The sequence below is a fragment of the Tenacibaculum holothuriorum genome (assembly GCF_002120225.1).
GTDB lineage: Bacteria > Bacteroidota > Bacteroidia > Flavobacteriales > Flavobacteriaceae > Polaribacter > Polaribacter holothuriorum.
In genome coordinates, this window is sequence record NZ_LAPZ01000012.1 from 1 (window position 1) to 57,671 (window position 57,671).

Annotated in this window: 60 protein-coding genes (1 of these 60 running past the window's edge); 43 read left to right on the forward strand and 17 right to left on the reverse strand. The window is 30.6% G+C overall.

Going from position 1 to position 57,671, the window contains the following annotated elements:
• Positions 1–70: 70 nt before the first annotated feature.
• The 3 genes from WH52_RS11695 to trxA all read right to left on the reverse strand — a co-directional run bounded on the left by WH52_RS11695 (position 71) and on the right by trxA (position 1,762).
• A complete protein-coding gene (locus WH52_RS11695) occupies positions 71–991 on the reverse strand; it encodes a DUF58 domain-containing protein (protein WP_086031139.1) in 921 nt (306 codons plus the stop codon).
• Between the two features lies 1 nt (position 992).
• Positions 993–1,379: a hypothetical protein gene (locus WH52_RS11700; RefSeq protein WP_086031140.1), complete on the reverse strand. Its 387-nt coding sequence runs from the start codon at positions 1,377–1,379 to the stop codon at positions 993–995.
• A 65-nt stretch (positions 1,380–1,444) separates the two neighbouring features.
• Positions 1,445–1,762, reverse strand: a complete 318-nt coding sequence (gene trxA / locus WH52_RS11705) for a thioredoxin (protein WP_086031141.1) — start codon at positions 1,760–1,762, stop codon at positions 1,445–1,447.
• Positions 1,763–2,061: 299 nt separating this feature from the next.
• On the opposite strand from trxA, the gene metK reads away from it, so the two are divergent.
• Positions 2,062–3,315 carry a methionine adenosyltransferase gene (gene metK / locus WH52_RS11710; protein WP_086031142.1) on the forward strand — a complete coding sequence of 418 codons (1,254 nt, stop codon included), beginning with the start codon at positions 2,062–2,064 and terminating at the stop codon, positions 3,313–3,315.
• Positions 3,316–3,375: 60 nt separating this feature from the next.
• Here the strand turns inward: metK and WH52_RS11715 are convergent, their stop codons facing one another.
• Positions 3,376–5,772 carry a TonB-dependent receptor domain-containing protein gene (locus WH52_RS11715; RefSeq protein ID WP_086031143.1) on the reverse strand — a complete coding sequence of 799 codons (2,397 nt, stop codon included), beginning with the start codon at positions 5,770–5,772 and terminating at the stop codon, positions 3,376–3,378.
• 311 nt (positions 5,773–6,083) lie between these two features.
• Here WH52_RS11715 and WH52_RS11720 point away from each other — a divergent pair, with 311 nt between their 5' ends.
• From WH52_RS11720 to WH52_RS11735, 4 genes are all read left to right on the forward strand, one after another.
• Positions 6,084–7,463 carry a sensor histidine kinase gene (locus tag WH52_RS11720; RefSeq protein WP_086031144.1) on the forward strand — a complete coding sequence of 460 codons (1,380 nt, stop codon included), beginning with the start codon at positions 6,084–6,086 and terminating at the stop codon, positions 7,461–7,463.
• 2 nt (positions 7,464–7,465) lie between these two features.
• Positions 7,466–8,152 carry a response regulator transcription factor gene (locus WH52_RS11725; RefSeq protein WP_086031145.1) on the forward strand — a complete coding sequence of 229 codons (687 nt, stop codon included), beginning with the start codon at positions 7,466–7,468 and terminating at the stop codon, positions 8,150–8,152.
• A gap of 99 nt (positions 8,153–8,251) precedes the next feature.
• Entirely contained in the window at positions 8,252–8,833 is a 582-nt protein-coding gene (locus WH52_RS11730; protein ID WP_086031146.1) for a hypothetical protein, read from the forward strand.
• Between the two features lie 10 nt (positions 8,834–8,843).
• On the forward strand, positions 8,844–10,292 hold the full coding sequence (locus WH52_RS11735) for a hypothetical protein (protein WP_143592157.1): 1,449 nt from the start codon (positions 8,844–8,846) through the stop codon (positions 10,290–10,292).
• Positions 10,293–10,347: 55 nt separating this feature from the next.
• On the opposite strand, the gene sppA is transcribed toward WH52_RS11735, so the two are convergent.
• Both sppA and WH52_RS11745 read right to left on the reverse strand, forming a co-directional pair.
• Positions 10,348–12,096, reverse strand: a complete 1,749-nt coding sequence (sppA, locus tag WH52_RS11740; RefSeq protein ID WP_086031148.1) for a signal peptide peptidase SppA — start codon at positions 12,094–12,096, stop codon at positions 10,348–10,350.
• A 51-nt stretch (positions 12,097–12,147) separates the two neighbouring features.
• A complete protein-coding gene (locus tag WH52_RS11745; protein ID WP_086031149.1) occupies positions 12,148–12,573 on the reverse strand; it encodes a DUF6146 family protein in 426 nt (141 codons plus the stop codon).
• Positions 12,574–12,677: 104 nt separating this feature from the next.
• Between WH52_RS11745 and WH52_RS11750 the strand changes: the two genes are divergently transcribed.
• From WH52_RS11750 to WH52_RS11760, 3 genes are all read left to right on the forward strand, one after another.
• Positions 12,678–13,241, forward strand: coding sequence for a DNA-3-methyladenine glycosylase I (locus tag WH52_RS11750; RefSeq protein WP_086031150.1), 564 nt, complete (start codon positions 12,678–12,680; stop codon positions 13,239–13,241).
• A gap of 49 nt (positions 13,242–13,290) precedes the next feature.
• Positions 13,291–15,324: a dipeptidyl-peptidase 3 family protein gene (locus WH52_RS11755; protein ID WP_086031151.1), complete on the forward strand. Its 2,034-nt coding sequence runs from the start codon at positions 13,291–13,293 to the stop codon at positions 15,322–15,324.
• 128 nt (positions 15,325–15,452) lie between these two features.
• Positions 15,453–16,376 carry an ion channel gene (locus WH52_RS11760; RefSeq protein WP_086031152.1) on the forward strand — a complete coding sequence of 308 codons (924 nt, stop codon included), beginning with the start codon at positions 15,453–15,455 and terminating at the stop codon, positions 16,374–16,376.
• Here WH52_RS11760 and WH52_RS11765 read toward each other — a convergent pair.
• The gene (locus WH52_RS11765; RefSeq protein ID WP_233131560.1) at positions 16,373–16,588 is read right to left on the reverse strand and encodes a hypothetical protein; all 216 of its coding nucleotides are present in this window, start codon (positions 16,586–16,588) and stop codon (positions 16,373–16,375) included. The genes WH52_RS11760 and WH52_RS11765 overlap by 4 nt on opposite strands.
• Before the next feature lie 39 nt (positions 16,589–16,627).
• Between WH52_RS11765 and WH52_RS11770 the strand changes: the two genes are divergently transcribed.
• Genes WH52_RS11770 through WH52_RS11780 form a run of 3 tightly spaced genes read left to right on the forward strand, consistent with a single transcriptional unit; the run spans position 16,628 to position 18,430 of the window.
• Positions 16,628–17,359 carry an SDR family NAD(P)-dependent oxidoreductase gene (locus WH52_RS11770; RefSeq protein ID WP_086031153.1) on the forward strand — a complete coding sequence of 244 codons (732 nt, stop codon included), beginning with the start codon at positions 16,628–16,630 and terminating at the stop codon, positions 17,357–17,359.
• Position 17,360: 1 nt separating this feature from the next.
• Positions 17,361–18,041, forward strand: a complete 681-nt coding sequence (locus tag WH52_RS11775; protein WP_086031154.1) for an HAD family hydrolase — start codon at positions 17,361–17,363, stop codon at positions 18,039–18,041.
• Between the two features lie 2 nt (positions 18,042–18,043).
• Entirely contained in the window at positions 18,044–18,430 is a 387-nt protein-coding gene (locus tag WH52_RS11780) for a pyrophosphohydrolase domain-containing protein (protein ID WP_086031155.1), read from the forward strand.
• 40 nt (positions 18,431–18,470) lie between these two features.
• Here WH52_RS11780 and WH52_RS11785 read toward each other — a convergent pair whose 3' ends face one another.
• Together WH52_RS11785 and WH52_RS11790 are read right to left on the reverse strand one after the other, a co-directional pair.
• Entirely contained in the window at positions 18,471–19,385 is a 915-nt protein-coding gene (locus WH52_RS11785; RefSeq protein WP_086031156.1) for a TlpA family protein disulfide reductase, read from the reverse strand.
• A 64-nt stretch (positions 19,386–19,449) separates the two neighbouring features.
• The gene (locus tag WH52_RS11790; RefSeq protein ID WP_086031157.1) at positions 19,450–20,499 is read right to left on the reverse strand and encodes a branched-chain amino acid aminotransferase; all 1,050 of its coding nucleotides are present in this window, start codon (positions 20,497–20,499) and stop codon (positions 19,450–19,452) included.
• Between the two features lie 122 nt (positions 20,500–20,621).
• Between WH52_RS11790 and WH52_RS11795 the strand changes: the two genes are divergently transcribed.
• From WH52_RS11795 to mnmD, 3 genes are read left to right on the forward strand one after another with little or no spacing between them, the layout of a single operon-like run.
• The gene (locus WH52_RS11795; RefSeq protein ID WP_086031158.1) at positions 20,622–21,140 is read left to right on the forward strand and encodes a DUF4920 domain-containing protein; all 519 of its coding nucleotides are present in this window, start codon (positions 20,622–20,624) and stop codon (positions 21,138–21,140) included.
• Positions 21,130–21,585, forward strand: coding sequence for a hypothetical protein (locus tag WH52_RS11800; protein ID WP_086031159.1), 456 nt, complete (start codon positions 21,130–21,132; stop codon positions 21,583–21,585). The genes WH52_RS11795 and WH52_RS11800 overlap by 11 nt, the downstream gene beginning before the upstream one ends.
• A 1-nt stretch (position 21,586) precedes the next feature.
• Complete coding sequence (mnmD, locus tag WH52_RS11805; RefSeq protein WP_086031160.1) at positions 21,587–22,258, forward strand: tRNA (5-methylaminomethyl-2-thiouridine)(34)-methyltransferase MnmD; 672 nt, start codon at positions 21,587–21,589, stop codon at positions 22,256–22,258.
• A 25-nt stretch (positions 22,259–22,283) separates the two neighbouring features.
• Here the strand turns inward: mnmD and WH52_RS11810 are convergent, their stop codons facing one another.
• Positions 22,284–23,021, reverse strand: a complete 738-nt coding sequence (locus tag WH52_RS11810) for a DUF1223 domain-containing protein (RefSeq protein WP_086031161.1) — start codon at positions 23,019–23,021, stop codon at positions 22,284–22,286.
• A 105-nt stretch (positions 23,022–23,126) separates the two neighbouring features.
• Between WH52_RS11810 and WH52_RS15070 the strand changes: the two genes are divergently transcribed.
• Together WH52_RS15070 and WH52_RS11815 are read left to right on the forward strand one after the other, a co-directional pair.
• Positions 23,127–23,258, forward strand: a complete 132-nt coding sequence (locus WH52_RS15070) for a hypothetical protein (protein ID WP_262509543.1) — start codon at positions 23,127–23,129, stop codon at positions 23,256–23,258.
• The gene (locus WH52_RS11815; RefSeq protein ID WP_086031162.1) at positions 23,258–23,977 is read left to right on the forward strand and encodes a tRNA1(Val) (adenine(37)-N6)-methyltransferase; all 720 of its coding nucleotides are present in this window, start codon (positions 23,258–23,260) and stop codon (positions 23,975–23,977) included. Before WH52_RS15070 ends, WH52_RS11815 begins: the two co-directional genes overlap by 1 nt.
• A 2-nt stretch (positions 23,978–23,979) precedes the next feature.
• Here the strand turns inward: WH52_RS11815 and WH52_RS11820 are convergent, their stop codons facing one another.
• Both WH52_RS11820 and WH52_RS11825 read right to left on the reverse strand, forming a co-directional pair.
• On the reverse strand, positions 23,980–24,831 hold the full coding sequence (locus WH52_RS11820; protein ID WP_086031163.1) for an alpha/beta fold hydrolase: 852 nt from the start codon (positions 24,829–24,831) through the stop codon (positions 23,980–23,982).
• A 179-nt stretch (positions 24,832–25,010) separates the two neighbouring features.
• Positions 25,011–26,381: a saccharopine dehydrogenase family protein gene (locus WH52_RS11825; RefSeq protein ID WP_086031164.1), complete on the reverse strand. Its 1,371-nt coding sequence runs from the start codon at positions 26,379–26,381 to the stop codon at positions 25,011–25,013.
• Between the two features lie 78 nt (positions 26,382–26,459).
• Here WH52_RS11825 and WH52_RS11830 point away from each other — a divergent pair, with 78 nt between their 5' ends.
• Positions 26,460–26,843 carry a DUF423 domain-containing protein gene (locus WH52_RS11830; RefSeq protein ID WP_086031165.1) on the forward strand — a complete coding sequence of 128 codons (384 nt, stop codon included), beginning with the start codon at positions 26,460–26,462 and terminating at the stop codon, positions 26,841–26,843.
• Between the two features lie 84 nt (positions 26,844–26,927).
• Entirely contained in the window at positions 26,928–28,535 is a 1,608-nt protein-coding gene (pckA, locus tag WH52_RS11835; protein WP_086031166.1) for a phosphoenolpyruvate carboxykinase (ATP), read from the forward strand.
• Between the two features lie 47 nt (positions 28,536–28,582).
• Here pckA and WH52_RS11840 read toward each other — a convergent pair whose 3' ends face one another.
• A complete protein-coding gene (locus tag WH52_RS11840) occupies positions 28,583–29,428 on the reverse strand; it encodes an AraC family transcriptional regulator (RefSeq protein ID WP_086031167.1) in 846 nt (281 codons plus the stop codon).
• A 165-nt stretch (positions 29,429–29,593) separates the two neighbouring features.
• Here WH52_RS11840 and WH52_RS11845 point away from each other — a divergent pair, with 165 nt between their 5' ends.
• The 5 genes from WH52_RS11845 to WH52_RS11865 all read left to right on the forward strand — a co-directional run bounded on the left by WH52_RS11845 (position 29,594) and on the right by WH52_RS11865 (position 36,341).
• Positions 29,594–30,520, forward strand: coding sequence for a dihydrodipicolinate synthase family protein (locus WH52_RS11845; RefSeq protein WP_086031168.1), 927 nt, complete (start codon positions 29,594–29,596; stop codon positions 30,518–30,520).
• Positions 30,521–30,530: 10 nt separating this feature from the next.
• Positions 30,531–32,117: an aldehyde dehydrogenase (NADP(+)) gene (locus WH52_RS11850; RefSeq protein ID WP_086031169.1), complete on the forward strand. Its 1,587-nt coding sequence runs from the start codon at positions 30,531–30,533 to the stop codon at positions 32,115–32,117.
• A gap of 160 nt (positions 32,118–32,277) precedes the next feature.
• A complete protein-coding gene (locus WH52_RS11855) occupies positions 32,278–33,285 on the forward strand; it encodes a 4-hydroxyproline epimerase (RefSeq protein WP_086031170.1) in 1,008 nt (335 codons plus the stop codon).
• 5 nt (positions 33,286–33,290) lie between these two features.
• Positions 33,291–34,541 (forward strand): NAD(P)/FAD-dependent oxidoreductase, encoded by a 1,251-nt coding sequence (locus tag WH52_RS11860; protein WP_086031171.1) that lies wholly within the window; start codon positions 33,291–33,293, stop codon positions 34,539–34,541.
• Positions 34,542–34,556: 15 nt separating this feature from the next.
• Positions 34,557–36,341 (forward strand): aminopeptidase P family protein, encoded by a 1,785-nt coding sequence (locus tag WH52_RS11865; protein WP_086031172.1) that lies wholly within the window; start codon positions 34,557–34,559, stop codon positions 36,339–36,341.
• Between the two features lies 1 nt (position 36,342).
• Here WH52_RS11865 and WH52_RS11870 read toward each other — a convergent pair whose 3' ends face one another.
• From WH52_RS11870 to WH52_RS11880, 3 genes are read right to left on the reverse strand one after another with little or no spacing between them, the layout of a single operon-like run.
• Complete coding sequence (locus tag WH52_RS11870; protein ID WP_086031173.1) at positions 36,343–36,777, reverse strand: YybH family protein; 435 nt, start codon at positions 36,775–36,777, stop codon at positions 36,343–36,345.
• A gap of 38 nt (positions 36,778–36,815) precedes the next feature.
• Positions 36,816–37,886, reverse strand: a complete 1,071-nt coding sequence (locus WH52_RS11875; RefSeq protein ID WP_086031174.1) for a proline racemase family protein — start codon at positions 37,884–37,886, stop codon at positions 36,816–36,818.
• On the reverse strand, positions 37,879–38,838 hold the full coding sequence (locus WH52_RS11880; RefSeq protein ID WP_086031175.1) for an ornithine cyclodeaminase family protein: 960 nt from the start codon (positions 38,836–38,838) through the stop codon (positions 37,879–37,881). The genes WH52_RS11875 and WH52_RS11880 overlap by 8 nt, the downstream gene beginning before the upstream one ends.
• 136 nt (positions 38,839–38,974) lie before the next feature.
• On the opposite strand from WH52_RS11880, the gene WH52_RS11885 reads away from it, so the two are divergent.
• Genes WH52_RS11885 through WH52_RS11895 form a run of 3 tightly spaced genes read left to right on the forward strand, consistent with a single transcriptional unit; the run spans position 38,975 to position 42,305 of the window.
• Positions 38,975–40,285, forward strand: a complete 1,311-nt coding sequence (locus tag WH52_RS11885; RefSeq protein WP_086031176.1) for a S28 family serine protease — start codon at positions 38,975–38,977, stop codon at positions 40,283–40,285.
• A 43-nt stretch (positions 40,286–40,328) separates the two neighbouring features.
• On the forward strand, positions 40,329–41,951 hold the full coding sequence (gene ade, locus WH52_RS11890) for an adenine deaminase (RefSeq protein ID WP_086031177.1): 1,623 nt from the start codon (positions 40,329–40,331) through the stop codon (positions 41,949–41,951).
• A 6-nt stretch (positions 41,952–41,957) separates the two neighbouring features.
• On the forward strand, positions 41,958–42,305 hold the full coding sequence (locus WH52_RS11895; protein WP_086031178.1) for a hypothetical protein: 348 nt from the start codon (positions 41,958–41,960) through the stop codon (positions 42,303–42,305).
• Here WH52_RS11895 and WH52_RS11900 read toward each other — a convergent pair.
• The gene (locus WH52_RS11900) at positions 42,302–43,045 is read right to left on the reverse strand and encodes a Bax inhibitor-1/YccA family protein (protein WP_086031179.1); all 744 of its coding nucleotides are present in this window, start codon (positions 43,043–43,045) and stop codon (positions 42,302–42,304) included. The genes WH52_RS11895 and WH52_RS11900 overlap by 4 nt on opposite strands.
• Positions 43,046–43,093: 48 nt before the next feature.
• Between WH52_RS11900 and ruvC the strand changes: the two genes are divergently transcribed.
• The 17 genes from ruvC to WH52_RS11985 form a co-directional block, all read left to right on the forward strand.
• A complete protein-coding gene (ruvC, locus tag WH52_RS11905; protein WP_086031180.1) occupies positions 43,094–43,645 on the forward strand; it encodes a crossover junction endodeoxyribonuclease RuvC in 552 nt (183 codons plus the stop codon).
• A 97-nt stretch (positions 43,646–43,742) separates the two neighbouring features.
• The gene (locus WH52_RS11910; RefSeq protein WP_233131561.1) at positions 43,743–44,750 is read left to right on the forward strand and encodes a leucine-rich repeat domain-containing protein; all 1,008 of its coding nucleotides are present in this window, start codon (positions 43,743–43,745) and stop codon (positions 44,748–44,750) included.
• Positions 44,751–45,875, forward strand: a complete 1,125-nt coding sequence (gene hemW / locus WH52_RS11915) for a radical SAM family heme chaperone HemW (RefSeq protein ID WP_086031182.1) — start codon at positions 44,751–44,753, stop codon at positions 45,873–45,875.
• Between the two features lie 12 nt (positions 45,876–45,887).
• The gene (locus tag WH52_RS11920; protein ID WP_086031183.1) at positions 45,888–46,640 is read left to right on the forward strand and encodes a cyclase family protein; all 753 of its coding nucleotides are present in this window, start codon (positions 45,888–45,890) and stop codon (positions 46,638–46,640) included.
• Positions 46,641–46,905: 265 nt separating this feature from the next.
• Positions 46,906–48,117 (forward strand): MDR family MFS transporter, encoded by a 1,212-nt coding sequence (locus WH52_RS11925; RefSeq protein ID WP_086031184.1) that lies wholly within the window; start codon positions 46,906–46,908, stop codon positions 48,115–48,117.
• Positions 48,114–48,491 (forward strand): VOC family protein, encoded by a 378-nt coding sequence (locus WH52_RS11930; RefSeq protein ID WP_086031185.1) that lies wholly within the window; start codon positions 48,114–48,116, stop codon positions 48,489–48,491. Before WH52_RS11925 ends, WH52_RS11930 begins: the two co-directional genes overlap by 4 nt.
• A gap of 49 nt (positions 48,492–48,540) precedes the next feature.
• Positions 48,541–48,867: a nucleotide pyrophosphohydrolase gene (locus WH52_RS11935; protein WP_086031186.1), complete on the forward strand. Its 327-nt coding sequence runs from the start codon at positions 48,541–48,543 to the stop codon at positions 48,865–48,867.
• Complete coding sequence (locus WH52_RS11940) at positions 48,867–49,115, forward strand: hypothetical protein (RefSeq protein ID WP_086031187.1); 249 nt, start codon at positions 48,867–48,869, stop codon at positions 49,113–49,115. Before WH52_RS11935 ends, WH52_RS11940 begins: the two co-directional genes overlap by 1 nt.
• Before the next feature lie 14 nt (positions 49,116–49,129).
• Positions 49,130–49,384: a hypothetical protein gene (locus WH52_RS11945; protein WP_086031188.1), complete on the forward strand. Its 255-nt coding sequence runs from the start codon at positions 49,130–49,132 to the stop codon at positions 49,382–49,384.
• 15 nt (positions 49,385–49,399) lie between these two features.
• Complete coding sequence (locus tag WH52_RS11950) at positions 49,400–50,629, forward strand: 3-phosphoshikimate 1-carboxyvinyltransferase (RefSeq protein WP_086031189.1); 1,230 nt, start codon at positions 49,400–49,402, stop codon at positions 50,627–50,629.
• Positions 50,630–50,696: 67 nt separating this feature from the next.
• The gene (gene queA / locus WH52_RS11955; RefSeq protein WP_086031190.1) at positions 50,697–51,746 is read left to right on the forward strand and encodes a tRNA preQ1(34) S-adenosylmethionine ribosyltransferase-isomerase QueA; all 1,050 of its coding nucleotides are present in this window, start codon (positions 50,697–50,699) and stop codon (positions 51,744–51,746) included.
• Positions 51,747–51,826: 80 nt separating this feature from the next.
• On the forward strand, positions 51,827–52,867 hold the full coding sequence (rlmN, locus tag WH52_RS11960; protein ID WP_086031191.1) for a 23S rRNA (adenine(2503)-C(2))-methyltransferase RlmN: 1,041 nt from the start codon (positions 51,827–51,829) through the stop codon (positions 52,865–52,867).
• On the forward strand, positions 52,868–53,614 hold the full coding sequence (locus WH52_RS11965; RefSeq protein WP_086031192.1) for a hypothetical protein: 747 nt from the start codon (positions 52,868–52,870) through the stop codon (positions 53,612–53,614). It begins immediately after the preceding gene.
• 43 nt (positions 53,615–53,657) lie between these two features.
• Positions 53,658–54,635: a polyprenyl synthetase family protein gene (locus tag WH52_RS11970; protein WP_086031193.1), complete on the forward strand. Its 978-nt coding sequence runs from the start codon at positions 53,658–53,660 to the stop codon at positions 54,633–54,635.
• Positions 54,636–54,707: 72 nt separating this feature from the next.
• On the forward strand, positions 54,708–55,751 hold the full coding sequence (locus WH52_RS11975; protein ID WP_086031194.1) for a helix-turn-helix domain-containing protein: 1,044 nt from the start codon (positions 54,708–54,710) through the stop codon (positions 55,749–55,751).
• A gap of 74 nt (positions 55,752–55,825) precedes the next feature.
• Positions 55,826–56,629, forward strand: coding sequence for a type 1 glutamine amidotransferase domain-containing protein (locus WH52_RS11980; protein WP_086031195.1), 804 nt, complete (start codon positions 55,826–55,828; stop codon positions 56,627–56,629).
• On the forward strand, positions 56,626–57,671 hold the 5' portion of the coding sequence (locus tag WH52_RS11985; RefSeq protein ID WP_086031196.1) for a serine hydrolase. 451 nt of this gene lie beyond the right edge of the window; only the first 1,046 of its 1,497 coding nucleotides appear in the window; the start codon lies at positions 56,626–56,628; its stop codon lies beyond the right edge, outside the window. The genes WH52_RS11980 and WH52_RS11985 overlap by 4 nt, the downstream gene beginning before the upstream one ends.

The window sequence follows — 57,671 nt, forward strand, 5'->3', positions numbered from 1 at the left end:
CAGCTGAACTACCAGACCGTTGCGTTAAGCGGATGCAAATATATATGTTTTTTTAGAATGAGAAAAATAATTAAACAAGTTTTTGACGAGAAATTAAATAGCTTGTAAGTATTTGGTTCATTCCTAGGTTAATATCTACAGGAACATAATCTATTTTATATTGCATGCATTTGTTTTTTAATTCGTCAAAATAGTTCTCAATAGCTTTTTTGTAGTCTTTTTGTATGTTTTCGGTGTATAGATTTATTTCTTCCCCAGTTTCAACATCAACTAATTTTTTAGGATTGTCACTAAAATTCAGATTGAATTCAGTGTTGGCATCATAGGTGTGAAATAAAACTAACTCGTGTTTGTTGTATTTTAAATGATGCAATGCTTCAAAGAGTTTTTCTTGTTCTACGGATGTTTGAAACATATCGGTAAATAGAAAAATTAAAGATCTACGATGAATTTTCTCTGCTATTTCATGTAAAAATTGATAGGTTTCTGTAGTAGATGAATTTTTATGAGTTAATAGCTTTTCTAATTCATGAATAATCATTTTACGATGTCTTTCACTTCCTTTTTCAGGAGCGTAATATTCATAAGAATTAGCATAAATACTTAAGCCAACTGCATCTCGTTGTCTTTTTAAAATTTCAATAAGAGAAGCTGCTGCTACTGCAGAAAATCCGATTTTGTTTAATTGTTCTATGGAATTATTTTTACGCTCAGGATAATGCATTGACGCAGAGTTGTCGATAATTATATGACACCTTAGGTTCGTTTCTTCTTCGTACTTTTTGGTGTATAACTTTTCGGTTTTCGCAAAAAGCTTCCAGTCTATATGTCTTGTGCTTTCTCCTTTATTATAAAGTTTATGTTCAGAAAATTCTACAGAAAATCCATGAAACGGACTTTTATGCATACCAGTAATAAAACCTTCTACTACTTGTTTTGCTAACAAATCGAGGTTTTTAATTTCTGATGATTGTATTTGGGATAAGTTCAAATTAAATGTAATAAAAGAATAAAAATAAAGGAATTAAAAAAGGTATACCGCATGAAATCCAAAAAAATGTTTTATAAATTTTTATTCTTATCTCCAATACATTTTCTTTTTTACTTAAAAGTTCAGTACCAGAAATTCCATAGTAAATAATGTTTGCAAAACCCATCATAACAAGGTAGCTCATTCCTTGGAAGAAAATGTGAAACAAAGTTATCTCTATTTCTGAGGAATTAACTTTATCACTTTTAAAAACAATGAATTCAACAACAAGTGCATAGAGTATAAAAGCAAAAATGCCACTTAAAAATAATCCGAAGTTATATTCACTTCTCTTTTCAGACCACCAAACACTACTTTCTCTTTTTCTTTGCTTTTTCTTAAAACTCATAGATGCAAAATAAAAAAGGTTTGGCAAACGCCAAACCTTTTTTATTTATAAATGATTACTGTTTATTATAAAGCAGCATCAATTTTATCAGTATATGTTTTTTTAGGAGCAGCACCTACTTGCTTATCAACAACTTCTCCGTTCTTGAAAATTAAAACAGTAGGAATATTTCTTACACCGTATTTTGCAGCAAACTCTTGGTTGTTATCAACATCAACTTTACCAACTACAGCTTTACCGTCATATTCATTACTAATCTCATCTACGATAGGAGCTACCATTCTACAAGGTCCACACCATGCAGCCCAAAAATCAACTAAAACTGGTTTGTCTGATTTTAATACAACTTCTTCAAAAGAAGCATCTGTAATTTCTAATGCCATTTTATTATATTTTATTGATTTGTCTTTTTTGTGTTTTATTCATTACAAAAGTAAGCAAATATTTTACCAAAGCAATTTTTAAAAAATTACTTTTTATTATCACACTATCAATACTTTTTATTTTACAAACTTTGTTTTTTCAATAGAAAAAAATCTATAAATTTGCGAACTGATTTCTGAGGAGAAATTTGATCTGATTGCAACCTCGTTAAAAAATGCTAAAGCAGTAATTATTTACTTCTTTACGCGACCAATCGGCTCAAGAACTCTTCATAATTTAATTTAAAAAGAAGTAAGATATGTCATATTTTTTTACCTCTGAAAGTGTTTCAGAAGGACATCCAGATAAAGTAGCAGATCAAATTTCAGATGCATTAATCGATAATTTTTTAGCATTTGATGCCGATAGTAAAGTAGCTTGTGAAACTTTAGTAACGACAGGACAAGTTGTGTTAGCTGGAGAAGTGAAGTCTAATACTTATTTAGATGTTCAAAAAATTGCAAGAGATGTAATTAACAGAATTGGTTATACTAAAGGTGAGTACATGTTTGATGGTAATTCATGTGGAGTATTATCAGCAATTCACGAGCAGTCAGATGATATTAATAGAGGTGTAGATAGAGCTACTAAGGAAGAGCAGGGAGCAGGAGATCAAGGAATGATGTTTGGTTACGCAACTAACGAAACAGAAAACTATATGCCATTGGCGTTAGATTTATCTCACCTAATTTTAAAAGAGTTAGCTGTTTTAAGAAGAGAGAATAAAGAAATTACGTATTTAAGACCAGATGCAAAAAGTCAGGTAACTATTGAATATTCTGATGATAATGTGCCACAACGAGTTGAAGCAGTAGTAGTTTCTACACAGCACGATGACTTTGGTTCTGACGATGAAATGTTAGCTAAAATTAGAAAAGACATTAAAGAAATTTTAATGCCACGTGTAATCGCTCAATTATCTCCAGAAATTCAAGCGTTATTTAATGATGATATTAAGTACCATATCAATCCAACAGGGAAATTTGTAATTGGTGGACCTCATGGAGATACAGGTTTAACAGGTCGTAAGATTATTGTTGATACTTATGGAGGAAAAGGAGCACACGGAGGTGGAGCTTTTTCAGGAAAAGATCCAAGTAAAGTAGATAGGAGTGCTGCGTATGCAACGCGTCATATTGCTAAAAACTTAGTAGCAGCTGGTGTTGCAGATGAGGTTTTAGTGCAAGTGTCTTATGCTATTGGAGTAGTAGAACCAATGGGAATTTTTGTAGATACTTACGGTACAGCTAAGGTTGATTTAACCGATGGTGAAATCGCTCAAAAAGTTTCTGAGATTTTCGATATGCGTCCGCACGCAATAGAAACTCGTTTACAATTACGTACACCAATGTATAGTGAAACTGCTGCTTATGGACATATGGGGCGTAAAAATGAAGTAGTAAGTAAAACATTTACACAACCTAACGGAGAAAGTAAAACAATGGATGTTGAATTATTTACTTGGGAGAAGTTAGATTATGTAGCAAAAGTGAAAGAAAGCTTTGGTTTATAAAAGGTAGTATAGTTAAGTATATTAAGTAAAAACTCGTGGCTAAAACCGCGAGTTTTTGTTTTATAATCTATTTTTTTCGTCTATTCTTTTTCGAGTATTTTTCTTTTTTAAAGATTGATTTCCGAAGTTGTAAGTGAATCCTACCCGAATATGTTGAGTTTCCATGTTATCAATGAAATAGTTATTTTGATTTAAATAGTCTGTAGACACTTTTACGATTTGAGACTTTAAAATATCAGATACTTGAACTGATAGTTTTGCTCTTTCATTGAATAATTTTTTAGTAATTCCGAAAGATAAATCTTCACTTCCTTCTATAGTTAAAGAACCTTGAATTCCATCGGTAACCATATAAAAACTTAATTCAGCAGATAAACTTTTGTCTTTTAAAAATTGATAGCTCGTAGATATATAACCATAATATCCCCAAATACTATTTTTTACTAATTGATTGTTGTTTTCTAAAGCGGTAAATCGATCTTCGTTATAATATACATTATGTTGTGTATAGAAACTCCATCTATCAGAGATATTTTGATTTGTGTTAAAACTAAAACCATAATCTGTGTTTTTAGGAATATTAACAAATGAATATCGTAAAGTATTTGTATTGTTATTTTGGAAGTTAATTTCAGTAATATAATCTGAAACAAAACTATAATAGATGTCGAAATTATATTTTTTGTTAAAAGTATATTGAAACTCTACATTGTGAGTAATTGAAGGTTTTAATTTAGGATTTCCTTCATAAAAAGAATAATCGCTATAATAAAATTTAAACGGATTTAAAGAGGAATAGTTAGGTCTACTAATTCGTTTTCCGTAAGTGAAACCTAATTGATTGTTGTCGTTAGGAGAATATTGTACATACAAAGTTGGAAATAATTTAAAATAATGGTCTTTATTTATTTGATTTAAAGTAACTGAATTTCCTGTTAATGAAGTGTATTCTCCTCGTAACCCTGCTTTTAAGCTTAATTTTCCTAAGTTGGTTTGATAACTTAGATATCCAGAAACATTGTCTTCATCATACATAAACATATTAGATTTTGAATTGTCTATTTCTAGTTGATTGTTTAGTAAATTATAATGTTTTAAATCACTTGTAGAGTTAATTTGAGAATACTTAAAACCAGTTTCAAATTTAGAATTATCATTAATTTTATATTCATAATCTAGTTGAGAGTTGTAGATTTTTGTCTTTTGTTCAGTAAATGTTTCAAATGTTGTATTGTTTGTAGGATTTTGATCTACATCAAAGAAATCAGTTTTTACTTCTTGATTTCCTGTTTTTTTGTAATCAGTAAAATGACCACTAATACTTAGTTTTTCGGCATCTGAAAGTTGCCATTCATAAGTAGCATCTAAACCCATATTTTTTGTAGAACTACCAGATTGATTTAATGTGAAAAAAGAAGATTGAATTGCATCCATAGCATTCAATACGTCTGAACTAGTATTGTTTTTTGCTCTCCAATCAGGATTGTAATATAGCTGACCACCTAAAGTTAAACTACTTTTCTTATTAAGATAAAAATCTGAAGTCAATCGGAAGTTATGGGTACGATACCATGAATTTCTATCTAAAAAAGAATGATATTTTTCGCTAGAACTTCCACGATTAAAACTTATTACTTCTTCTTCTAATCGATTTCCTCTGCCTCGGCTATGAGAATAGCTTGCATATAAGTTTATATCTTTGTTTTTAAAATAGTGAGAAGTATTAATATTTCCTGAAGAAAAACGGGCTTTACGATATGAAGTGCCAACTTTTCCTTTATATCCAGTTACCAAATTCTTTTTCATTTTAATATTTAAAACTGAATTTCCAGCAGCTTCATATTTTGCTGGCGGATTGGTAATAACTTCTATAGAAGTAATATCTTGAGCAGAAGTTCCTTCAAGTAAATCTTTTAACTCAGTGTTAGATAAGTATACTCGTTTGTCATTAATTAAAATGATAATATTGTTGGAGTTTCGTATAGTTAAATTACCATTTCGTTCTAATACCCCAGGAGTTTTCTTTAATACATCCCAAGCATTTCCTGTAGATAATACGGTATTTTCAATATTAAATACTAAACGATCTACTTTTCGTTTTATAGTAGGTTTTTTAGCTGTAATTTCAATTTCGTTTAATGTCTCTGTGTCTTCTATTAAAACAATATTTTTTAGATTTAATGTCTTATCTATCTTTAGAGTTTTAATCACTTCCTTATATCCAATAAAACTGATTTGTAATTCATAATTATTAGATGAGATATTTTTTATTATAAAGGTTCCGTCATCCTCAGTAATACTTCCTTTATAAATACTTTTCGTTTTTGTGTTTAATAAAGTTACGTTAGCAAAAGAAATAGGTTCGCTATTGCTGTCTACTACTTTTCCTGTTAAAGAAAATTGAGCAACTAATTGAGTAGATAATAGCACAGTTAAAAGTGTGAAAATTGTCTTCATAGTTATGAGTTTTGATGTGACAAATCTCAATAAACTCAGTAAGAATAATGGTTAACCGAAAGTTAATGCAAGGTTAATGTGAAAATTAACTCTAAGCGTATTCATTAACAAATAAGATAGATTCTAGTAATATTAAAGGGTTGAAACTCTTTAACGGTTAATGCAAGGTTAACATAGTTTAAAACTGCTTTTTTCTTTCCTTTTTACTGTACATTTGGAGTAATGAAACGAGTATGTAAAGCATATAACAGACAACGGAATTGTACTAAACGAGTTCCATGTGTCATCTTAAAAAATAAAATTGTAGACGCATGAAAACCAAAATAAACATATTAATTATCACTTCGGTAATAGCAATTCTTACACTATCTGCTATTCAGTATTATTTGATTTCTAATACATTTCAATTACAAAAAGATGCGTATTTAAAGAGGGTTAAGAAAGAGTTGAAGTTTATTGAAATGAATGAACGAGAAGATGACTGGGATAATACTTATTTATCAAAAACACAAAACTTAATTAAAAGCTACCAAAAAGGATTGCTATCTAAAGAGGAAATGATTTTTAAATTCTCAAAATTTAGAGATAGTTTGAATAGTAGTTTTATGAACTATTTTAATGAAGAGCTAAAAAAAACGAGTTTAAAATTTCCAGTAAAATATCAACAGCAAATAACAGGAGTTGTCCTATTAGGAAATATAAATAACGATACAATTGTTTCACCAAAAGGAGATGGTTTTTTATTGTTTGGAGATGAATTGAATCCAAAAACAAGAATTGGGTTTAATAGTGGGAAATGGAATAGTGAAAGTACTTCTAAGCACGATAAAGATAGTGTCTTAGTAACAGAAGAAAGAATCCATTTAGAGATACGATCGAATAGTTATATTGATATTCCTGAGTGGAGAACAGCAGTATTCCAAGAAATGACAGGACTTTTAGCCTTATCTATTTTATCAGTTTTGACAGTAATCGGATTGTTTATTTATGCGTTGTCGTCTTTTATAAAACAAAAGAAAATAGCTGATATAAAAACAGATTTTATCAATAACATTACACACGAATTAAAAACTCCTTTGGCAACATTAAGTATTGCAACAAAAACATTACAGCAAGATACTATTTTACAGAATAAAGAAATTGCATTGTCAACTGTAAAAACTATAGATAGACAAAGAAATAGATTGCAGAATCTTATAGATCAGGTATTGAATAATTCTTTAGGATTTCAAGAGATAACGTTAAATAAGAATACAGTATTTGGTAAGCAGTTTTTTCAAAACTTGATAAATGATTATAAATTATCTAAAGAATCAATTTCAGTTGAAACTCATTTAGATGAAAGTAACACACAATTATTTATTGATAAATTTCATATTACTACGGCTATTTTAAATGTGTCAGACAATGCTGTAAAATACGGAAGCGATCAACTAAAAATTAGAACTAAAATTATTGATAATTCTTTTCAAATTACGATTGAAGATAATGGAATTGGAATTGCTAAAGAACATCAGAAAAAGGTGTTTGATAAATTTTATAGAGTAGAAAATACCAATATTCATAATGTAAAAGGATTAGGACTAGGGCTTTTTTATGTGCATCAAATTATAAAAGCTCATAACGGAACTATAGAGTTGAATAGTAAAGAAAATAAAGGAACAACAATAATTATTAATTTACCACTATAGTTATGAAAAAGATATTGTTAGCAGAAGATGATTTAGACTTTGGAAGTATTTTACAACAGTATTTACAGTTGCATAATTTTCAAGTTACTTGGGCAAAAAACGGAGTAGAAGCTTTTGAAGTTTTTCAAAAAAACGATTTTGAAATTTGTGTTTTCGATGTGATGATGCCTAAGTTAGATGGTTTTTCATTAGCAGAAAAAGTAATTGCTTTAAATCCAGAAATGCCGTTTGTTTTCCTAACAGCAAGAAGTCAAAAAGAAGATAAAATTAAAGGATTAAAACTTGGTGCAGACGACTATATTGTAAAACCTTTTGAGGCAGACGAATTAATCCTTCGATTGCAAAATATTATAAAGCGAAGTCAAAAAACAATTACCAAAAATCAACACTCACTTATAAAAATTGGAGAATATGATTTTGATGTTAAAGCTTTACAATTAACACATTTACAAAAAACACAAAGAGTAACAGAAAAAGAAGCATTACTGATACAGTTTTTATACGAGCATAAAAATCAGCTAGTAAAAAGAGAGCAAATATTGAACGCTGTTTGGGGGAGTGATGATTTCTTTTCAGGAAGAAGTATGGACGTCTTTATTAGTCGATTGCGAAAATATTTTGCTGAAGATTCCTCCATTAAAATAGAAAGTATACGAGGAGTTGGCTTAGAATTTAAAATAATAAGCTAGCCTAAAAAATAATCATAACAACATAATCAAAAATAAAAAATCCAGAATGTTTCATTCTAGGGAATAGGAAATTATTGTCTAAAATTAAAAAAAGTAATCATGAAAAAATTAGTATTCACATTCACATTAGTAGTGTTTTCTTTAACAAGTGTAGTAGCACAAACAACACCAGTTACACCTACACCACCAAATTCAAGCAGTACTACAGTCTCAACAAGTTCAACTACGTCAAGATCTTATAGTGTTGATGATAATGGAAAGTACAGTTCCCATTCCATTGCTGTTAAAAATCATAACTCAGCATATCGATTTAGAGCACGTTTTAATGACGCTTTAACTGAACGTGTTAAAAATCGTTTAGAAAAAGAGTTTTCGGGTAAGAATTTCTCAAAACCATACAATGCTTATTTCTGGAAAATTGAAAAAAACGATAAAAATGTATTTGAGTGTAAATTAGATGAAGGACGTTTAAAAATGTATGTAGATAAAGAAATGACTTCAGAAAAATTTCAATTAAGAATTGAGAAGTTAGGAGAAGAAATAAAGTATTTGATATCTGGTGAAAACCCAGAAGAAAATAAAAAGAAAGCCTTGTTAAATGCAGAGAGAAATTTAGAACGAGCGAAGAAAGCTTATGATAGAGCTTTGAAAAATGTAAAAAGAACAAAAGAGAAACAATAAATTTAGTGAGATGAAAAAATATTTTTACAGCCTCGTTTTTTTGTTGAGTTTCGGTATGATTAATGCTCAAGAGAAACTGCCAAAAATAGAAATTCAAGCAAATAAGACTTTGGCATTAGTACAATATGTAAATACCATTTCTAGTCCAAGGAAGAGTATTTTAAAAAATCATTTTGAGAAAAGTAAGTTTAATACTAAATCAGTTCAAAAGCTTTTAGCAACATATAAAAAACTACCTTTAAGAGAGAGTATTAAATATCAAGGATATCCAGAAACAAGAAGAAGTAGAAAAGGTACTGATGAGATTTTTACAGTAATGGCTGCTAATTCAGATGATTTGGAAGAATTAAAGAAACATTCGGTTAGTTTATTTCCACTTCGTGATCATCAAAAATTATTTGATATTCTAAAAACCATCGAACCAATTTATGATCAACTTTTCTGGAAGAAAAACCTACCAGTAATTCAACAAAAAATTACTGAGTTAAAAGCATATGCAGAAAAACACAATTTAAATAAATTGTACAATGCTATGACTAAGTTTTATAACAGTTCGTGGGAATCGGATTTACCATTAATTATTTCGGTAATTCCATATCCTGAGAAAACAGGATTTACTGCGACACCTCAAGGAAATATTATAGTAAGTGGTTTGCCTTTAGATATGGATTATTTTGAAGTGTATTTTGGAGTAATGTTACATGAAATTGCACATATTTTATATGCTGAACAAGAGAAATCATTTCAATTTGAATTAGAAAAATGGTTTTTAAATTCACCTTCAAAATATAAAACATTTGCTTACAATTGGATTAATGAAACTTTGGCAACAGCTGTTGGAAATGGGTGGGTTTATGAAAAATTGAAAGGAGAGTTAGATCCGTTAGATTGGTATAATGATATTTATATCAACACTTTTTCCAAAGCTATTTATCCTATGGTGAAAGATTATTTAGAGAGAAATAAAAAAATAGACGAAGATTTTATTAATAAAGCAATTTTAGCCTATAAAAAAGTATTGGCAGATAAAACATATGCGTATGATAATTTAATTACATACACCGAAATGATGTTGAACAAAGAAAGTAAAGATGGAGCTTTAGAAGGTAAAGTGATGGATGGGGTGTTTTCTAACTTTAGAACTCGAAGTTATGGGCTACATACTCCTTTTCCTTGTGGAGATAAGTTAGAGAGTTTTTTAAAAAATATAAAAACACAAGTAGTAGGGGTTGTAGAAAATAATCAGGCGGAATTAGAGAGTTTAGAAATTACTTTTCCATTCTTGAAAAAATATACATTAAATACGAATAGAAATTTTGTGTTAACTCACATTAAAGAAAACGGACAGGTTTTTATATTGATTAATGTTCTTAATGAAAATGAATTTTCTAAAGTGTTTTCACTACTTAAACAGCAAAAAACAGTTAGTTTAAATAAAGAGAATTTGATTTATTTTTAAATAAAAAGTCCCAAAGTTTTACTTTGGGACTTTTGGTATTTTGTTCTTAGAGATACTATTTTATGTTGAAAATAAAAGGCATTCTTGCTTGAATTCCTTTTAAGTTTTTCATTTGGTTGATGTTGTTATACAATTGATAGTTCTCATTACCTAAAGCTTCTTTTAAAACTTCTTCTTTAGATATTGAACCAAAAGGCGAGAATTTTAAAGTTTCTTTTAAATCTTTTTTATAATTAGGATAGTTTCTAACTCTATAATCTGAAACTTCAGCAAGTTCCGCAGCAATTTGTATTGCGTCTTCTAAACCACCTAAAGTGTCTACTAATCCTTTTTCAATAGCTTCTTTACCAGTCCAAACTCTTCCTTGAGCAACTTCATTTACTTGCTCAAAAGTCATATTTCTACCTTTTGCAACTCTATTTACAAATGTGGTGTAAATTTGCTCAACTCCTTCTTTAGTTACATCGTAAAACTTTTGATTCATAGGTTCAAAAACACTGTAGTTAGGACTGTTGTTTGTTGAAACTTGTTCAGCATTAATTCCGATATTTCCTGCAACTTTGTTAAAGTTCGGAACTGCTCCAAAAACTCCAATAGAACCTGTTATTGTAGTTGGTTCAGCTATAATTTTATCGGCATTACAAGCTATGTAATAACCACCAGAAGCTGCTACATTACCCATAGAAACCACTAATGGTTTTTCTTTTTTGGTTAACTCTAATTCACGCCAAATTAATTCAGAAGCTAAGGCAGAACCTCCTGGAGAGTTTACTCGTAAAACAATTGCTTTAACGTTTTTGTCTTTTCTAGCTTTTTTAATAGCGCTATTAATTAAACCTTGTCCAATAATATCTTCGTTACCTTCACCATAAAGTATTTGCCCTTGTGCATAAATAACGGCAATTTTACTTTTAGATGAAGTAAAGATTCTACCTTTTCCTGTAGAAATGTAATCTTCTAGAGTAATAGTGTTTGCTTTTTTTACTTCGGCAGCATTATTAAGTTTTACCGTATATTCATCTTGGTAAATTGAACCATCTGTTAATTTATTGTTGAAAGCAAGTTCAGCATTTCTACCAAAAGCATTGTCAGCAATAATGTTTAATTGCTCAACAGGAATATTTCTACTTTTAAAAATATCATCAGTAATTTCTGACCAAATTGATTTTAAGAAAGAAGTAGTTTGTTCTCTGTTTGCTTCACTCATTTTATTGGTTAAGTATGGCTCTACAGCACTTTTGTATTTTCCGTGACGGATTACTTCCATTTTTACACCATACTTATCTTCGAAATCTTTATAATATAAAATTTCAGTAGAAAGACCTTTAAAATCGATAGCTCCAACTGGATTTAGGAAAAGACTATCGGCTACAGAACTTAAGTAGTAATTTTTTTGATCATATACATCGTTGTATGCATAAATAAATTTTCCACTTTCTTTAAATTCCTCAAGTTTGTTACGAATAGCTTGGGTTTGAGCGATACCAGCACTAATATAAGTTGTATTAATACTTATTCCTTTAATATTTGAATCTGATTTGGCATTTTCAATAGCGTTTAAAATTTTATTTAAAGCTAGTTTTTCATCAACTAAATCTAAGGCTTCAGCAATAGGGTTGTCTTCTTTCGGGGCATAATCTTTTATAGAAGTTGATAAATCTAATTCTAAAATAGAGTTAGGTTTTACAATAATAGCTTCTTCAGTATTCATTAAAGCTGCAATACCAATAAAGAAAATAAAGAGTAAAAATATGGCAATAAAAAAGCCTAAAATAGAGGCGATTAAATTTCTTAGAAATTTCATGAGTTATGTTATTTTAAGGGGCAAATATACATTTTTTAAGATGCAGAAATATTATAGATTACGGTTAGAAAAATTACCTAATCGCATATTGTATTTTCGTTGTGCAAACATAAAGTAATTAAAAAGCTTATAATTTACATCGTAACCATAATCTATATGAGGAGAATAATCAATAATATTCTCATAAATATTAGGATTAAATTGAGTAGGGTTTTGAACTCGCATATTCCAAATAGGAACCATCATACGGTTTCTTGTTTCTAAAAAAGATTGAGAATAAAATCCAACAGGTCTCGCAATAGAATTTAAATAAGCGGTAAACCCTGGGTCGATTATAATTATTTCGTATTCTAAAGAATCATTTTTTATAACAACAGGCTCTTCTTTAGTATTGCCTTTTTTTATGTTAGAAGAGCTGCAGGATAAAGAAACGATTGTTGTAATAATTAATATTGGTATATATTTTAGAAACTTCATAATTGTATTACTTACATTAGTACTTATAAAGTTGCAAAAATTATTCCATTTTTCATTGATTCTTAAGCTATTTAACAGTAATTTCAGCCAATAAATTAATAAAAATGGAGAAAAAAAGATGTTTTTGGGTAAGTGCTGATCCACTATATGTAGAATATCACGATGCTGAATGGGGAGTACCCGTATATGATGATGATATGCTGTTTGAATTTTTAATTTTAGAAACATTTCAAGCAGGATTAAGTTGGATTACAGTACTTAAAAAGCGAGAAAACTTTAGAAAAGCCTTTAATGGTTTTGATTATAAAAAGATAGCCAAATATGAAGAGGATAAATTTAATGAACTACTACAAAATGCTGGAATCATTAGGAATAAATTGAAAATAAAAGCAACTATTAGCAATGCCCAAGCCTTTATGAAAGTGCAAGAAGAGTTTGGTTCTTTTTCAAAATATATTTGGGGATTTGTAGACGGAAAACCAATCAAAAATGCTTTTGAAAAAAGAGAAGAGGTACCTGCAACAACAGAACTGTCTGATAAAATATCCAAAGATTTAAAAAAGCGAGGGTTTAAGTTTGTGGGGTCAACGGTAATCTATGCTTTCATGCAAGCCACTGGTATGGTAAATGATCACACAACCGATTGTTTCTGCTATAACGAAGTATAATTTGTACCTTTAGCCTCCAACAAAAAAAATCAATTTAAATATTTATACAATGAAATTAAGATACATGCTTTGTACTGCAATAGCAGCGAGCTTATTAGTTTCTTGTGGTGTAGAAAATAAAAAAGAACCACAGGTAGAAACAAAAACAGAAAAAGCTTTTGAATACGAAGTTGAACAATTTGCAGATATTAAAGTATTACGTTACCAAATACCTGGTTTTGATGAGTTAACACTAAAAGAAAAGAAATTAGTGTACTATCTAACACAAGCAGGTTTAGCTGGACGTGATATTATGTGGGACCAAAACTATCGTCATAACTTAGAGATTAGAAGAACTTTAGAAAAAATAAATGATGAGTTTAAAGGAGATAGAAATTCGGAAGACTTTAAAAAGTTTACTACGTATTTGAAGCGTGTTTGGTTTTCAAACGGAATTCACCATCACTATTCAAACGATAAAATCAAAGCTGAATTTTCTAAAGAGTATTTAGAAAGTTTGCTAAAAGAAACAAATACCGAATTATCAGCAGATGCTTTAGCGGTAATCTTTAACAATAAAGACAATAAAAAAGTAAACAAAAAAGCAGGAGTTGATAATGTATTGGCATCTGCGGTTAATTTTTACGGACCAGATATTACTAATAAAGATGTTGAAACATTTTACGCAACTGCATACAAAGGACCAGAAGGAAAGCCAGTAGAAGCAGGTTTAAACTCTAAATTAGTAAAAGAAGACGGAAAGCTTGTTGAAAAAGTATGGAAGTCTGGAGGAATGTACGGAGCTGCAATCGATAAAATTATTTATTGGTTAGAAAAAGCACAAGGAGTAGCAGAGAATGAAAAGCAAGCAAAAGCTTTAGGGTTATTAATTGAGTATTATAAAACAGGAAGTTTAGATACTTGGGACCAATATGCAATTGCTTGGGTTGAATCTACCGAAGGAAATATTGACTGGATAAACGGATTTATTGAAGTATATAATGATCCAAAAGGATACCGTGGTTCGTATGAAACTATTGTTGAAATCAAAGATTTTGACATGTCTAAAAAGATGAAAGTATTATCAGACAATGCACAATGGTTTGAAGATAATTCACCTTTAGACCCAGCACATAAAAAAGAAAATGTAGTAGGAGTCTCTTATAAAACGGTAAACGTTGCAGGAGAGGCAGGAGACGCATCACCTAGTACACCAATTGGAGTGAATTTACCAAATAATAACTGGATTCGTCAAGAACATGGGTCTAAATCAGTGTCTTTAGGAAACATTATAGGTTCTTATAACAATGCAGGTGGTACCGGACGTTTAAAAGAGTTTGCACACGATCAAGAAGAAATTGATTTAGAGATTAAATACGGAAAGTTAGCAGATAAATTACACACGGCTTTACATGAGGTGATTGGTCATGCTTCAGGAAAAATTAATGACGGAATAGGACAACCAAAAGAGACTTTAAAAAATTACGCGTCTACTATGGAAGAAGGTAGAGCAGATTTAGTAGGATTGTACTATTTAATGGATCCAAAATTACAAGAGTTAGGATTAGTAGATGATTGGCAAAAAGTAGGAAAGGCTGCTTATGACGGATATATTAGAAATGGATTAATGACACAATTAATTCGTATCAATTTAGGTGATGATATTGAAGAAGATCACATGGTAAACCGTCAATGGGTATCTGCTTGGGCTTTTGAGCAAGGAAAGAAAGACAACGTAATTGAAAAAGTAGTGAAGGATGGTAAAACATTTTTTGTGGTAAACGATTATATGAAGTTACGCGATATTTTCGGACGCTTATTAAAAGAAACACAGAGAATCAAGTCAGAAGGAGATTTTGACGCAGCGAAAGCATTGGTAGAAGGTTATGGTGTAAAAGTAGATCAAGCAATACATAAAGAGGTATTAGATCGTAACAAACAATTTACATCAGCTCCATATAGTGGATTTGTAAATCCAGTTTTAGAGCCTGTAGTAGATGCAGAAGGAAATATTACAGATATTACCATTGCGCAGCCTAAAACTTTTGAAGAACAAATGAAGTTTTACGCTAAAAACTATAGTTTCTTACCAACAAAGAACTAAGCTTTGCCTCGAAAAATGTCATTCTGAATCTATTTCAGAATCACATAAAGGCTAGCGATAATTGAATTTAAAAACCGATGCTTTAAAAGTGTCGGTTTTTTGTATTTTTAAAGCAGAAAGTAAGTAGTATGGCAAAGAAGATTAAAGATCCTGGGTTAGGACATAATTCAAAGAAAAATATCAAAGGAATTGTAAATAAAGATGGAAGTTCTAACGTAATTCACCTGAATAAAAAATTCAATATTGACGATTTATATACGTTCTTTATCGAACTTACTTGGTGGCAATTTTTTCTATTTGTGCTTCTAGGATATACTTTGTTAAATATTGTATTCGGTTTTGTATATATGGCAATTGGTATTGAAGAAATAACACCTTCAAGAGGTAATTTTTTAGATGATTTTTTAAACGGATTCTTTTTTAGTGCACAAACCTTAACTACTGTAGGGTATGGGGGAATAGCACCCCAAGGAGTGACAGCCAATTTAATAGCAGCTTTTGAAGCCATGATAGGGCTGTTGAGCTTTTCATTTATAACAGGGTTGTTGTATGGAAGATTTTCTAAGGCAAAAGCAGCAATTCACTTTAGTGATAATGTGCTCTTGAGAGATTTTAAAGAGCACAGAGCAATTATGTTTCGTTTAATGAATAGTAGAAAAACGGTTATGATAGAACCAGAAATTACGGTAACACTTTCAATAAATGAAAAAAATAAAGAAGGTGAATATAAGAGAGAGTTCTATCGATTAAAACTAGAGCGTGATAAAATAATGTATTTACCTACGGTTTGGACAATAGTTCATGAGATAGATGACAAAAGTCCGTTGTTTAAATATTCAGATAAAGAAATAGAGAACTTAGAAGCAAAGCTCTATGCGCTTATTCAATATCATGAAGAATCATTCGGACAAAAAGTATATCAAATAACTTCTTATGATTTTTCAGAAGACCTTAAATCGGGAGTAAAATATACACCTTCGTTTAGTTTTGATGAAGAAGGTTTTACAGTTTTAGACCACGATAATTTAGATGAGGTAACGAGAATGAATTAACCTTTAATTAAAAATTTAGAAAGAAATAAAAGCGCAATAACAGTAATAATACCTATAGCTACATATAAAGCACCATTTTGATAATATTTTTTATTATTCTTAGCATCTTTTTTATAGCTAAAAATCATTAAAGCTAAGAAAGCAATAACAAAAAAACTAGCAAAGATAATTCTACCAGTGGTAAACATTTTAGCAGCAATAAGTATAAACATAAAGTTGTATTTTTAGCAAAGTTAAAGAATGATTTTATAATGAGAAAAACTAAAACAGCAATTGTTTTTGGAGCTACTTCAGGCATAGGAAAACGTTTGGCAGAATTATTAGTTAAAGACGGATATATTGTTGCAATTACTGGAAGAAGATTAGAAGAATTAAAAAAGATTAAAGCGCAAAATCCAAATCAAATCATTATAAAACAAAACGATATCCAACAAATAGATGAAGTTGAAAAAGTTTTTAAAGAAATTGTTTCTGAATTAGGAGAGGTACATTTAATTATTCAATCATCGGGTGTAGGTTTTGTAAATTCTAAATTAGAATGGGAAAAGGAAAATGAAACCATACAAACGAATGTTGTTGGAGTTACAAAATTATATGATTTAGCATATAATCTTTTTAGAGAACAGCAATTCGGACATTTAGTTGGAATTTCTTCAATAGCATCATTAAGAGGAAGCAGAGCAGCTCCGGCGTATTTTGCTTCAAAAGCTTATCAAAAAGCCTATTTAGAAGGCTTGTATATAAAAACTAAAACAATAAAATCTAAGAAGGTTTTTGTAACCGACATTCGCCCAGGTTTTGTTGATACTGCTATGGCACTAGGAGATGGAATCTTTTGGATGGTTCCTTTAGAAAAGGCAACAAAGCAAATTTATTCAGCAATAAAAAAGAAAAGAAGAGTAGCTTATATTTCGAAAAGATGGAGGTTAATAGCTTGGGTACTTAAAATAGTTCCAGCTCAATTATTAAAAATGGCAACATAATATGGAAAAGAATAAATTAATAATTCTTGATATAGATGATACCTTAACCAAAAGTGAAGAAAAGCATACCGATTCTTTACTATTTGCAATGAAGCATTTTGGAATTGATAGAGTAAATACCGATTGGAAAGAATACACCCATGCTACTGATAGTTACATTTTTAAAGAAAATTATGAACAAACTCATAAAAAAGAATTTAGCTTAGACCTTATTGATGAATTTGAAAAGGTAATGACAGAGAAATTTATGAGTTATCCACAAACTCATGAAGTAAGAGGAGCTCAAAAAACAATAGATTTTTTATTAAAAGAAACTGATTATGCAATTTGTTTTGCAACAGGGTCAATTCATAAGCCAGCATTATTAAAGTTAGAACAAGTAGGAATTAATTTTATTCCAAATGTATTGTCATCATGTAATAATTATTTTACAAGAGAAGAAATTGTAAAAGCCTCTATAAAGAAAGCCCAAGATTATTATGGAGTAGCACAATTTGAATCTATTATTTCTTTTGGAGATGGCTTGTGGGATGTAACTACAGCAAGAAACTTAAATTTACATTTTGTTGGTGTGAATACAAAAAATGTATCCGATTTCAAAAAGCAAAATGTACAATATCATATAAATGATTGGACTGAATTTAGTCTACAAAAAATGGAAAAAATATTCAACATAAACTAAATATGAAAAACAAAATAAACGCAGTACACGAATTTCATACAGCATTCGGATTAGGAATTAAAAACGAACCAACTGCTCATATCGGAGAAGATAGAAATCTACTTCGCTTCAATTTAATGAAAGAAGAAAATGAAGAATATTTTGAAGCAGCTCAAAATAATGATTTGGTTGAGGTAGCAGATGCTTTAGGAGATATGCTATATATTTTATGTGGAACCATTATAGAACACGGTATGCAGCATAAGATAGAAGAGGTTTTTAATGAGATTCAACGAAGTAATATGAGTAAGTTAGGAGAAGATGGAAAACCAATTTACAGAGAAGATGGTAAAGTGTTAAAAGGCCCTAATTACTTTAAACCAAATATTGAAGAAATTTTGAATGAATGATAACAAAAACCGCAAAAGTAATTTTGCGGTTTTTGTTATTTTATGAGTTGTTCTTGCCTGTTATCTTATCAAGTTCGTGAGTAAGCGAACGAACATTGTTAGTCATTTTTAAAATAGTTCCGTCAGTATCTACAATTACGTGGGTTGGATATTGTTTTACTTTCAGTTTTTTATTCATGTAGTCTTTTTGTTCTGGAATAACAGAATATTTAAAAGGCTTTGTTTTTAAAAACTCTGTTAGTTTATCTCCTTTGTCAAAAGCTAAACTTACAAACTCAACGTTCTCATCTTTATAACGATCTACCAATGCGTTTAATTCAGGAAATTCTTCAACACAAATTTTACAAGTAATAAACCAGCATTTTAAAACAAGTAACTTACCTTCTGTGTCTTTCTTATTGTATGAAACTCCATTTATATCTACAAAATCATATTCAGGAAGTTTTTTTCCTTCCATATTGTGATATTTTACTGCAATTTTTGCAGCACTTCTAATAGTTTTTTTGATTTTAGAATCGGCATCAGCATTAATTTCTACCAATTGATAGTTGTATGGTTTGTCAGTTTTTATAGGAATGTAAAGTCCAGTTCTAAGTAAGTTTAAGAAAAGTTCTTTTCCAACTTTTTTACCGCTATCGTCAATAGCTGTGAAGCTAGACATTAAGTCTATGTTTTCTTTGTTGTAAGTATTCCAGTTTTCATAGCTTTTCTGAATGTCTTTACTATCAACAGAAATGTTTTTTTCTATTTTAGATGGAGTTTTGGTAGGTGTTTTTTTAGCAATCTCTACCTTTTTTTTCTTGATTGGAGTTTCAGTTTTCTTTTTTACTGCTACTACTTTTTCTTTAGAGTTTGAGGTGCTTGTTCCCGCTTTTTCTAAATACATGTTTAACCCAAATGTAGAAATAGCATAGCTAAGAACTACTGAGAGGATTGCTGGCATGACGTCTTTCATCTGCTAGTTTTTTATGTTAATTAAGGGGGATGATAATACTAAAGTACTAAAAATTATGAATTTATCAAATTTTAACACGCCAACCGTGTTTATCTTCTGATTTGTTGTATTGAATGTTTAGTAATTTTTCTTTGAAAAAACGTGCGTATGAATTTTCTTGATCAGCTAATTCAAATGAATCTTTATCGTGTTTAAAACCTTTTATAGGATTAATTACTGCAGCAGTACCAGAACCAAAAATTTCTTTTAATTCACCAACTCTTGCAGCGTCTTTAATTTCAGAAACAGTAACACGTCTTACTTCAATATCAATATTATTGTCTTTTGCCAATTGAATGATTGATTTTCTTGTAACACCATCTAAAATTCTATCGTTATTAGGAGCTGTAATAAGTTTATCTCCAATTCTGAAGAAAATATTCATGGTACCCGCTTCCTCTAAATATTCGTGCGTGCTAGCATCTGTCCAAATAATTTGTTGGTAACCTTCTTTGTGAGCTAGACTTGTTGGGTAAAATTGTGCAGCATAATTACCAGCAGCTTTAGCATAACCAACTCCGCCATCTGCAGAACGACTGTATTTTTCAGCAATAATTACACGAACATCTCCTCCGTAATACGATTGAGCAGGAGAACATATAATCATAAATTTATATTCTTCAGCAGGAGAAGCAGCAATTGCACCTTCTGTGGCGATAATAAAAGGACGTAAATAAAGAGAATTACCTAATCCTTTTTTAATCCATTTTTTTTCTAAATGTAATAACTTTTTTAATCCTTCAAAAAATACATCTTCTGCTACAGGGGGCATTGCTAAACGTTCTGCTGATTTGTTTATACGATCAAAGTTTTCATCTGGTCTAAACAAGAAAATATCATCATTATCGTCTTTATAAGCTTTCATTCCTTCAAAAACTGCTTGTCCGTAATGAAAAACTCTTGCAGAAGGCTCTAATGTAAAAGGAGCATATGGTGTAATTCTTGGATTCGTCCATTCTCCGTTTTTAAAATCACACGTAAACATATGATCAGAAAAAGTGCGTCCAAAATTTAAGTTATTAAAATCTACTGAATCAATTTTTGATTGTTCTATTAATTGAATGTCAATATCCATATTTCCCCTGTTTTTGAAGTGCTACGAAGATACAAAAAGTCGCCTTATAATCATGGTTTTAAACCAATGACTTTCGTAAATATCTTTATCTTTGTAATGCTATTAATTTTAAACTTTTAAAAATGAAAAGAATACTATGTCTTGGTCTGTTGTTAAGTGTTTTACTTACAGCTTGTAAGGTGGGTAAGAAAGAAGAAAATAAAAAACAAGAAGAGGTAAAAGTTGAATATGTGTCTTTTGGAGAAAAAATTTCTAATGACAATGCTATAGATAAAGAAGCAATGACAAAAAAGTTTGAAGAAATGAATGTTGGAGACACAATTGATGTTAAGTTTGTAAGTACAATTGATGCCGTATGTCAGAAAAAAGGATGTTGGATTAAAGTACCTTTAAATAAGGATAAGAAGTCTTTTGTGAAATTTAAAGATTATGCGTTTTTCTTACCAATGAATTCTGCTGGTAGTAAAGTAGTTTTAAATGGGAAAGCATTTAAAAATGAAGTTTCTGTAGAAGAATTACAACACTATGCAAAAGATGCAGGGAAATCTGAAGAAGAAATTGCTAAAATAACGAAACCAAAAACTACTTACTCTTTTTTAGCTGATGGAGTTTTATTAGAGTCTTCAGTTAATGAAAAGTAATTTCAAATTATCAATAATTATAACTTTAGCGGGACTGTTGCTGCAATGCAAACAGTTTCCATCTAAAGATAAAGTTACCATTACTACCAAAGTTCCTGAGAAATTTAACATATATCAGCCTTCAGAAATGTCAATGTTAATGAGGGAAATGTTAAAAAGTAATCAAGAATTAAGAGAAAAAATAATTGCTGACAAAGAAGATATAGGTGATTTTAACGAAGCTTTTTTAAAGATTCATACGGCGAAACTAACAAGTAGCGATAAATACGATGATACTTATCCTACCTATGCTAAGCATTTCGAACAAATGCAAAAAGCAGTTTTTACTGTTGCAAAAGAAAAAAGAAAAGAACAATTTAATAATGTTGTAAATGCTTGTGTGGCATGTCATACAAACAGATGTTCAGGTCCAATACCAAGAATACAAAAGTTAGCAATTCAATAATTTGAAGAGAGAAATAATCATAACGTCCGACGGTTCTACGACAATTCATTTACCAGAATGGAATGAACAATACCATTCTAAACATGGAGCTATTCAAGAAGCGTATCATGTTTTTATTAAAAACGGGTTAGAGTATTTCAAAGAAACTCATAAAGAACTTAATGAAATTTCAATTTTAGAAATAGGATTCGGTACAGGTTTAAATAGTTTTATTACGTTTATTGAAAATGATATTTTAACTAATTATGTTGGAGTAGAAGCGTATCCTGTAGCGGTAGAAGAAGTAACAAAATTGAATTATGTTGCTGAATTAAATGCTGAAGAGAATAGAACATTTTTCAATAAAATGCATGCAGCTTCTTGGGGAGAAAAACATGAAATAAATGATAGTTTTTGGCTAACAAAGCGTCAGCAATTCTTTAAAGAAATTGATGATAAAGAATGTTACGACATTATTTATTTTGATGCATTTGGAGCTAGAGTTCAACCTGATTTATGGACAGAAGCTATTTTTAAAATCATGTACGAAGCTCTAAAAGAGAATGGAGTTTTAGTTACTTATTCTGCAAAAGGTAGTGTAAGAAGAGCAATGCAAGCCGCTGGTTTTTTGGTTGAACGTTTACCAGGGCCTCCAGGAAAAAGAGAAATGCTAAGAGCAACAAAAACTTTGTAAAATAAATCAGGAGTAACTCATAATTTTACTTTAATATTTGTTGAGTTGCTCCTGTAATTTCTAAATTTTCTTTTTGAGTAAAAGCTATTAAACGTAAATTGTTTTCTTGTAAGTAATCTTTAGGAATTTCTATATCAAAATTACCATCCTCATTATTGATAGAACTTGAAATTTGTTTGATAACAATATTACTATTGGTAATACTTTTATTAGAGTTTTCGCCTCTTTTTACAAAGGTTGATTTTCTTTCTAAAACCAATGCAAAAACAATACTCTTTCCTTCAGTACTTCCTAAGACCTCGTAAGAAGTAGAGATAGAATTATTTTTTGATTTAGTATTCTTTAAAATAATTTTATTAGAGCTTTTAAAAGTATCATATTTATTTAATCGTTGTTTTATTTTCGTTTTATTAGAACCCACAAAATGTTCAGCTCCATTAATAACAAGTTGAGGAGTATACACACTATTACTATTAAATTTTTTTCCGTAGGTATATTGCAACTTTGTAAATTCTCTTGAACTAAATGGATCTACCCAACCTAAACGATTCCAATAATCTACATGGTACGACATAACAATTACATTTTTATTAGCAGTTTCTTTTTTAACCTGTTCTAATAAATAATCAGCTGGAGGACAGCTACTGCATCCTTGAGAGGTAAATAATTGGAAGACTAAAAAAGAATCTTGATTTTTAGTAATTTCTTTTTGAGAAAAAATAGACAAGCTTATAAGAAATGTAAAAAGAAGTAGTTTGTTCATTCAAAATGGTTTGTGCATTTAGGCGAACTAAAACGGAAAACCTTACTTTTTTAACAGAGTTAGAAATAGAATATATATCTTCGAAGCCTAATAATAATGTAGAGAATGAAGTTTGAAAGACGTTTTGGTAAACGAAGAAAGAGTAACCCAAAGAAAGGATTGTTTTTAATAGCACTTTTAATTTTGGTGTTGTATTTGTTTTTTAATGCTGAAAAAATCTTAGATAAAATTCTATAATGAAACCGTTTCAGTTTAAACAATTTACAGTTCATCAAGACAAAACAGCAATGAAAATAGGTACCGATGCAGTTTTGTTAGGAGCATGGTGTGATTTAGGCGAATACCCAGATGCAATTTTAGATGTTGGTTCGGGCACAGGAATTATTTCATTAATGTTAGCCCAACGTAGTGATGCAATGACTATTGATGCAGTAGAAATAGATGAAAATGCGTATGAACAAACGGTAGAAAATTTTGAGCAATCTGATTGGGGAGATCGTTTATTTTGCTACAATGCTTCCTTTGTTGAGTTTGCTGAAGAAATGCAAGAAGAGGAAGAAGAATACGATATTATTGTTTCGAACCCTCCGTTTTACACAAATGCTTTTGAAACTGAAGATGAATCTCGAAATAAAGCACGTTTTACTTCCTCATTGTCTTTTGAAGAGTTGTTAACTGGAGTTTCAAAAATACTGTCTAGAGATGGAATGTTTTCAGTTATTATTCCGTTTCAAGAAGAAGAGAGTTTTAGTGTTCTAGCTAAAGAACAAGGTTTATTCTTGAGTAAAGTTTGTAGAGTAAAAGGAAACGAAAACTCTGATGTAAAAAGAAGTATGCTAACTTTTTCGTTCCAAGAAAAAGAAATATCTACAGAAGAACTTATTATAGAAAAAGAAAGGCACCAGTATACTGATGCCTATATAAACCTTACGAAAGATTTTTATTTAAAAATGTAGTCTTAATTCTCTTCGTTATAATCAAACTTATTTGTTAAAAAGATATTGGCAATTTCATTGAACATTTTGGCATTATTACGAGGTGCTCCGTGGTTTGTACCTGGCATAATACATAATTGAGATTTTTTAATATTGTCAAAAATTTCAACAGCATGTTCGTTTTTAATAATATCTCTATCTCCAATCATAAGTAGTACAGGTGCAGTGATTTTTTGTAATTCAGTATGAGTAATATTTGGTTGATTTAATAATAACTTGTCTAAAAGTAATTCGGTTTCCCAGTTTTTAGATTTATCACCTTTTTTAATCATTTTTATAGATTGAGAATGCATTTCTCTAACCTGTTTATGCGCCCATTTATTAATTGCAGTAGTGTCTGGTCTTAAATTAGCACCCATTGTAATAATCTTGTTGATTTTTACATTGTTGTTAATACCCATTTTTAGCGCAATAATTCCACCGTCGCTCCACCCAAGAATATTAATAGTGTCTAATTTTAAATGTTTAACCAAAGCTTCCATATCGGTAGCCATTTGGTTATAAGTTAATTCTTTAGTGTTTAATTCTGATTTTCCTTGACCTCTACTATCAGCAGCTATAACTCTGTACTTGCTCTTAAAATAGTCGATTTGATATTCCATAGCTTTAATATCTGTACCACAGCTATGAATAATTAATAAAGGTTCTCCAGTACCGTATTCTTCATAATAAATTTTAGTTCCGTTTACCTTTGCAAACTTCCCTTCTTCTTTATTATTTCCGTAAGGAGTACTAAACTTTTTTTGTGCATTAATAATGCTAAATTGAAATACAAAAAGAAATAAAATTGCTTTATAAAGTATTGATGCTTTCATTATGCTAATGTTATGGTTTTGTTTATGATAGTTGTATTAAAAGCCAGCAAAACTAATAGGAATCTTATTAAGAATCAAGAAAGAATTTATTCTTTTTTTAGATGTTGCGAAGAAGATTGTAAAAACAAAAAAAGACACTAAATAGTTAGTGTCTTTTTTTTATTGGCGTTGAAAATATTTTAACCTCTTAAACTGTCAGGATTATATCCTAAATAAGGAACTTTTTTCTCTACAAAGGTAATTCCGTATTCTTCTAGTTCTTTTAAGATAGGCTCATAAACTTCTTTTTTAATAGGTAGTTGTACTCCTGGAGTTTTAATCTCTCCGTTTAAGATACGTAATGCAGCCATAGCAACTGGTAAACCAACCGTTTTTGCCATTGCAGTGTATGTTTGATCATCTCCTTTAATGACCATACTACTTTCAATTTGGCGTTTTTCTTCTTTGTATTGATAACCAAATTTATGATGCATTACAATCATATCTTTATCCTCTTGCTCTAAAGTCCACCTTTCAGATAATATTTTTTGTAATATTTGGGCAGGAGTAGCATTTTTCAAACCAACTTTTTTATTCGGATTAAAAATGTCTAATTCTAAGAATTTATCCCACATAATATCATCTTGATCAATTTTTAGATACGAACGGAATTTTAATTCCACAGAATCAGTAGGAGAATAGGCTAAGAATAAGTTTGTAAAGTCACGATAGCTCATGTTTTCTGAATCTTCAATAGTATAAGAATCATCAGTCATTCCTAATTGAACAAAAACATTCCAAGCTCTTGAAAAACCTACTTTTCTAATTGTACCACGATACATTGTTGGTACATCATCTAAGTTATAAACGCTTCTGTATTTTAAAGAATCTCTATTAGCGTATGCTTCAAATTTTCCATGTCCATCAATATCTAAAAACTCTGTTCTTCTAAATAATTTATGATAAGGGATGTATTTGTAAGTATCTTCTTGAATAAACATAGCTGCACCACCTTGACCCGCTAAAACCACATTTCTTGGATTCCATGTGAATTTATAATTCCATAAGTTGGTGTCACTTTCAGGAGCTACTAATCCCCCACAAAACGATTCAAATAATAGCATTTTAGCTCCATGGTCATGAATGCGATCTATAATTTGCATTGCACTCATGTGATCAATACCAGGATCTAAACCAATCTCGTTCATAAAAACAAGACCTTTTTCTTTTACAGCTTCGTCTAGCTCTTGCATTTCTTTAGAAACGTATGAAGCCGTGACCATATGCTTGTTGTAAGTAACACAATCTTTAGCAACTTCAATATGAAAACGAGCTGGAAGCATAGAAATAACAATGTCTGCATTTTTAATAGCTTCTACTCTTTGATCTGCATTAAATACATCTAATTGTATAGCAGATGCATTTGAGTGATTATTAATTTTTGATTGTGCGTTTTCAACAGATACATCACCAATAGTTATATGTAAGTTTTCTGTTGAAGATTTATCTAATAAATATTTTATAAGAGAAGAGCTAGATCTACCAGCTCCAATTATCAATATTTTTCTCATTATACTGTACTTTTGTTGTCTGAATTTTGAGGCGACAATATCGTTAAAAAAGTTTAAAATTAAACAAAAACAATAAAAATGTATAAAAATTTAACAATAGCTGCTTTTTTAGGAATGTTAGCAGTAATCTTAGGAGCTTTTGGTGCTCATGCTTTAAAAACAAAACTAAGTCCTGAAGCTTTAAATAGTTTTGAAACTGCAATTCGATATCAAATGTATCATGTGTTGGTGTTGCTATTTGTAAATATGTATGAAGGTTTTTCAGAAAAAATGAAGAATAGAATTAGCTACTTATTTATTGTAGGAATTCTCTTGTTTTCGGGCTCAATCTATTGCATTTATTTATTAGGTGTGTCAGCAAAATCAATTTGGTTTATTACACCATTAGGAGGAGTATTCTTTATTATAGGATGGTTAATACTAACTATTGAGTTTGTTAAAAAAGTTATTAAAAACACTTAGTTAATAAAATTTTTTAATGATAGATGAGTTTAGACAAAAAGAACTATTTTTGTCTAAAATAAAACACAACTAAAATCATTTAAGATGACAAATCTTGATACGAAAACGATTTCGTTAGATGACTTAGGAATTGAAGGAGCTACGGTGCGTTACCAACTGACTTCTGATGAGTTACACGATATCACAATTGAAAAAGGACAAGGAGAGAATACTAGTTTTGGTGCTTTAGCTGTAAGAACAGGAGAGTTTACAGGACGTTCACCAATGGATCGTTTTATTGTAAAAGACGACATAACTAAAGATGAGATTTGGTGGGGAGACATCAATATTCCTTTTGATTCAGAAAAATTCGATAAATTATACGATAAAGTAACAGCATATTTATCTAACAAAGAAGTGTTTGTTAGAGATTCTTATGCATGTGCTGATGAAAATTATAAATTAAATATTCGTGTTGTAAACGAATATCCTTGGAGCAATATGTTTGCTTATAACATGTTTTTACGTCCTACTGAAGAAGAGTTAAAAAACTTCTCACCAGAATGGACAGTTGTAAATGCTCCAGGTTTTATGGCTAATCCAGAAGTTGACGGAACTCGTCAACACAACTTTGCTATTTTAAACTTTACTAAAAAAGTAGCATTAATTGGTGGTACAGGTTATACAGGAGAGATTAAAAAAGGAATCTTTTCTGCATTAAACTTTATTTTACCAGTATTTAAAAATACGTTACCAATGCACTGTTCTGCAAATGTTGGTAAAGATGGAGATACCGCTATTTTCTTCGGATTATCAGGAACAGGAAAAACGACTTTATCTACAGATCCTAACCGTAGTTTAATTGGAGATGACGAACACGGATGGACTAACGAAAACACTGTTTTTAATTTTGAAGGTGGATGTTACGCTAAAGTAATTGATCTTTCTCAAGAAAAAGAACCAGAAATTTATGGAGCTATAAAGAGAGGAGCGATCTTAGAAAACATAATTATGGATGATAAAGGAAATGTAGATTTTGCAGACACTTCTATTACGCAAAATACTCGTGTAAGCTATCCTATTTATCATATTGAAAATATTCAAACTCCATCAATCGGTAAAAATCCTAAGAATATATTTTTCTTAACTGCTGATGCTTTTGGAGTATTGCCTCCAATATCTAAATTAACACCAGGTCAAGCCGCGTACCACTTTATTTCAGGATATACTGCTAAAGTAGCGGGTACAGAAGCAGGAGTTACAGAGCCGCAACCAAGTTTTTCAGCTTGTTTCGGTGCACCATTTATGCCATTACATCCAACAAAATACGCTGAGATGTTAAGCAAAAAAATGAAAGAAACTGGTGTAAACGTTTGGTTAGTAAACACAGGTTGGTTTGCTGGTCCTTACGGAGTTGGAGATAGAATGAAGTTAAAGTATACACGTGCAATGATTAATGCAGCTTTAACTGGTGGTTTACCTGAAGAAATTACACACGAAGATTACCATATTCATTCAGTATTTGGATTGGCACAACCAAGACAATGTCCTGGGGTTCCTTCAGAATTATTAAGCCAGCGTCAAGCTTGGAACAATGATGAAGGTTATTATGAAACTGCACACAAATTAGCAGATTCATTTAGAGAGAACTTTAAGAAGTTTGAAGAATATGCAAATGATGAAATTTTAGCGGGAGGACCTCCAACTAAATAATCGAAAATAGATATAATAAAAAAGCACTCAAATACTGAGTGCTTTTTTTATGCGATAACTTTTCTATAATCTCTGGGAGCTACTTTTTTATAATCTTTAAATTTTCTATTGAAATTAGAAAGGTTTTTAAAACCACTTTGATATGCAATTTCGCTAATTGTTAATTCATTATTATTACCTAAAAGCTTGCAAGCATTTTCAATTCTTAGTTCGTTTAAAAAAGTAAAATAGGTTTTGTTGGTTCTCTGCTTAAAATACCTACAAAACGCATTAGGAGTCATGTTTGCTTCATTGGCTATGGTATCTAAATCAATATTCTTATCAAAGTTATGAATAGTATAATCCATTATATTTCTCATTCTTTTACCTTCATTATCTGTATATTTTCGAGGGTAAATAAAGTTTGAAAGAGAACTACTTTTAGATTTATTAATGATATTTAGTATTTTAAAAAAGTTAATAAAACGTTCTAAATTATTTTGATGTTGAAGTAATAAAAACTGATTTATAATTTTAGTTTGATTATTCATAATTCTTAATCCGGATATAGATTTAGAAAAAAAGTTTTGAAGCTCTTTAAAATCGTCAAGTTCAAAAAAAGACTTACCAAATGATTTTTTAGTAAAAAAAAGAGAAATCATAAATGACTCTTTAATAGCTGTCGTATCACTTTTAAAAACATGGGGTAAATTACTTCCAATAACTAAAATATCTCCAGTTTTATAATCACTAACAGTATCAGCAACAATTAAAGTTCCTTCACCTTTAATAATAGCACATATTTGAATCTCTTCATGCTGATGTAATTTATCATAAAAAACTTCTTCTTTATCTTCTTGATAAATGAGTCCAATATTTTGAGTCTTCGGAATTTTAAAGGGAAAAACTTTCATTTTATATGTAATACTTAATTATCATGACTATGTAAAAATATGCAAATAATACCTTTTAATAACTGTTGTGTTGTTTAAAAAGATAATATAATATTAGTGTGTGTTAATATAGATAAACCAAAAAGACAACTTGCTAGGTAATTTTGTATAGAAAAATAAAACACAATGAGCATAGAATGGAAAGGTGTAATGCCTGCAGTAACAACTAAATTTACCAATGATGATACTTTAGACTTAAATATGTTTGAAGTAAATATTAAGGCACAATTAGAAGCAGGAGTTCACGGAATTGTTTTAGGAGGAACATTAGGAGAGGCAAGTACTTTAACGAATGAAGAGAAAAGTATATTAACTCAAAAAACGGTTGATATTGTTAAAAGTAAAGTTCCTGTACTTATTAATATAGCAGAACAAACTACGAAAGCGGCTATAGAGGCAGCTCAAAAAGCTGAGAAAGATGGAGCTAGAGGTTTAATGATGTTGCCACCAATGAGGTATAAAGCAGATGGTAGAGAAACTGTTGAATACTTTAAAGCTGTGGCTAACAATACATCATTACCAATTATGGTGTATAACAATCCAGTAGATTATGGAATTGAGGTTACCTTGTCAATGTTCGATGAATTGTTAAAATGTGGTAATATAGAAGCTGTAAAAGAATCTACAAGAGATATTTCTAACGTGACTCGAATCAAAAATAATTTTGGAGATAGACTAAAGATAATGACTGGAGTAGATACACTAGCTTTAGAAAGTTTATTAATGGGAGCAGATGGTTGGATTGCTGGTTTGGTATGTGCTTTTCCAAAAGAGACAGTTGCTATTTACGAGTTGCAAAAAGCAGGAAGAATTAAAGAAGCTTTAGAAATTTACAGATGGTTTTTACCATTGTTAGAGTTAGATATCAACGCAAAATTAGTGCAAAATATCAAGCTTGCTGAAGTTGCTACTGGTATAGGAACAGAAAATGTAAGAGCACCACGATTACCTTTAATAGGAGATGAAAGATCTCATGTTGAGCAAGTAATAGAAAGCGGATTGAAAAATCGTCCAGCTTTACCAGATTATAAGAGTTTACAATTAGTACATTAAATTTAGGAGAATGATTACAGGTAAAAATTATATAGGAAACAAACTATCCGGTAAAGGAACTATTACACATAGAACCATAAACCCTAAGTTAAATATTGAAAATCCGTACGAGTTTGTTCAAGCAACAGAAGAAGAAGTTGAAGAAGCTGTAGCATTATCTGAAAAAGCATTTCAAGAATATAAAAACTATTCAGGCAAAAAGAAAGCTATTTTCTTAAATACTATTGCTGATGAAATTTTAGCACTAGGAGATGAACTAATCCAAACCTATACTTCAGAGTCTGGTTTACCAGAAGGAAGAGCTATGGGTGAGCGAGGTCGTACGATGAATCAATTAAGAGCCTTTGCTAATTTATTAGAAGAAGGAACTTGGAATAATAGTGTTATTGACACTGCAGATGCTTCACGTGAACCAGCACCAAAACCAGATATTCGAAGAATAAATATCCCTTTAGGTCCTGTAGTGGTTTTTGCAGCAAGTAATTTTCCTTTAGCATTTTCAACAGCAGGAGGGGATACTGCAAGTGCATTAGCTGCAGGTTGTCCTGTTATTATGAAAGCACATTCAATGCATGCGGGAACTAGTGAATTAGTTGCTTCAGCAATAATAAAAGCTGCTGAAAAAACTGGAATGCCAAATGGAATTTTTTCAAACATTACAGGTAGTGGTAGAGTTGTTGGTGCAGCTTTAGTAAAACATCCTAAGGTAAAAGCGGTTGGGTTTACTGGAAGTATTTCAGGAGGTAAAGCCTTATGTAGTTTAGCAGCAAATAGAGAAGAACCAATTCCTGTTTTTGCAGAAATGGGAAGTATCAATCCTGTAATTATAACTCCAGAAGCAATTGCAGCTAGAGGAGAAAATATAGCAAGTACTTATGCAGGTTCAATAACATTAGGAGCAGGACAATTTTGTACCAATCCAGGATTGTTATTAACCATTAAAAGTGATAAAACGGATGATTTTATAAATGATTTAGGTAAAAAAGCTGCGGAAATTGAATCGCAATGCATGCTGCACCCTAATATAAAAAGAGATTTTGTTGCTAATGGAAATAGTGTTTCTGCTCAAGCTGGAGTAGAAGTAGTTTCAGAAATTATTGAAGCCGTAGCTGAAAATAATGCTCCTACTAAGATTGTAAAAGTTTCTGGAGAGCAATTCTTAGAAAATAATAAACTACATCAAGAGGTTTTTGGTCCTTTTTCTTTAGTGGTTGTGTGTGATTCTAAAGAAGAACTGATAGAAGTTGTTAATGGATTAGAAGGGCAATTAACAGGAACAATTTTAGCAGAAGAATCAGAACTGTCTACTATGAATGATGTACTACAAGCGTTACAAAATAGAGTTGGGAGAATTATTTTTAATGGAGTGCCAACAGGTGTAGAGGTCTGTGCTGCAATGACTCATGGAGGGCCGTTTCCTGCATCGAGTGATAGTAGATTTACTGCGGTAGGAGTTAATTCAATAAATAGATGGGTAAGACCTTTTAGTTATCAAGATTTTCCTGACAGTTTATTGCCTGATGAATTAAAAAATAGCAACCCATTACAAATTTTACGATTAGTTGATGGTAGCTTAACAAAAGACAAAATCAATTAACAAAAATTAAGAATTTCTTTAGACTCTGTTTGAATAAAAACGATTACTTTTGGCAGCGCTAAAGAAATTGACAATAAAGCCAACTACGTTTCTCTTGAATAGTTAAATAATGAAGGGGTTTTTCTAAGACGGAGAACTAGTTGGTAATTCAATTTTTAGCATGAGAAAAACTTTCTTCTGTATAGACGCCCATACTTGTGGAAATCCGGTTAGAGTTATCGCCGGAGGAGGTCCAAATCTTATTGGACAAAACATGAGTGAAAAACGCCAACATTTTTTACAAGAATACGATTGGATTCGTAAAGGATTAATGTTTGAACCGAGAGGTCACGATATGATGAGTGGTGCTATAATTTATCCACCTCATAATCCAGAAAATGATTTTGCAATACTATTTGTTGAGACTTCTGGATGTTTGCCAATGTGCGGGCATGGAACTATTGGAACAATAACCATTGCCATTGAAGAGGGGTTGATTACCCCGAGAATTCCAGGTAAAATAAGAATGGAAGCTCCTGCTGGTTTGGTTGAAATTGAATACAAACAAACAAATAATAAAGTTGAGTGGGTAAAGCTGATTAATGTAAAAAGTTATTTAGCTGCAGAAGGATTAACTGTCGATTGTCCTGAATTGGGTGAAATTACATTCGATGTTGCTTATGGAGGAAATTACTACGCTATTGTCGATCCGCAAAAAAACTTTGTTGGAGTACATGAGTTTACAGCTTCAAAAATTATTCAATATTCTCAAATAGTTCGTGCTAGAATTAATGAGAAATATCCAGATATGTTTATTCATCCAGAAAACGAAACGATTAGAGATGTTTCGCATATGTTATGGACAGGAAATCCTATTGATGAAACTTCTTCAGGAAGAAATGCTGTTTTTTATGGAGATAAAGCAATAGATAGGAGTCCTTGCGGAACAGGAACTTCGGCACGATTAGCACAATTACATGCTAAAGGAAAACTAAAAAAAAGAGAAGAGTTTATTCATGAAAGTTTTATTGGTAGCAAGTTTGTAGGTTGTGTAGAAGAAGAGGTTGAACTAGATGGAAAATCCGCAATTATACCAAGCATAAAAGGTTGGGCAAAAATATACGGGTACAACACTATTATAATTGATGATGAAGACGATCCTTATGCACACGGATTTCAAGTAATTTAATAGTGATGGAAAAGAAAGTACTCATAATAGGTGGTGGAATTATAGGATTGTGTTCTGCATATTACTTACAGAAAGAAGGGCACTCGGTTACTGTTATCGATAAATCAGATTTTTCAAAAGGAGCTTCATATGTAAATGCAGGTTATATAACTCCTAGTCATATTATTTCTTTAGCTGCTCCTGGAATGATTTCTAAAGGAATAAAATGGATGTTCAATCAATCAAGTCCGTTTTATGTAAAACCAAGATTAGATGCAGATTTTCTAAAATGGTCTTGGTTATTTAAACAATCAGCTACTCAGAAAAAGGTTGAAGCATCAATCCCTATTATTAAAGATATCAATATTTTTAGTAGAGGATTATATGAAGATTTAAAAAACTCTAAGGATTTTGATTTCTTTTATCAGCACAAAGGTTTGTTAATGTGTTATCAAACAGATAAAGCTGGAGAAGAAGAATGGAATGTTGGTAAAAGAGCGCTGAAAGAAGGATTAAATGTAGAATTGCTAACTAAAGAAGAAGTAACAAAAATAGAATCGACTGCCAACCTCAATGTTAAAGGAGCTGTGTATTATCGTTCTGATGCACATATGACTCCACAAAACTTTATGAGACAACTAAAGTTATATTTAGAGAAAGTAGGAGTTAATTTTATAGCAAACACTGCGATAAAAGATATAAACTTGTTAAACGATACAGTGTCTTCTGTGGTGACAGAAAAAGGAGAGGCTTATTTAGCAGATGAAGTAATATTAGCTTCGGGAGCTTGGTCTTCTGAATTGGTTAAAAAGTTGGGAATAACAATTCCGTTACAAGCTGGTAAAGGATATTGTATAAATACAAATAAAGACACAGGAATTACAATTCCATCTATTTTAATGGAAGCTAAAGTTGCTGTAACACCAATGGATGGATTTACAAGATTTGCAGGAACAATGGAATTGGGAGGAATTAACCATTCAGTAAATCCTATTCGAGTAAAATCAATAGCAAGAGCAGCTGAAAAATATTATGATAATGTAAAAATTTCGCCTCAAGAAATTGCTGAAGCGAAATGTGGCTTAAGACCTTGTTCTCCTGACGGATTGCCGTATATTGGTAGAGCATCTAAAATTAAAAACTTAACCATTGCAACTGGTCATGCAATGATGGGATGGAGCTTAGGACCAGCTACTGGTAAGTTAGTTTCTGAGCTAATTTCTGAACAAAAAACAAGTTTGAATTTAGCTCCTTTTAAAGTAGAACGATTTAAGTAAATAAAAATAGAAGTTATGATTTTAAATAGAATTGCAGCACTAAGGAATTATATGAATCATCATAATTTAGATACTTTTATCATACCTTCTACCGATCCGCATCAATCAGAATATGTAGCAGACCATTGGAAAGTTAGAACTTATTTTTCAGGATTTACAGGCTCAGCAGGAATTTTGATAATCACTCAAAAAGTCGCTGCTTTATGGACAGATTCTCGTTATTTCTTACAATTTGAAGATGAATGTGGTAATTCAGAAATAGAATTGTATAAACAATCAATACCACATGCACCAGAACATATTCCTTGGTTATGTAATTTACTGAATAAAAAAGATACAATCGGAATTGACTTTAGACAGTTTTCTAAATCGCAAATAGACTATTTAAAAGATTGTATAGGAGATAAAGAAATTCAACTAAAAAATCATCCTCATTTTACTAAAGAGATTTGGTTAGATAGACCGAGTTTGCCTAAAGGAAAAGTTTCAAATCATTCGTTAGAATTTTCAGGAGAAAGCGCAAAATCAAAACTTGCTAAAGTTCAATTAGAATTAAAAAAACAAAAAGCAGATTATTATTTTTTCTCTTCTTTAGATGAAATTGCATGGTTGTTTAATATTCGTGCTACTGATGTTGATTTTACTCCTTTGGTAACCAGTTATGCCTTGGTAGGAGTAGAAGAAACTATTTTATTTTGTAATTGTGAAAGATTTAGTCAAGAACATCTTGAAGAGTTAAAGAGCATCGGAGTTTCGGTTTTAGATTATGATGAGGTCGCAGTAGAGTTGCCCAAACTGTCTAAAGAAACTGTAATTGTAACCGATGTTTTTAGTTTAAATTATGCTTGTTACAATGCAATACAGGGGAGCATTGTTCATCAAAATTCAGTTGTAAAAGAATGGAAATCTATTAAGAATACTACTGAAATCAACGGTGCCATTTCTTGTATGAAAAAAGACGGAGTAGCACTCACTAAGTTTTTTATGTGGTTAGAAGAAAGTTTACAACATAAAAAGCTTTCTGAATATGAAATAGGAAGAAAATTAGAATCTTTTAGAGCAGAACAAGAGCGTTACTCTGGTGAATCGTTTGCAGCAATTGTTGGTTATAAAGGAAATGGAGCAATTATTCATTATACCGCACCAAAAGAAAAATCTGCTTTAGTAGAAAAAAAAGGAATTCTATTAATTGATAGTGGAGCGCAATACAAAGACGGAACTACAGATATAACCCGAACACTTTGGTTAGGAGGAGAACCTTCTGAAGCTATTAAACAAGCTTACACAGCGGTGTTAAAAGGGTATATTTCTTTAGAACAAATTTCATTTCCAGAAGGAACCATAGGAGTACAACTTGACGTATTAGCAAGAATGCATTTGTGGCAAGAAGGGTTGAGTTATCCACATGGAACAGGACATGGAATAGGGAGCTTTGGAATGGTACACGAACCTGAGCAAGGTTTTGCAACAAGTGGAGTCACTTCTCGTGGAACAGCAATTCATAAAGAAAATCAGTTAACAACGATTGAACCAGGTTGTTATGTAGCTGGTGAATTTGGTATTCGTATAGAAAATATAGTACTGTCTAAATTCAGTAAAAAAACTCAATTCGGAACGTTTTTAAAATTTGAACCACTTACATTATCCCCAATCGATACACAATTGATCCTTGTGGACAAACTTTCTGAAAAAGAAATACAATGGTTAAATGAGTATCATCAAAAAGTTTATGACACACTGTCTGGTCTTCTAAATAAAGAAGAATGTGAATGGTTAAAAGAAAAGTGTAAGAAAATATAGTCTAACAAGAAGTATCAGCTATAATTTTCCATTCACCATTAATCTTTTTGAAAATAATCATAAAAACTCCATTCGCATTACCAACTTTTCTGGTGAGATGATATTCTCCCATAACGAAATATGATTCTTTACCTACTTTAGAAATATCATTTACTTTAAATTTTAAAGTTCCAGAATGATCTTTGGTAGGGTATCCTCTTTTATAATTTGCTAAAGTTTTATTCCAACCATAAGTTAAACCACTACTTCCATAAAATTTTAAGGAATCAGATTTCCAGTATCCCTTCATAAAACCTTCTAAATCGTGATTAGACCATGCTTTTTCTTGAGCTTTCATTACAGACAATATTTGCTGCTTTTCTTCTTTCTCTGTTGAAACAGAATTGTTACAAGAAATTAAAAATAGGGCTACTAAAAGTGTAAGAATATATTTCATTTATATTGTGTTTTATAGCAAATCGTAATTTAAGAATCTTATCGCAAGATAAATCCATTTTTCATAGGATCGTTAGGATCTATAACAAATGTTTGCATTCCAATGATATGAGCAGTTCCTTCTACTTGAGGAATTACAGCTTTGTACGAGCCATAATCAACTTCTTCAACAATACTTCCTTTAAAAACCGAATTGGTAATGCTTTCAATGGTCATAGTATTACCAAAATCAATTTCTTTTCGAGCTTTATGAATTGCCATTCTACCTGAAACCCCCGATCCTGTTGGGCAACGATCTACTTCACCTTCAGCAAAAATACATACATTTCTACTGTCGTTTCCAGAAGGTTGTTTGGTATTGTCTATAAAAATAGTTCCGTATAAAAAGCTTAAATCTTCTTCAAAAGGATGTGTGATATCTTGATTAGATTTCATAACAGCATGTTTTATATCCATTCCTGTAGAAATTAATTGTCTGTAAGAGTTTGGAGTTAAATCAAAATTGAAATTGTTTTTCGCCATGTCTACGTATGCGTAAAAAGCTCCGCCGTAAGCTAAATCGTAAGTAACATTTCCAAGTCCGTTGATGTTTATAGTTTTATCTAAATCGACTACAAAACTAGGAACACAATGAAAACGAACACCAGTAACCTTTCCGTTTTTAACATGAGCATAAGAAGTTATTCTACCACAAGGAGCATCAATTTTTAGAATATTATCGCCTTCTTTTACAGTAATCCAATTCATTTCTATGGCTAAAGTAGAAATGGCAATAATTGCATGACCACACATGGTAGAGTAGCCTTCGTTGTGTAAAAAGATTATTCCAAAATCTCCATCATCATCGTTTGGAGGAGTTAAAATACAGCCATACATATCGGCATGACCTCTTGGTTCAAACATAAGAGCAGTACGTAAATAATCGAAATTTTCCTTGCAATATCTTCGATATTCTAAAACTGATTTTCCTTTTAATTCAGGAAAACCATCTAAAATAACACGAAGTGGTTCTCCACCTGTGTGCATATCGATCGTTTTGATTTGTAACCAATCTTTATTCGGAACAAAAGTTGCGTTATTAAGTATGTTGTTATAAGTGTTTTTAGACATTGGTGAATTTTTTATAGTAATAATTAGCGGCAACTAAATCTTCTAACGCATGACCTACAGATTTGAATACAGTGATTTCTTCATGGTGGTTTCTCCCTAAATGATTCCCTGAACATAAGTCAAATAAATCTGCTTGTATATCTTGCTGTTGAATACTCCCATTTTGTAGCGGTTGTACAATATCTCCACTTTCTTTAAGTCCACCTTGAAAAGTATCTACAAAAACAGAAGATTTAATTATAGTTTCATCATCTGCTTCTCTCATATTGGTTTTATAAGCACCAACTAAATCTATATGTTGTCCTTTTTTGAGGTGTTTACCTAATACAAGCGGAACTTCAGAAAGTGTTGCAGAAGAAATAATATCTACATCACTAATTTTTTCTTCAATAGTATTTATAGGAGCAATATTAAAAGCTTCATTTTTTAAAAGATTACAAACTTTTTGAGTTTTTTCTAATGAGCGTCCCCAAATAAAAACTTCGTTAATAGGTCGTACACTTGCGTGTGCTTTAATTAAGTTAGATGACAATGCTCCAGTTCCTATCATTAATAATGAATTGGCATTTTTTTTAGAGAGAAAAGAACTTGCAAGGGCAGAAGCTGCTGCGGTTCGTTTTGCAGTTAAGCTTTTTGCTTCAAGAATTGCTTTTATAGTACCTTTAATAGCATCTAAATAGAGATAAGTTCCATTTATTGAAGGAAGATTAAAGTCGCCATTTTTAGGACTTACAGTAACTAATTTTACTCCAGCATCTTCACTCGGGTTCCATGCAGGCATTAATAACAAAGTAGAATCTGCATTTACTGATGGATTCGGAAAATCGTGATGATGTCTTAAAGGAACAATCGTTTTGTTGTTTTTAAAAGCATCTTTTAAAACTGATACTAACTCGATAAAGTTGGTGTGAGTTTCAATAAAATTTTCATCAATTTGAAGAATAGTTTCCATAGTTTAAAAATAGAAAAATCAATTTTTGTAATGCAATTCTATCATTGAAGAAATTAAAATTCAATCTATCATAGCTAAAAAAGTATCATTATTGGTTTTTGAAAGCTGTATTTTTATAGAGAATAAACTAATTAAGATGCAAAGATTTTCCTACTCATTATTACTGTTATTTCTTATTTCATGTAAAACCAATTACAAAACATTTGAAGAATTAAGTTTAAAAGCAAAGTTAGAAGTGTTGTTCCCAAAATCTGAAGTTACTTCTATACAAACAAATGACCATTTTAAAGAAGCTTATCAAGTAGTTTTAGAGCAAAACTTAAATCCGAAAAACAAAGAAGAAGGAACATTCAAGCACTATATGTATATAAATAATGTTGATTATAAAAATCCCACAGTATTAATTACTGATGGATATGCTTCTAGGAACAGAACTACAGAATTGAGTAAATTGTTAAAAGCAAATCAGGTAATTGTGGAGTATAGAATGTATGGTAAATCGCGACCAGATTCTATTCCATGGAAATACTTAACGAATGACAATGCTATTGAAGATTATCATTCTATTGTATCAAAATTAAAGAAGATATATACAGGAAAATGGTTATCATCTGGAATTAGTAAAGGGGGAGAAACTACATTAATATACAAGTCGAAATATCCAGAAGATGTAGATGTTGCTGTTCCTTATGTAGCACCGTTAATTAATGGATTAGAAGATACACGAACGAATGAATTAATCAATTCGGTAGGAACAGAAGAATGTCGAAATAACATTAAAAAGTTTCAAAGAGCAGTCTTAGAAAATAGAAAAGCTATTTTAAAATTATTATCGGATTATGCTGAAGAAAAGAAGATGAGTTTTACTGAAGTTCCTCAAGAAGAAGCATTAGAGTATTCTGTACTTGAACTTCCGTTTTCATTTTGGCAATGGGGAGGAAAGTGTGAGGAGATTCCTAACGAAAAAGCTTCAGTTCAAGAACTTTTTAATTACTTAGAAAAAGTATCAGGGTTTGGTTTGTACAACGATAACGGATTTAATTATTACTTACCGTCATTTTACCAGCATATTAAAGAGTTAGGGTATTATGGTTTCGATTTAGAACCAGTGAAAGATCTTTTAAAAGTAGTAAAACGTTCTTCTAATGACCGATTTGCACCTAAAAATACAGATTTAACGTATGACGCTAATTATATAAAAAAGGTTAGAGAGTTTATAGAAAATAAAGGAAATAAAATCTTGTACATTAATGGAGCTTATGATCCTTGGGGAGCTTGTGCACCAATACCAAAACCTAATGTAGATGCATTAAAAATGACTTTAGCAAAAGGAAGTCATGCAACTCGTATAAAAGATTTTTCTAAAGAAGATCAACAAAAAATATACAAAACATTACAGCGTTGGTTGGGAGACGAAGTAAAAATATATCCGCTCTATAAAAACTAAAACAAGACTTTCTTTGTAGATTTGTTTTCCTAAAAAATAACAAATGATTGTACAAGGAAACATTGTAGATATACTAAACAAACGAATTTTTAAAGGAGAAGTAGAGGTTGAAAATGATAAGATTGTAGCGGTTAGAGAAGCAAATCATTCGGTAGAAAATTATATACTTCCTGGTTTTGTAGATGCTCATATTCATATTGAAAGTTCGATGTTGGTGCCTTCTGAGTTTGCCAAAATAGCAGTGATTCACGGTACAGTAGGTACAGTTTCCGATCCGCATGAAATAGCCAATGTTTTAGGAGTTAAAGGAGTTGAGTTTATGATTGAAAATGGAAAGAAAGTTCCGTTAAAATTCAATTTTGGAGCACCTTCTTGTGTACCCGCAACTTCTTTTGAAAGTGCAGGGGCAGTCATAGATTCGGATGATATTAAAAAGATGATGGAAAATCCAGATATCAAATATCTAGCAGAAATGATGAATTATCCTGGAGTTATTTTTCAAGATGAAGAAGTGCTAAAAAAAATAGCTTGGGCGAAACATTATAACAAACCAGTAGATGGTCATGCACCTGGAGTTAGAGGAGAAGATTTAGACAAGTATATTGCAGCGGGTATTTACACCGATCACGAATGTTTTACTTATGAAGAAGCTTTAGAGAAGTTGCAAAAAGGAATGAAAGTTATTGTTCGTGAAGGAAGTGCTGCAAAGAATTTCGAAGCGTTGATTGATTTACTTCCTGAGCATTACGAAAACATGATGTTTTGTTCTGATGATAAGCATCCAGATGATTTGTTAGTAGGACATTTAAACCAACTTTGTGAAAGAGCAGTAGCAAAAGGAATGGATGTTTTTAAAGTGCTACAAGCAGCTTGTGTGAATCCTGTAAAGCATTATAATTTAGATGTAGGATTGCTAAATAAGAGTGATTTCGCAGATTTTATTGTAGTAGAAGATTTAGAAAAGTTCAACGTTTTACAAACTTATATCAATGGAGAATTAGTTGCTGAAAACGGACAATCGTTTGTAAAACACGTAGATTTTGAAGTATTAAACAATTTTGATACAAATAAGAAAAAAGTTGAAGATTTTGAATTTCATTCTGCTTCCGATAAGATTAGAGTTATTGAAGCTTTAGATGGTGAATTGGTTACGAATGAAATCGAAGCGTCTTCATTAATTAAAGACGGAAATTTAATTTCAAATACTGAAAATGATGTGCTAAAAATGACGGTGGTAAATCGTTATAAAAATGCAGAGCCTTCTATTGCATTCATCAAAAACTTCGGATTAAAAGAAGGAGCAATTGCAAGTTCAGTAGGACACGATTCACATAATATTATTGCTGTAGGTGCATCTGATGAAATGATTTGTAAAGCAGTGAATTTACTAATCGAAAACAAAGGAGGAGTTTGTGGAGTAACTTCTTCTGAAGAAAAAGTAGTGCCGCTTCCTGTAGCAGGTATTATGAGTGATAAACCCGCAGAAGAAATAGGTAAAGCGTATGCTGAATTAGATATAATGGCAAAAAATATGGGTAGCAAATTAAGAGCTCCGTATATGACTTTGTCTTTTATGGCGCTGTTGGTAATTCCATCCTTAAAATTATCAGACAAAGGTTTGTTTGATGGAAACTCTTTTCAGTTTACTTCCTTGGAAATTAAATAAAACTCAATGAAGATTGAAAACAAATATATTGTACTTGAAACCGAAGCTTATCTTGAAAAAGAAACAAAGGAGAAATTCTATCCATTTTATGAATTAGAATATAATCAATGGATTGTATATGAAGATGATTATCCTAAATATTATTTTGAGTTAATTGAGGATACAAATAGTATAGTTGTTAACGATTTAATTTTGAAAGTAAAAGAAGGAAACGATTTAGCTGATTTAATTGTTGAGATGGGAAAAAAGAGAAATAAATCATGGAGTATTCATTCTTCCAAAGTAGGAAAGGAAACAGAAGATAGTTTTAATAATGAGATTCTAAAATTAGAAAATTTAAAAATAGTTGACTAAAACCGTATCGCCAACTTTTTAAGCAAGCGTAAAACTTCCACATATAACCAAATTAAGGTAATTAAAAAGCCCCAAGTAGCAACCCATTCACGTTCTTTTGGGGCTTTTCCTATATATCTATTTATGTAATCAAAATCTAATAGAAGACTTAACGAAGCAACTATTGCAGTTATCACATTAAAACCTATAGCGTACCAAGATGCTCCCCATAAAAAAGGAACACGAATATCAAAAAGCCATAAAATCCATCCAATAAAATAAAGCATAAAAATTGTTGCCGAAGCAGAAATAACAATTGCTCTAAATTCTCGTGTAACTCTAATTAATTTCCATTGATATAGAAAAAGCATTACAAAAAAAGTGAGTAACGTAACTCCAATGGCTTGAAAAGGCAAACCAGGAAATCGTTTATGAGCATAAGCACTTATTCCTCCCAAGAAAAATCCTTTTGCTAAAGCATAGATTGGTAATAAATATTTAGCGGCATTGTTTCTATATGAAATAAAGACGCTACAAAATATAGCAACCAAAGCTCCAATTGCCGTATACCATTTGGTATTTACACCAGCAAAAAATAAGTGCCAGGTATAAAACGCAGTACAACTAACCAAAACCAACATAAAGAGCGACTTGAAAATAATTCCGCTTAAAGACATTTTTGCTTTTGAGTATCGAGAAGATTTTCTCCAAAAATAATTTGTAAAAGCAGGGTTCGATGTTCGCAATCCAAATACGCTCATAAACAATTTAATTGATTAGTTTTGTCTTTGTACAAAGTACAATAAAATTTGAAGACAGAAAAAATCATATTAGGTATCGATCCAGGAACTACCATAATGGGGTTCGGAATTATAAAGGTTATTGGTAAAAAAATGGAATTTGTTCAAATGAATGAATTACTCCTAAAAAAGTACGATGATCATTATTTAAAATTGAAAATTATTTTCGATAGAACCATTGAATTGATAGATACTTATAATCCAGATGAAATTGCCTTAGAAGCACCTTTTTATGGAAAAAATGTACAATCGATGTTAAAGTTAGGAAGAGCACAAGGAGTAGCTATGGCAGCAGGATTGTCGAGAGAAATTCCAGTAACAGAATATGCGCCTAAAAAAATTAAAATGGCAATTACTGGTAAAGGAACGTCGAGTAAAGAACAAGTTGCTTTAATGTTGAAATCTTTATTGAATTTAAAAGAATTGCCTAAAAACCTAGATGCAACAGACGGATTAGCAGCTGCAGTTTGTCATTATTATAATTCAGGAAAAAAAATAGGAGGAAAGAACTATACAGGTTGGGCAGCATTTGTAAAGCAGAATCCAGGTAAAGTAAAATAAAATTATGAGGAATTACTATAGCTTATTTTTAATAATACTTTTTTCAAGTTTAAAAACTTATGGACAAATAAATAAAAATGAATGTTCCAGTTTTGATATGAAATGGTTATATAATACTTCAATATCTCAAGTTTTTTGGAAGTTAAATTCATCTAAAAAGAATAAAAATATAGAAAGACTTCTATCTAAGAAGGATGAAGTAAAAAGGATTAACATAAATTCAAGCAATTTAAAAAAAATACCAGAAGTTTTATTTGAATTTAAGAACTTAGAAGAATTAGATATATCTAATAATCATTTTGAAAATATTGAAAAATTAATTGATGATTTAAGTAGATTTAAGAAATTAAAAGTACTAAACTTTACTTTTTGTGGATTAGAAAGGTTACCTAATAATATAGGAGTATTGAATAATGTTGAAGCGATTTCTTTTAGAGGTAATAAATTAAGTGATATTAATAACATTGGTTTTTTAACTAATTTAAAATATTTAATTCTAAGAAGTAATGAAGAATTAAAGGAGTTGCCTCCCACAATTAAAGAACTAAAGTGTTTAGAAGTATTAAATATTTCGGACACTAGTATAACATATTTAAGAGATGAGCTATCCGAGTGTAAACAGTTGAAAAGTATTATTGCTAATGCATCTAAAATAAAAACAATAACAAGTTATATTGGGAAATTAAATAAGCTTAGAAACTTAAATCTTGCAGCAAATGAAATTAAAGCTTTACCTAATTCAATTGGGAATTTATTGAGTTTAGAAGATTTATCGCTTGGATCTAATGAAATAGAGATATTGCCAAGTTCAATTTCAAGCCTAAGAAGTCTAGATGCAATTGGGTTAGAATATAACCGATTTAAAACATTTCCAAATCAACTTTTAGAACTTAAGAGGTTAAGATTATTAAAAATTCATAATAATGCTATTCCGTCAATTCCTTTAGATGTAGTAAATATTCCCAATTTATCTTTGTTGTATGTAGACCAAGAAATTATAACTGAAGAGAATATTAGGCTTCTTAAGTCTAAAAAAGAAAAATTAGATATAAAAAGGCATGATGCCATGAGAAGAGCACCTAATGAACCTAAAAGAAAAAGTTAATTGGCAGGAATATATCTACACATACCGTTTTGTAAGCAAGCATGTTATTATTGCGATTTTCATTTTTCTACATCCTTAAAAAGGAAAGAAGAGTTAGTTGTGTGTTTAGTAAAAGAGCTAGAATTACGAGAAGATGAATTACAAAATGAAATAGTGGAGACCATTTATTTTGGAGGGGGAACACCAAGTTTATTATCTATAGATGAAATAGAATTATTACTGAATATCATTCGTAAGAACTTTAAAGTAATTGACGCTCCAGAAATAACCTTAGAAGCCAACCCAGATGATTTAAACGAAGCTAAAATTTTAGAGTTAGCAAAATCTTCAGTTAACAGATTAAGTATCGGAGTTCAATCATTTTTTGAAGAAGATTTAAAAAGTATGAACCGCGCTCATAATGCTAAGGAAGCAATGAATTGTTTGTCAGTGGCAACTCGCCACTTTGATAATATTACGATTGATTTAATCTACGGCGTTCCAAATATGGGCAATGAACGTTGGAGAGAAAACTTACAAATTGCGTTCGATTTTGGAATCAATCACATTTCAAGCTATGCGCTAACAATTGAACCTAAGACTGTGTTAGATTCTTTTGTAAGAAATGGTAAATATCCAGCTCCAGATGAAAAAGAAGCCAAGGAGCATTTTGATATTTTGGTAGAAGAAACTCATAAAAACGGATTTGTACATTACGAGATTTCTAACTTTGGAAAACCTGATTACTTTTCTAAACACAACACTTCATATTGGTTAGGTAAAAAGTATTTAGGTATTGGACCATCAGCACATTCTTTTAACACCACACATAGAAGTTGGAATATTGCTAATAATGCAAGGTATATAAAAGCTATTCAGGAGGAAAAGCTCCCATTAGAAATAGAAAAACTCTCTAAAGAAGATAGGTTTAACGAGTATTTAATGACAGGATTAAGAACCATTTGGGGAGTTTCTTTACATAGAATCCAGCAAGAATTTGGAGAAGGTTTTAAAGTTCAATTACTAAAGAATGCTGAAAGATTTATCAATCAAGATTTGTTAACCGTTAAAGATAATGTGCTTATAACAACACCTAAAGGGAAGTTCTTAGCAGATGGACTCGCATCAGAATTATTTATAATTTAAGTATCTTTGAGTATGATTGCTACTATTGAATATAATAATCGTAAATATATAATCGATTTAACTCAACCTATTGATATTTCAATAGCTATTGACACTACAAAACAAAACATCAATGCTTGGTATTTAGATGATCCTAAAATTTTTCCTGTTTCAGACGGAGAATGGACAGGAAGTGTAGCTCAGGGAGCTGATGTTAATTTCAATAATATTCAATTCAATCCGCATTCACATATTACACATACCGAATGTGTTGGACATATTACCGAAGAAGTTTTTTCGGTAAATAAAGAGTTATCTAAATTTTTCTTTTTAGCTGAAGTAATTACAATTGCACCAGAACAATTAGAAAACAAAGATTTTGTGATTTCGAAAAAACAGTTGCAACATGCTCTCGGAAATAAAAAAAGAGATGCGGTTGTAATAAGAACATTACCTAATTTATCTGACAAGAAACAGATGCAATATTCTAATACGAATCCAACGTACATGTTAGAAGAAGCTGCAGAATATTTGAGAGAAAAGAACATTCAACATTTATTGGTTGACTTACCTTCGGTAGACAAAGAAAAAGATGAAGGAAAGTTATTGTCGCATAATGCTTTTTGGAATACTGAAGGAGATATAAGAAAGAATGCTACTATTACAGAATTTATTTACGTACCTAATAAAATAAAAGACGGAACCTATTTTTTAAATTTAATGATAGCTCCGTTTGAAAACGATGCTTCACCTAGTAAACCTATTTTATACAAGATTAAAGAATAGGTTTTAAACTTATTTAGAATCAGTATGAAATAAAAGAAAATGTAAAACCTAAGTTATTTTTTTATAGTTTTACACCTCATTAAAGAATAAACATGACAATTTTTAATACATATAAGCAATGTAAATCGACTGTTAGATACAGGCGATGTCGGGCTACTTATGTATTATAATTATTTTTAAATAAGATATAACTATTATAAAAAGTCCGACTGCACAGTCGGACTTTTTAATTTTATATACACAAAAACAACTAAAACTAAACACTATGAAAAAACTGTATACTAATTATGTAAACACATTTAAAGGCCTCTCAAAAGAAGTTTGGTGGCTTTCTTTAATAACATTAATAAATAGAGCAGGAACAATGGTAATTCCTTTTTTATCATTGTACTTAACAAAAAGCTTAGATTTTACTTTAAAAGACGTAGGTTGGATTATGACTTGCTTCGGATTAGGTTCTGTTGTTGGTTCTTGGTTAGGAGGAAAATTAACTGATAAAATAGGATTTTATAAAGTGATGAAAATAAGCTTGTTTTTGACAGGAGTATTATTTATTGCTTTACAATTTGTAACAACATTCGTTGGGTTTTGTCTAGGAATATTTTTGGTAATGTTAGTTGCAGATACCTTTAGACCAGCAATGTTTGTGGCTTTAAGTGCGTATAGTAAACCAGAAAACAAAACAAGATCGGTAACCCTAATACGTTTGGCAATCAATTTAGGTTTTTCAGCTGGACCTGCAGTAGGAGGTTTAATCATTACTTCGTTAGGTTATAGCGGATTGTTTTGGGTAGATGGAGTTACTTGTATTTTAGCTACTATTTTATTGGTAATTGTATTGAATCCTAAAAAGGCAAAAACATTAGATGAGGTTAAAAACGAAAATCCAATTTCAATCTTTTCAGATAAAGCCTTTTGGGTGTTCTTTATCTCGATGTTTATTTTCGGATTTGTATTCTTACAATACTTCTCTACAATGCCATTATACTATAAAGACGCTCACCATTTATCAGAACTAGAAATAGGATTAATAATGGGAATGAACGGATTTTTAATTTTTCTATTAGAAATGCCATTAATTAAATGGTTAGAAGAAAGTAAATATTCAAAAGAGCGATTAATGTTTGTTGGTTTGTTATTAACAGGAATCAGCTTTTTGGTATTGAACTTAACTGGGTGGGTTGGCGTTTTAATAGTAGGAATGTTATTTATGACCATTGGAGAAATGATAGCTTTTCCGTTTTCAAATGCATTTGTAATGGAAAGAGCTAAAAGAGGAAACCAAGGAGAATATATGGCGTACTACAGTATTGCCTTTTCTGCTGCCCATATTTTCGGACACAACTCAGGAATGCAAATGGTAGATATTTTAGGATTTGATAATACTTGGTGGATAATTACGGTACTATCTTTAGTAGGATTATTTTTCTTATCAGTATTAATAAGAGTAACTAAAAAAGAAAAACTAAAAGTATGAGGTTAAATCAAGTCACATTACCATCGATTAATGTTGAAGAATCAGTGCTATTTTATAAAAAACTAGGCTTGCATCTTATTGTAGATGCAAGCCCTAGATATGTTCGTTTTGAATTACCTGACGGAGATAGTACTTTATCCATTCATCAAGTAGAAGAATTGCCTAAAGGTGATGGAACTACTATTTATTTTGAAGATGATAATTTAGATGAGTTGGTAAAACAACTTCAACAAAAAGGAATAGAATTTACCCAGTTACCAAAAGATCAAACTTGGTTATGGAGAGAAGCTCACTTGTTAGATCCTGATGGAAATAAACTTATTTTGTTTAAAGCAGGTGAGAATAGAAAAAATCCGCCTTGGAGAATCAATTAAAACTAAGGAAATTCTATCTTTGATTTTTTTAGACTTTAAAAGCACAAAAATGAATATACAAGATGCTCAAAAGCAAGTAGACGATTGGATTAAAAATCATGGAGTTCGTTACTTTAATGAGCTTACCAATATGGCGCAATTAACAGAAGAAGTAGGTGAGGTTGCTCGTATAATTGCCCGTCGTTATGGAGAGCAAAGTGAAAAAGAGAGCGATAAAAACAAAGATTTAGGAGAAGAACTGGCGGATGTTATGTTTGTGGTACTGTGTTTAGCAAATCAAACAGGAGTGAATTTACAAGAAGCTTTCGATAAAAAGTTAGATATAAAAACAAAGAGAGATCACGATCGTCATCATAACAACGAAAAACTAAAATAATGGGTTTACAAAACAATATTAAAAGAGGTTTATTTTGGAAACATGTGTTTAGAGTAGCGGTTGTGTTTTTAATTGTTGTAGCACTATTTTCTTTAGTTTTTAAAACAGGAGGTGCGTTGTTTTCTGGAGATTTTGAAACAATAAATAAAGTGCATTTTGCAAACAATCAATGGATACGATTTTGGTTGAGTAAAATTGTAATTGCATTGATTTACGCTATGTATACAGTAAATAAAAATATGAAATAGCTTATTGCCTTTAAATGAAAAACATTGAAGATAATCTAAATAAAAGTATAGAGGAGGAAACTGAACTAGTTAATAAAATATCACTATTTAAATATGTTATTTTATATGTTCCACTATTGTTTTTAATGTTTGCTGCTACTAATTTAATAGGGAGCATGTTGTTTAAAAATGTTGTTTTCGATTGGTGGCTAATAGGAGTACAAGCAATAGCTTTTTCTATATTCTTCAGAATTTTTCATGGAATAAGAAAGTTAATAAATAAGAACTAGGTAACTACACAAATAATGAAGATTAAACTTCACAAACCCAATACGTCTTTAAAGGCAGATTTAATCATTTCTGGATCAAAAAGTGAATCAAATCGTTTGTTAATTTTACAACAAGCTTTTCCAAATATAACTATTGAAAACCTTTCAACTTCAGACGATACACAAGTAATGCAAAAAGCATTAAGGAGTAATGATAACGTTGCAGATATTCATCATGCAGGTACTGCGATGCGCTTTTTAACAGCATATTTTGCTGCCAATGTTTCTGATGAAATAGTACTAACGGGTTCTCAAAGAATGAAAGAAAGACCTATTGCAATTTTGGTTGATGCTTTACAAAGTATTGGAGCTAATATTTCTTATGAAGAACAAGAAGGTTATCCACCGTTAAGAATAAAAAAATCAGCAATAAGTAAAGATAAAGTAGCTATTAAGGGCAATGTAAGTAGTCAATATATTTCTGCTTTAATATTAATGGCACCAAGTTTACCAAACGGATTAGAAATTGAGTTAGTAGGAGAAATTACTTCTGTTCCATATATAGAAATGACCTTACAGTTATTATCTCAATTAGGAATTGAAGCCACATTTTCTGAAAATAAAATAAAAGTTCAACCTAAAAAAGAGGTAGAAAATAAAACAATAGTTGTAGAATCTGATTGGAGCTCTGCATCATATTTTTATTCCTTGATAGCTTTGAGTGAAGTTAGTTCTAATATTAAGCTTTCTGCATATAAAGAAGATAGCTTACAAGGAGATAGCTGTTTAGCGAAAATTTATGAGCATTTTGGAGTGAAAACTGAGTTTTTAGAAAATACGATTGTATTAACTAAAGAGCAAGAACATAATCCAAACATATTGATTCAAGATTTAAAAAGTGCTCCAGATATTGCGCAAACCATAGCAGTTACATGTTTTGGTTTAGGGATTACTTGCGATTTAACTGGGTTACATACTTTAAAAATAAAAGAAACTGATCGTTTAGAAGCATTAAAAAATGAGTTAACAAAATTAGGTGCTAAAATTGAGGTAACTAACGATTCATTACACTTAAAAACTTCAGAAGTTATCCATGAAAATATTGAAATAGAAACCTATAACGATCATCGTATGGCAATGGCATTTGCTCCGTTAGCATTGAGAGTTCCTATTCAAATATTAGATGCTATGGTAGTAACAAAATCATACCAAAGCTTCTGGGACGATATGAAAGAGATAGGAATAACGGTTCAAGAAGTAAAATAAAATACTAATTGCTTGACAACCCCTATTTCGATATTGTATATTTGCCACCGTTAAGAAAATTTTACAGATGAAATTATCAAACTTTAATTTTGATTTACCACAAGAGTTATTAGCAGAATACCCATCAGAGCACAGAGATGAGGCTAGGTTAATGGTATTACACCGCGATACTCAAAAAATAGAACACAAATTATTCAAAGATTTAATTAATTATTTCGATGAGGGAGATGTGATGATGTTGAATAACACGAAAGTTTTTCCTGCTCGTATGTTCGGAAACAAGGAAAAAACAGGTGCTAGAATCGAAGTGTTTTTATTACGTGAGTTAAATGCTGAAAATCGTTTATGGGATGTATTAGTAGATCCTGCGCGTAAAATCAGAATTGGAAATAAATTATTCTTCGGAGAAGATGAAAGTTTAGTTGCAGAAGTAATTGATAATACAACTTCTCGTGGTAGAACTTTACGTTTCTTATTTGATGGACCTTATGAAGAGTTTCGTCGTAAATTAATCGAATTAGGAGAAACTCCATTACCAAAGTATATTAAGAGAGATGTTGAACCATCAGACGAAGAACGTTACCAAACAATTTTCGCAAAGAATGAAGGTGCAGTAGCTGCTCCAACTGCTGGATTACACTTTTCTAAGCATTTAATGAAACGTTTAGAGATTAAAGGAATTGATTTTGCTGAAATGACTTTACACGTAGGATTAGGAACATTTAATCCTGTTGAAGTAGAAGATTTATCAAAACACAAAATGGATTCTGAACAAATTATTATACCACAAAACTCTTGTGATATAGTAAACAACGCTATAGAAACTAAACGTAAAATTTGTGCTGTTGGTACTACAGTAATGAGAACAGTAGAATCTTCTGTATCGGCAAGTAAAAGATTAAATGCTTATAACGGATGGACAAATAAGTTCATTTTTCCTCCATATGACTTTAGTATAGCTAATTGTATGGTTACAAATTTTCATACACCAAAATCAACATTATTAATGATGGTTTCTGCATTTGCTGGTCATGATTTTATGATGGAAGCATACGAAGAAGCAGTAAAAGAAAAATATAAATTCTACTCTTACGGAGATGCAATGTTAATCTTATAAAGAGAAGAACTTATTTAAAATAATTAACTACAAACCTCACAGACTTTTAAAGCTGTGAGGTTTTATGTATTTTTGAATTAATGGCAACAAAGAAGAGAGACATACGCGCATTAACTAAAGAGCAACTCCGAGAGTTTTTTGTAAATCATGGAGATAAAGCCTTTAGAGGAAATCAAGTTTATGAATGGTTATGGAGTAAGGCGGCACATTCTTTTGATGATATGACTAACGTTTCTAAAAAAACAAGAGAAATGTTAGATGAAAATTTTGTCATTAATCATATAGAAGTCGATACAATGCAGCGTAGTAAGGATGGTACAATTAAAAATGCCATTAAATTGCACGATGGTAAAATTGTAGAATCGGTTTTAATTCCTACGGAAACGAGAACAACAGCTTGTGTTTCTAGTCAAGTTGGTTGTAGTTTAGATTGTAAGTTTTGCGCTACAGCACGTTTAAAACGTATGCGTAACCTAAACGCCGATGAAATTTACGATCAAGTAGTTGCTATTGATAAACAAAGCAGATTATATCATAATCACAAATTGTCGAACATTGTGTTCATGGGAATGGGAGAACCTTTAATGAATTACAATAACGTTATTAAAGCTATTGATAAGATAACATCTCCTGAAGGTTTAGGTATGGCAGCTAGAAGAATTACTTTATCAACTTCTGGAGTTCCTAAAATGATAAAAAAAATGGCTGATGACGAGGTAAGATTTAACTTAGCCGTTTCTTTACACTCTGCAATAGATGAGGTTCGAACGTCAATTATGCCATTTAATGCAACTTTTCCACTAAAAGATTTAAAAGAATCTTTAGAATATTGGTATGAAAAAACCAAACGTAAAGTAACTTATGAATATGTAGTTTGGAATGGAATTAACGATAGAAAAGAAGATATAGATGCTTTGATTAAATTCTGTAGCTATATTCCATGTAAAGTAAATTTAATTGAATACAATCCTATTGACGATGGTGAGTTTCAACAAGCATCAGAAAGAGCATTAAACAATTATATTTCGAATTTAGAAATGCATGATATTGTAGTAAACGTTCGTCGTTCTAGAGGAAAAGATATTGATGCTGCTTGTGGGCAATTGGCTAATAAAAGTTAAATGAGCTTTTCTAAAACACTTTTAGGGCAAAGTATAGCTACCTTAGGTTTATTGTTTTTAATTATTGTTACTGGACTTTTTATAGATAGTAAATTTATAGCGGATAATTTTTATGAGCATGCACAATGGTTAAATAATTTAATCGTAGTGTTTGTTTTTTCATTATTATATTTTAAATCTACTTCTCGAACAAAAGAAATGCTTTTGTATGCGTTGATTATTGGAGTGGTAGGTGAATATATTTTTTCGGTAGGTTTCGGAATGTATACATATAGATTGAAGAATATACCTCATTATGTGCCTTTTGGACACGCGATAGTTTTTGTGTTGGTATATTATTTTTCTAGAAAACCTAAAGTGAAAAAAAATCGTACTAAGATAGAAAAGCTTTGTGTTTTCTTAATAATTCCTATTTCCTTTTATTTTTTATTATTTAAAAATGATGTTTTTGGATTTATTTGTACACTTTTAGTGTTTTTATTTTTGCGTAAATATCCCAAAGAGAGGATGTTTTATTTAGTAATGTATTGTGTGGTGGCTGTACTTGAGTTTGTGGGTACAGGTTTAGAGTGCTGGAAATGGCCAACAATAGCATTTAATAATTTTGAATTTTTACCTAGCGCTAATCCTCCAATAGGTATAAGTTTGTTTTATTTTGGTTTAGATAGAGGAACGATGTCAATTTATAAGAGAAGGCATAAAAAAGCGTGGAATAGATTAAAAAATATAAGAAGTGTTAATTCTTAAGAATTCTGTATTTTTGAGTTTTGATTTTTGAAATCAAATTTAAATGAAACGAGTAGAGCAAATAAAACTTCCGATTGCTAATGAAATGGAACTCTTTGAAAGTAAGTTCAAAGATTCAATGTTGTCTAAAGTTCCATTATTAAACAGAATTACTTATTACATTGTTCGTCGTAAAGGAAAACAAATGAGACCGATGTTTGTGTTCTTAGTCGCAAAAATGGTATCCGATGGAGGTTTTGACGAGCGTACCTATCGAGGAGCTTCTGTAGTAGAATTAATTCATACGGCAACTTTAGTACATGACGATGTGGTTGATGATAGTAATCGTCGTCGAGGATTTTTCTCTATAAATGCACTTTGGAAAAATAAAATTGCTGTTTTAGTAGGAGATTTTTTATTGTCAAAAGGATTGTTACTTTCAATCGATAATGAAGATTTCGACTTGCTAAAATTAATTTCGATTGCTGTAAGAGAAATGAGTGAAGGCGAGTTGTTACAGATAGAAAAAGCACGTCGATTAGATATTACAGAAGAAGTTTATTTTGAAATTATTCGTCAGAAGACAGCAACTTTAATTGCAGCTTGTTGTGGAATTGGAGCAGCTTCAGTAGGAGCTAATAATGAAACTGTTCAGCAAATGCGAAAATTTGGAGAGTATATAGGAGTTGCTTTTCAAATTAAAGATGATTTGTTCGATTATACAGAAGATAAAATCGGTAAACCAACGGGTATCGATATAAAAGAACAAAAAATGACTTTACCACTTATTTACACGCTGAACAACTGTTCCCCAAAAGACAAAAAGTGGTTAATTAACTCAGTAAAAAAGCATAATAAAAACAAAAAACGAGTTAAAGAAGTTATTGCATTTGTAAAAGAAAATGGTGGATTAGAATATACGACGGCTAAAATGCATGATTATAAGAATAAAGCATTGGCAATACTTAACAATTATCCAGAATCTGAATATAAAAACTCACTACTTCAAATGATTGATTATGTGGTTGAACGTAAGATTTAACCTAAAAATAATTATCTTTAAAAACACATTATCTAATACTTTTAGACTGTAGAGATTAATTAAAACTAAAAGATGGAATTTAGTAGAGAGTTATTGTTTTTCTTTAGTGCATTGGGAGCTTTTAATGGTTTAATACTTAGCTTTTATTTTATCTTTTTTATAAAACCTCAAAACATATCTAATAAATTTTTAGGAGTTTTTATTTTAATGTTAAGTATTAGGGTGGGGAAGTCAGTTTTCTTTTATTTTAACCCTAGTTTATCATTTCACTTTTTACAGTTTGGTTTAACAGCTTGTTTTTTTATAGGTCCTTTTTTATATTTCTATATCAAATCTGCAGAAGAATCTAAAGAGAAGATAAAAAAGGAATGGAAATATCATATTGCTATTCTACTCCCTTTAATTTTAGTTGTTGGATATTTATATCCGTTTAAAACAAATATAGATTTGTGGAGACCTTATATTATAAAATTTATCTACTTCATTTGGTTTGTATATATTCTAGGGTCAATATATGTATTAAGAAATCGATTTAAAAAATTACTTCGTAGAACAGAAAAAATCACAACTTTAGATGTGTGGTTTATCAGTATATTAATAGGGAACCTAGCAATATTAACATCTTATAATGTTGTTAGCTTTTCAAATTATATCTCTGGAGCCTTAACATTTACATTTTTACTGTATTTATTAATCATGTTTTTGTTTTCTAAAAAAGGAAAAGAAATAAGATTATTGAATAATGAAGTTAAATATGCAGATAAAAAAATTGAAACTACTAAGGCAGAAAGTTTATTAACAAAGTTAGATCAACTAATGAATGAAGAAGAATTGTATAAAAATGCAAATTTAAAATCTTCGGAAGTTGCTCAAAAAATGCAATTAACAACACATCAATTTTCTCAGCTATTAAACGATAATTTAGGAAAAAGTTTTCCCGTTTTTATAAATGAATATAGAATTGAGTCGGCAAAACAAATGATTCTTAAAAACAATAGTATAACCATTGAAGCTATTGGTTATGAAAATGGATTTAATTCAAAATCAACTTTTTATACGACTTTTAAAAAGTTAGTAGGTAAAACTCCTTCGCAATTTAAGAGTTCTATTTTATAAATTAGAACTTCTACTTTATAGCATAAAAACTTTTTTTAGACTTAATATTTGAATTTGCAGGAAAATCATAATTCATGCAAAAAATATTAAGACTATTATTGGTAGTAATTGTCTGTGTCGGATGCCAATCATCAACAGCTAAAAAGGAAGTCTCAAAAAGTATAACAGATAAGAGAGAACAGAAATCTTCTAACAAAATTCTGTTCGTTGTGTCTAATCAAAAAACTTATGGAGATACTTCTTTAAAAACATCAAATCATTTCGGAGAAATTGTCTATGCATATGATGTGTTGGCTAATGCAGGTTATACGATAGATTTTGTAAGCCCAAAAGGAGGTGAAGTTGCATTAGGATATATTGATAAAGCTAATAAAGTTCAGCAAAAGTATTTAGAAAATAGTGATTTTTTAGAAAAGCTTAAAACTACAAAAACTCCTAGTGAAGTTAATTTTTCAAACTACAAGGCGATCTATTATGTTGGAGGAGGAGCAGCAATGTTTGGAGTTCCTGAAAATAAAGAAATTCAAGATTTAGCCATTAATATTTACGAGAAAAATAACGGAATTGTTTCTGCTATTTGTCATGGAACTGCAGGAATAGTAAACCTTAAAACAACAAACGGTAAGTATTTATATGAGAATAAAGAAGTAAATGGCTTTCCAGATCTTTTTGAAAGAACAGATAGGGAGTATTACAAAACATTTCCTTTTTCCATTGAAAAAATTATTGAAAAAAGAGGTGGTAGGTTTAGTTATTCAAAAGAAGGTTGGGATAATTATTACAAAGTAGACGGAAGACTGATTACAGGTCAAGATCCAACTGCAGCTGCTTCTGTAGCAAAAGAAATTGTAAAGGTCCTAAATGAATTAGATAAATGAAAAAGAAGTCTTTTTTAGCTCTTCTTTTTGTTTTTGTTTTAAAAGTTAACAGTCAGCAAAAAGGAATTTATAATAATTTAAAAGGGCTAGATACTGAAATAGAAAGTTTAATGAAAGCATATAAAACTGTAGGACTAACTGTATCTATAGCTAAAAATCATAAAGTTATATATGCTAAAAGTTTTGGGTATAGTGATTTAAAAAATAAAGTAAAAGTTAATGCTAATACTCTATTTCCCATAGGATCAGTTACCAAACAATTTACATCAGCTTTAATTGGTATTTATCAAGGTAAAGGAAAACTATCGGTATATGATAAGCCTAAAAAGCATATAAGCTATTTACAATTTAATTCTAACGAGATGAATAATCTAATAACGATAGAAGATTTACTTGCACATCGATCAGGAATAGGAAATGTAGACGGTACTCATGTATTTTTTCCTACCAAGAGTATTAAAGCACATATACAACGGGTACAATATTTAACTCCTAATAGTCAGGTTCGAGAAAAATTCGATTATAGTAATATGGGATATGCAATTCTGGGCGCAATAGGAGAAACTATTACAGGTAAAAAATGGGAGAAAAATTTATCTGACGAAATTTTTAAACCATTAGAAATGAACCGTTCTAATACTAATTTAAGAGATTTAGAAAACGCAAGAAATGTCTCATTAGGTTATAGTGTAAATAGAAAGGGAAAAATAGTTAAAGTTTTATATGAAAATCAATTTGAGTCGATAGCTTCAGGAGCCATTAATAGTACCTTAAATGATATGACAAACTGGATGTTAATGTTACTTAACAAAGGGAAATACAAAGGAACTCAAATTATTCCTGAAAAATTTTTAGAAGAATCATTCAGTGAGCATAACATTATTCAAGGAAGTTTTTCATTTAAAAAGAAATACAATTTATTGAATGATGCTTATGGCTATGGTTGGTTTACTCATAATTATAAAAATTTATATCGAGTAAATCATGAAGGTAACGTTTCTGGTTTTACCTCAAGTATTACTTTATATCCTTATAAAGAGTT

What these genes read in the sequence shown, in the direction of transcription:
- WH52_RS11935 (WP_086031186.1), top strand. Translation starts at nt 48,541, where the DNA reads ATGAATATACAAGATGCTCAAAAGCAAGTAGACGATTGGATTAAAAAT.
- WH52_RS11770 (WP_086031153.1), top strand. Translation starts at nt 16,628, where the DNA reads ATGAGAAAAACTAAAACAGCAATTGTTTTTGGAGCTACTTCAGGCATA.
- WH52_RS11870 (WP_086031173.1), bottom strand. Translation starts at nt 36,777, where the DNA reads ATGAAATATATTCTTACACTTTTAGTAGCCCTATTTTTAATTTCTTGT.
- WH52_RS11875 (WP_086031174.1), bottom strand. Translation starts at nt 37,886, where the DNA reads ATGTCTAAAAACACTTATAACAACATACTTAATAACGCAACTTTTGTT.
- WH52_RS11825 (WP_086031164.1), bottom strand. Translation starts at nt 26,381, where the DNA reads ATGAGAAAAATATTGATAATTGGAGCTGGTAGATCTAGCTCTTCTCTT.
- WH52_RS11730 (WP_086031146.1), top strand. Translation starts at nt 8,252, where the DNA reads ATGAAAAAATTAGTATTCACATTCACATTAGTAGTGTTTTCTTTAACA.
- WH52_RS11885 (WP_086031176.1), top strand. Translation starts at nt 38,975, where the DNA reads ATGCAAAGATTTTCCTACTCATTATTACTGTTATTTCTTATTTCATGT.
- WH52_RS11830 (WP_086031165.1), top strand. Translation starts at nt 26,460, where the DNA reads ATGTATAAAAATTTAACAATAGCTGCTTTTTTAGGAATGTTAGCAGTA.
- WH52_RS11970 (WP_086031193.1), top strand. Translation starts at nt 53,658, where the DNA reads ATGAAACGAGTAGAGCAAATAAAACTTCCGATTGCTAATGAAATGGAA.
- WH52_RS11965 (WP_086031192.1), top strand. Translation starts at nt 52,868, where the DNA reads ATGAGCTTTTCTAAAACACTTTTAGGGCAAAGTATAGCTACCTTAGGT.
- WH52_RS11790 (WP_086031157.1), bottom strand. Translation starts at nt 20,499, where the DNA reads ATGGATATTGACATTCAATTAATAGAACAATCAAAAATTGATTCAGTA.
- WH52_RS11775 (WP_086031154.1), top strand. Translation starts at nt 17,361, where the DNA reads ATGGAAAAGAATAAATTAATAATTCTTGATATAGATGATACCTTAACC.
- WH52_RS11810 (WP_086031161.1), bottom strand. Translation starts at nt 23,021, where the DNA reads ATGAACAAACTACTTCTTTTTACATTTCTTATAAGCTTGTCTATTTTT.
- WH52_RS11715 (WP_086031143.1), bottom strand. Translation starts at nt 5,772, where the DNA reads ATGAAGACAATTTTCACACTTTTAACTGTGCTATTATCTACTCAATTA.
- pckA (WP_086031166.1), top strand. Translation starts at nt 26,928, where the DNA reads ATGACAAATCTTGATACGAAAACGATTTCGTTAGATGACTTAGGAATT.
- WH52_RS11930 (WP_086031185.1), top strand. Translation starts at nt 48,114, where the DNA reads ATGAGGTTAAATCAAGTCACATTACCATCGATTAATGTTGAAGAATCA.
- WH52_RS11945 (WP_086031188.1), top strand. Translation starts at nt 49,130, where the DNA reads ATGAAAAACATTGAAGATAATCTAAATAAAAGTATAGAGGAGGAAACT.
- WH52_RS11800 (WP_086031159.1), top strand. Translation starts at nt 21,130, where the DNA reads ATGAAAAGTAATTTCAAATTATCAATAATTATAACTTTAGCGGGACTG.
- metK (WP_086031142.1), top strand. Translation starts at nt 2,062, where the DNA reads ATGTCATATTTTTTTACCTCTGAAAGTGTTTCAGAAGGACATCCAGAT.
- WH52_RS11855 (WP_086031170.1), top strand. Translation starts at nt 32,278, where the DNA reads ATGAGAAAAACTTTCTTCTGTATAGACGCCCATACTTGTGGAAATCCG.
- trxA (WP_086031141.1), bottom strand. Translation starts at nt 1,762, where the DNA reads ATGGCATTAGAAATTACAGATGCTTCTTTTGAAGAAGTTGTATTAAAA.
- WH52_RS11975 (WP_086031194.1), top strand. Translation starts at nt 54,708, where the DNA reads ATGGAATTTAGTAGAGAGTTATTGTTTTTCTTTAGTGCATTGGGAGCT.
- WH52_RS11755 (WP_086031151.1), top strand. Translation starts at nt 13,291, where the DNA reads ATGAAATTAAGATACATGCTTTGTACTGCAATAGCAGCGAGCTTATTA.
- WH52_RS11745 (WP_086031149.1), bottom strand. Translation starts at nt 12,573, where the DNA reads ATGAAGTTTCTAAAATATATACCAATATTAATTATTACAACAATCGTT.
- queA (WP_086031190.1), top strand. Translation starts at nt 50,697, where the DNA reads ATGAAATTATCAAACTTTAATTTTGATTTACCACAAGAGTTATTAGCA.
- WH52_RS11845 (WP_086031168.1), top strand. Translation starts at nt 29,594, where the DNA reads ATGAGCATAGAATGGAAAGGTGTAATGCCTGCAGTAACAACTAAATTT.
- rlmN (WP_086031191.1), top strand. Translation starts at nt 51,827, where the DNA reads ATGGCAACAAAGAAGAGAGACATACGCGCATTAACTAAAGAGCAACTC.
- WH52_RS11880 (WP_086031175.1), bottom strand. Translation starts at nt 38,838, where the DNA reads ATGGAAACTATTCTTCAAATTGATGAAAATTTTATTGAAACTCACACC.
- WH52_RS15070 (WP_262509543.1), top strand. Translation starts at nt 23,127, where the DNA reads ATGAAGTTTGAAAGACGTTTTGGTAAACGAAGAAAGAGTAACCCAAAG.
- WH52_RS11795 (WP_086031158.1), top strand. Translation starts at nt 20,622, where the DNA reads ATGAAAAGAATACTATGTCTTGGTCTGTTGTTAAGTGTTTTACTTACA.
- WH52_RS11925 (WP_086031184.1), top strand. Translation starts at nt 46,906, where the DNA reads ATGAAAAAACTGTATACTAATTATGTAAACACATTTAAAGGCCTCTCA.
- WH52_RS11765 (WP_233131560.1), bottom strand. Translation starts at nt 16,588, where the DNA reads ATGTTTATACTTATTGCTGCTAAAATGTTTACCACTGGTAGAATTATC.
- WH52_RS11735 (WP_143592157.1), top strand. Translation starts at nt 8,844, where the DNA reads ATGAAAAAATATTTTTACAGCCTCGTTTTTTTGTTGAGTTTCGGTATG.
- WH52_RS11860 (WP_086031171.1), top strand. Translation starts at nt 33,291, where the DNA reads ATGGAAAAGAAAGTACTCATAATAGGTGGTGGAATTATAGGATTGTGT.
- WH52_RS11980 (WP_086031195.1), top strand. Translation starts at nt 55,826, where the DNA reads ATGCAAAAAATATTAAGACTATTATTGGTAGTAATTGTCTGTGTCGGA.
- WH52_RS11820 (WP_086031163.1), bottom strand. Translation starts at nt 24,831, where the DNA reads ATGAAAGCATCAATACTTTATAAAGCAATTTTATTTCTTTTTGTATTT.
- WH52_RS11700 (WP_086031140.1), bottom strand. Translation starts at nt 1,379, where the DNA reads ATGAGTTTTAAGAAAAAGCAAAGAAAAAGAGAAAGTAGTGTTTGGTGG.
- WH52_RS11725 (WP_086031145.1), top strand. Translation starts at nt 7,466, where the DNA reads ATGAAAAAGATATTGTTAGCAGAAGATGATTTAGACTTTGGAAGTATT.
- WH52_RS11815 (WP_086031162.1), top strand. Translation starts at nt 23,258, where the DNA reads ATGAAACCGTTTCAGTTTAAACAATTTACAGTTCATCAAGACAAAACA.
- WH52_RS11910 (WP_233131561.1), top strand. Translation starts at nt 43,743, where the DNA reads ATGAAATGGTTATATAATACTTCAATATCTCAAGTTTTTTGGAAGTTA.
- WH52_RS11785 (WP_086031156.1), bottom strand. Translation starts at nt 19,385, where the DNA reads ATGAAAGACGTCATGCCAGCAATCCTCTCAGTAGTTCTTAGCTATGCT.
- ade (WP_086031177.1), top strand. Translation starts at nt 40,329, where the DNA reads ATGATTGTACAAGGAAACATTGTAGATATACTAAACAAACGAATTTTT.
- WH52_RS11720 (WP_086031144.1), top strand. Translation starts at nt 6,084, where the DNA reads ATGAAAACCAAAATAAACATATTAATTATCACTTCGGTAATAGCAATT.
- WH52_RS11840 (WP_086031167.1), bottom strand. Translation starts at nt 29,428, where the DNA reads ATGAAAGTTTTTCCCTTTAAAATTCCGAAGACTCAAAATATTGGACTC.
- WH52_RS11865 (WP_086031172.1), top strand. Translation starts at nt 34,557, where the DNA reads ATGATTTTAAATAGAATTGCAGCACTAAGGAATTATATGAATCATCAT.
- WH52_RS11920 (WP_086031183.1), top strand. Translation starts at nt 45,888, where the DNA reads ATGATTGCTACTATTGAATATAATAATCGTAAATATATAATCGATTTA.
- WH52_RS11760 (WP_086031152.1), top strand. Translation starts at nt 15,453, where the DNA reads ATGGCAAAGAAGATTAAAGATCCTGGGTTAGGACATAATTCAAAGAAA.
- WH52_RS11850 (WP_086031169.1), top strand. Translation starts at nt 30,531, where the DNA reads ATGATTACAGGTAAAAATTATATAGGAAACAAACTATCCGGTAAAGGA.
- WH52_RS11950 (WP_086031189.1), top strand. Translation starts at nt 49,400, where the DNA reads ATGAAGATTAAACTTCACAAACCCAATACGTCTTTAAAGGCAGATTTA.
- WH52_RS11895 (WP_086031178.1), top strand. Translation starts at nt 41,958, where the DNA reads ATGAAGATTGAAAACAAATATATTGTACTTGAAACCGAAGCTTATCTT.
- sppA (WP_086031148.1), bottom strand. Translation starts at nt 12,096, where the DNA reads ATGAAATTTCTAAGAAATTTAATCGCCTCTATTTTAGGCTTTTTTATT.
- WH52_RS11780 (WP_086031155.1), top strand. Translation starts at nt 18,044, where the DNA reads ATGAAAAACAAAATAAACGCAGTACACGAATTTCATACAGCATTCGGA.
- WH52_RS11900 (WP_086031179.1), bottom strand. Translation starts at nt 43,045, where the DNA reads ATGAGCGTATTTGGATTGCGAACATCGAACCCTGCTTTTACAAATTAT.
- WH52_RS11940 (WP_086031187.1), top strand. Translation starts at nt 48,867, where the DNA reads ATGGGTTTACAAAACAATATTAAAAGAGGTTTATTTTGGAAACATGTG.
- WH52_RS11750 (WP_086031150.1), top strand. Translation starts at nt 12,678, where the DNA reads ATGGAGAAAAAAAGATGTTTTTGGGTAAGTGCTGATCCACTATATGTA.